Here is a 42077-nt window from a genome sequence, read left to right as displayed (position 1 = left end):
TGACACCCCCGCTCCGACAGCCGCTGACCACTCGGTCACCAGCCGTCACCACACACCCGAAACCGTCACACGCTGCGGTCGCACTGAATGTTTGCGCAGGTACCTGTGCTGGGACACGACGGCGAGCCCACAGGGAAGACCACTGAAGCAACCGTCATCGCTTGGATCTGGGCCCGGACGGTGGCCTGCCTGAACCCTGCTTGTGGAATCCAAATGCCACTGGTGCGTTCTTGGTGGTTGGGCAAGAAGGGGGGTAAGGAGGCGTACGTTGTCCCCACGGTAGTAAATGACGCTATGGCACCCGGCGGACGGCGCGTAGAGTTCAGTATTGGGCACAACCCAAAGCAGGCCCCCACAAAATCGAACGACGGAACCATGGCGACAGGCAGAGGCGCCACCTGCGTCGCCTGTGGAGGATTCATCACCCTGGCAGCTATTCGCTCTGAAGGGGCTGTCGGCCGGATTGGCGCTCAACTGCTCGCCACCGTCACAGAAGGCTACCGTCGCCGCATATACCTTGCTCCAGATGAGAAGCATGTGCAGGCGGCAAATATCCCACGACCGGCTGATGCGCCATCCGGTTCCATTGCGACGAACCCGCGTTGGTTCTCTCCCCCGCAGTACGGATTTACCGAGTTCTCCGATCTTTTCACAGCCAGGCAGCTTACGACACTTATGGCTCTCGGTGATCTCGTTGGTGAGGCTCGAGAGCAGTTGCTTACCGACGCTGTCGTAGCAGGTCTCCCCCGTGGTGGATCTCTGGCTGCCGGTGGAACTGGCGCCGAGGCTTACGCTGACGCGGTGGCAACATATCTCGGGATGGCGGCAAGTCGCCTGTCTGACTACGGCGGAACCATCTCTACCTGGATGCCCGACCCGAAGAATGAAGGAATTCGAAATACATTTGCCCGCCAGGCGCTCCCCATGACTTGGGACTTCGCCGAGGCAAATCTATTCAGCGAGTCTTCCGGGAACTTCGGGTTCATGCTTCGCGGTATCACCCGTGTACTCGACGAACTCCCTGCACGCAATGAGGGACGTGCACGGCAAGCTGACGCAGCCAGTCGTGATTACACGGGTCTCCTAATTGCTACCGACCCGCCGTACTACGACAATATCGGGTACTCGGACCTCTCCGACTATTTCTATGTTTGGTTGCGCCGTTCCTTGCGCGACATCCACCCGGACCTGTTCGGTACGATGCTCGTCCCGAAGGCAGAAGAACTCGTCGCCAACCCATACCGCCACGGAGGGAAGGCGAGTGCAGAGAAGTTCTTCGAGGATGGTTTCCAGCACGTCTTCGCCCGTGCGCGGCAGACAGCCTCGTCGAACTACCCGATCACCATCTTCTACGCCTTCAAGCAGGCAGAGTTGAAGAAGGAGGGGGTTGCTTCCACGGGATGGTCGACTTTCCTGGAGGGCATGGTCCGCAACGGCTGGACCATCACCGCAACGTGGCCCGTACGCTCGGAGCGTGGCGGGCGAATGATCTCTGTGGGGACGAACGCTCTCGCCTCTTCGATCGTGTTGGCTCTCCGCCCTCGTGAGACAACCGCCCCTGCGACGGACCGAACAGGGTTCCTGGCTGCGCTGCATGCCGATCTGGACGAGGCACTGCCTCGCATCCGTGAGGGTGCAATCGCTCCGGCGGACCTGCGGCAGACGATCCTTGGGCCTGGGATGGCCGTGTTCTCCCGCTTCTCCCGGGTACTAGAGGATGACGGCTCCACGATGTCGGTGAAGACCGCGCTGGCGCTGATCAACCAGACTTTTGACGCGTTGCAGAACGAGCATGACGCCGAACTGGACGCTGACAGCCGGTTCTGCCTGGACTGGTTCCGTTCGTACGGCTGGGACACGCGCCCCTACGGTGACGCCGAGTCCCTGGCCGTGCCGCTGGGCCTGTCTGTGGACGGGATCGCCCGCGGCGGAAGCCTCACCTCCGGCGCAGGCAAGGTCGCGCTGATCAAGCCCCAGAATCTCGACCCCCGCTGGGACCCGGCCCACGACGACCGGCTGTCGCTTTCGGAGGTCACCTGCCACCTGGCGCGCGCGTACGCGACCGAGGGGCGCGAAGAGGCGGCCAGGCTTATGGCCGAGGTGAAGGGGAGGGTGGACATGGACGAGGTCAACCGCCTGGCCACGCGCTTGTACGAGCTGATGGAGTCTCAGGACCCTTCGACCGCTGGGCTGTTCAATGGGCTCGGTGGCGCGTGGGCCGATGTCTCCGCGACGTCGACCACGATCCGCCCGGCCGCTGTGGCCGAGATGCTCTTTGGGGAGGAGATCTGATGGCGCTGACGAACAATGAGAAGGTACTGCGCAGCTTCGACCAGCTGCTTGAGGGCGTGCGGCCGTGGGTTGACATGCGTATGTCCGCGCAGGCTCCGACCGGCAAGGACTGGATGGAGCTGATCGCCGCTGAGGACGTGGCGAAGTTCGGCACAGCCAAGACGTACTCGCGGGACGACGTGCGGTTCCTGCTGCGCATCGTCACGGAGAAATGGAAGGTCTTTGAGAAGGACCTCTCGCGCCCGCAGTCCGCGTTGGCCTCTGAGCTGCGGGAGACGGCGAACGCGGCTCACCACGGGCAGAAGTTCTCCTCGGACGACACCTACCGTGCGCTGGACACGATCGAACGTCTCCTGACGGTGATCGGTGCTGGGGACGAGGCCGATGTGGTCGCGAAGATGCGCATGGAGCACCAGCGGGAGGTCTTCGAAAAGCAGACCCGCAACCGGCTGATGCGTGAGGCACAAGCGGTCAAGGTCGCCGGCGTGCAGGCTGGCACGACGATCAAGCCGTGGCGTGAGGTCATCCGGCCGCACGCCGACGTGATCCGTGGGCAGTTCTCCGCCGCCGAGTTCGCTGCCGATCTGTATGCGGTGGCCCATGGCCACGCCGCGGCGCCGGAATATCTGAACCCGGCTGAGTTCTTCTCTCGCACCTATCTCACCAGTGGTCTGTCCGACCTGCTGACCCGTGCGTTCAAGCGTCTCTCCGGGGATGCCGGGGCGAGCCCAGTGATAAATCTGCAGACTCAGTTCGGTGGTGGTAAGACGCACTCGATGCTGGCTCTCTACCACCTGTTCTCCGAGGGCCTGGCTACGAGCGCGCTGTCTCAGGCCGTGCAGGATGTCGTGCATGCCGCCCTGCCCACGGCCGAAGGCGACCCACTGAGGTCGCTGGACGTGAAGCGGGTCACGTTGGTGGGCACAAAGCTCTCCCCGAGCCAGCCGATCGTCAAGGACGACGGCACTCAGGTGCGCACGATCTGGGGGGAACTGGCCTGGCAGCTCGGAGACCGCAAGGCGTTCGACCGCGTCGCGATGGCGGATGCGACCGGCACTGATCCCGGCGACGCGCTGGACGCCGTCGTGCGCGACGTCGTCGCCGGCGGCAAGAGCGTGCTGATCCTGATCGACGAGTGGGTGGCTTACGCCCGCCAACTCGTGGGACGCGACGACCTTCCCGGCGGATCCTTCGCCACGCAACACACCTTCGCTCAGCACCTGACCGAGATGGCCAAGTCCATCCCGGGTGTCATGCTCGTGGTCTCCATCCCTGCCTCCGACTCTCTTGACAACGGTGGCGGCGGCTCGGCGCTGGAGGTGGGTGGCCCCAACGGGCACGTCGCTCTGGAGACCCTGCAACACACCATCGGTCGCAACGCCGATGACTGGCGGCCCGCCAACAACATCGAGTCCTTCGAGATCGTGCGCCGGCGCCTGTTCGAAGAACCCGATGCCGTGGCCCTGGCGGACATCTCCGCAGTGGCCAAGCAGTACGTGAAGTACTACCAGGACAACACCGGGTTCTTCCCGCGTGAGACGACCACCAGCGAGTACGAGCAACGCATCCGGGCGGCGTACCCGATCCATCCCGAGTTGTTCGACCGGCTCTACGAAGACTGGTCGACGCTGCCGAAGTTCCAGCGCACCCGCGGTGTGCTGCGTCTGATGAGCGTGGTCATCAACTCCCTGTGGGCCGCCAATGACACCACGCCGCTCATCACGCCCGGGGCGGTGCCCGTCCACGACACTCAGGTCTTCAGCGAGATCACCAAGTATCTCGACGACAACTGGAAGCCGGTCGTGGACAAGGACGTCGACGGCGAGGGTGCCACTCCGGTTCAGATCGACCGTGAGCGCCCGTCGTTCGGACAGCGAGCGCTCACCAGGCGTGTCGCCCGGTCGGTGTTCATCGCGACCGTTCCGACGCTGCGCTCGGCGCACAAGGGCGTGGACATCCAGCAACTCCGCCTGGGCACCGCGGTGCCCGGCGACGTCATCAACCACATCGGTGACGCCCGTGCCCTGCTGGGGCAGCGTGCCACGTACTTCTACGAAGACGGCGACCGCTCCTGGTACGACCTCGCGGCGTCGGTCTCCCGAGTGGCAGCCGACCGGGCCGCCGGCTACGGCGAGGCCGACGTGCACGCCACGATCGTCGAACGCCTCAAGGCCACAGGGAAGACGCCCAAGGCGTCCTTCGGTGCTGTGCATGCTGCACCCCTCGACACCGGGGACATCCCCGATTCCGAGGTCCTCAAGCTCGTGGTCATGCACCCGAAGTTCACCTGGGGCAAGGATGCCTCCACAGCCACGGACTTCGCCGAGCGTCTTCTGCGGGAGGCCGGTAATGGGCAGCGACAGCGGCGCAACATGCTGGTCATGGTCGCCGCCGATCGCGAAACCTACCCCGAGCTCGACGGCGTGGTGCGCGAGTATCGGGCCTGGCAGTCCATCGCCGACGAGGCCGACGAACTCGAACTCAGCGCCCAGCAGCGCAAGCAGTCCGTCACCCGTGCCCGTCAGTTGAACGCGGCCGTCGACGACCGCGTCCGCGCAGCCTTCACCGCAGCACTGATCCCGACCGAGCTGCCCGGCCAGAGGCCGACCATCTCCTTCACCCGTGTCGCCAAGGATGGTGGCTCCCTAGCCGAGCGGGTCACCGCGGCGCTCAAGGCCAAGGGCTGGATTACTCCCGTGCTCGGGGCCACGCTCGTACGCATGGCTCTCGAAGGCGCCCTGGCTAACGCCTGGAGCAAGGGGCACGTGCGATTCGGTGACCTTTGGTCCTGGTACACCCAGTACCCGTACCTGAAGCGCCTGCCCAACCGGCAGGTGCTTGAGCAGGCCGTACTCAGCGCTGCCGACGTCCTCCTGTGGCAGCAGGATGCCTTCGCCCTCGCCGATGGCTACGACGAGGCCACCGACGAGTACCAGAACCTGTGGATCCACGGTGACAAGCCCGAGCCCGGTTTCGTCACCGACGACATGCTCCTCGTCCAGCCGGGACGAGCGGTCGCCCAGCGTGCACGGGTCGTCGCCACCCCGTCGGCTGAGCCGGAGATCCCGGCAGAAGATGCCAGCAGCAGCGAAGACAGCACCCCGCAGCCCAGCATCGTCACCCCTCTCCCGGGCGCCGGCTCTCAGCCTTCGACGCCGATGGCCAAGAAGGTCGCGCGGAGGTTCTGGGGCGTCAAGACTCTCAACCCCAACCGTCCTGCCGCAGACTTCGCCCACATTCAGCAGGAAGTCCTCGCACACCTTGAGGCTGCCGACGGCGTCCGGCTCGAGGTCCGCATCGAGATCACCGCAACCACCACTGACGGTTTCACCGAGCAGCAGGTGCGAACGGTCCGTGAGAATGCTGTTCAGCTGAGGTTCGAGGACAGTGGGTTCGAGGAAAGCTGAACGGCGCACGTGCCGGGTCATAGATCTCACAAGCGACGGGTCCCCCCTTCGATACGGGGTGAGGCAACCGCCTCATCCCGAGCTCAGGAGACCAGGATGTATGCCGTCGTTGACCGGGAACGAGAGCGTAGGAGTGAGGTAGGTCGAGCTTCCGAAGCGACTTGATCGGTAGCCCCCGGCCAGGGCCTACGGTGAGCGGCTCTTCGGCTGGGCGATCCAGCTACTCACGCGACCGTTCCTATGTTGGACTCCTTGGGCGCTCGCTACGGGAGGTGGGGTCAGCGGTTGAGGGCGAAGGCGATGCGAGGGTCGACCGGCCGGGCCGCCGGAGCGGAGGCGGTGGGAGCGGGAACCGGCACCGTGGCCGGGAGGCCGTCGCGGACTGGGCTGACCGCGAGAGCGGCGGCGCTGACGCGGGAGGCACAGGTAAAGCCTCGGTCGTGGTGGGGGCGCGCGGTTGCTGCGGGCGTAGGAGGGCGGCGAGCCGCTATGTCCTGGGCGACGGAGGGCTGGACCGCGACCTGGAGATCGGATCGATGCATCGACAGCGTGGCGCCGGCGACCTTCCCCAGGGCTTCGCTGCGGTCGATGGTGAGGGGCAGCGTGTAGATGTCCAGGTCCGGGATATGGTGCCAGCCGTGTTCCTCCAGGATGAGGCGGCCGCCGAGCGCGGAGGAGTGGTCATCGGTGGCCGCGATGATGCCGAGCTGCGAATGTTCGGCGAACGCGGCGTCGGGAACTGCGCCCGGAGACCGGCCACGGGCGGAGCCCGCTTCGGAGGCCAGTGATGGGTCGAACGCGGCATCTACGTCGACCTGGTAGCCGGCGTTGCGCAGCAGTGTGACAGCCCGGGTGACGCGGCCCTGTCCGTCACGTTGCTGGTCGGCCAGTGCGTACAGCGTCGGCTGGTCCGGGACGGGGTGGAAGTCGAAGCCCTTCAGCATCCATGCGCTGGCTGGGAGGTGTTTCGGGTTCGCGGCGACGATGCCGTAGGCGGGGTGGTGGCCGATCGCGACGTCGGGAAGCGAGTCGTAGTGGGTGGGCATGGCTGATCCATCCGGTGCAGGCTCGGGGAGCGCGGTGGTCGAGGGCCGGAATGGTTCTGCTGGCGAGGGGCACGGGGTACTCCGAGGCGGAAAGCGGTCAGCGACCGGGCGCGGACGGGACATGGGCGGGCGGCGGTACGGGGCGTACGGCCGAAGCCGCAGACCTCGGTGCCGCGGGCGTGTACTGGGCGGTCGGTGAGAGTGCGCGGGCGGCACTCACTCGCGACGAGGCGGCGTCCGGTCGTGGAGGAAGACCGAGCTGATCGAGGTGCCCGTCGATGGCGTCCAGCAGGCTGACCGCGCTGCCGCCGTGCCGGGCATGGGGGCCGCCTGGCTCCGAGTCGTAGATCACTTCATGGACTGTGTAGTCGTCGGGATGCCCGCGGGTCACCAGCCAGCTTTCGGGGCGCCCGGGTGGGTGGTCGGTCGGCGGTTCCTGGGGCGGCGAGATGCTCAGCGAGCTGCCGTCTGGGAGGGCGATGCGGACGATGTAGTCGCTGAGCCCGTACTCGACAGTGCACTCCAGGCCGCGCTGCCGAAGGGGCGCGGTGAGGTGGCCGTACCCGTGCGCAGGTCCCGGCATGTCGGCAGTCGCCTGCTGGGGGAGCAGTTCGCTGGGGTGAGCGGTGATGGGCGGGTCCTCCTGCTGGAGTGGAACCAGGGGTGGATCGGAATGCATAGGGCTTCTCCCTGGCTGGGTGCCCCGGCGGCCGACGGCGCGAGCCGCAGGCACGTGGAGCTGGTAGGGGCGAGGGGCGTGGCGTTCCACGAGGATGCGGCGATCGGCCGGTTTGGTCCCGCCGGAACTCGGTGCTATCGACGTCAGCGGGAATGACGTGGGGGCTTCGGGTGCGACGCCGGTGGTGCGGGAGGCGAAGCGGGCGAGGCCTCGCGGTTGCCGAGAGCGGAGCGAGCGAGGGCCACCTGGGCTCGGTCGTTCTGCGAGGGCCGATCGGGATCCGCCTGCTCGGCCAAGTAGCTGGCAGCCCGAGCGAGTGCCGGGCCTTGAAGGGACAACTCGTCGGCGTAGCGCCAGCCTTCGGAGTTGCGGATCTCCTGCGCATGGCTTGCATAGATCTCCCGTGAGCCAGGGAGCGAGTCGTCCATGAGCGCCATGACCTGGTCCCACTCGTGCCGGACCTGGCCTGCCCGTTCCAGAGTGGTGTCGATCCCGCGCAGCTGCCGGAGGTCCTCGCTGACCGGCCCCTCGACGTAGTCGGCACCGTGGGCGGCGGCACGGACTCCCGCCAGGACCTCGGGGCCGTAGGTGAGGAAGACCTCGACGTGTTGCCAGGCCTCTGCGTCACGGGTCACCTTGCCGTCGGCGTAGCCCTTCTCGTCGATGGGCCAGCCGTCCTCGTCGCAGAAGGAGTCCGAGACCGCGTCCCAGGTGTCGGATGCCTGCCTGATGCCGGCGGCGGCGGAGGCGAGCGCCGGGATGTGCTGCCTCCATGCCAGTTGATCGGTGGCCGTCAGGGGCTGGCCGTCATGGGAAGCGGGATAAATGAGCATGATTGGTCCTCGTTCTTGTGCTGGCGCCTGCCGGGAGGGTGTTAGCGAGCAGACGAACCCACGGGCTTATGCCGACATGCGGGCGTCGGTGTCGAACAGTTCGCGCTCGGCCGGGTGCAGGATGTGCTGCGTGATGAAGGAGCGGCCTGCGACTTTCCACAGGCCTCGGCCCTTGGTCAGGGCGGAGACTGCCTGGGTCTCGACGCCGGTCAGGCCGAGCAGCGAAGCGGCTGCGGCGAGTTGGTCGGGTTCCTGGCGGTAGATGATGCGGGTGGAGCAGTCGGCGAGGAGCCCCTCCGCCAGCACCCGGCCGCGTGAGCCGGCATCGCCTGCCGAGAGCAGATCAGACAACCGGTGGATGACCATGAGGTTGGCGATGCCGAGGCCGCGGGAGAGTTTCCACTGGGACTGCATGCGTTCCAGCAGGCCGACGTGCCGCATCACGCGCCACGCTTCGTCGTAGATCACCCAGCGTCGGCCGCCGTCCGGGTCGGCGAGTGCGGATTCCATCCATGCCGAGGCGCAGGTCATGGCCAGGACCAGGGCGGTGTCGTCGCCGGAGCCGCCGAGGCGGGAGAGGTCGATGGACAGCATCGGGGTGGCCGGGTCGAAGGTCACGGTCGAGGGGGCGTCGAACATGCCGCTCAGGTCGCCGTGCACCAGGCGGCGCAGGGCGTGTGCGAGGTCCTGTGCGGCGGGTCCCATGTGTCCGGCCTGGTCGCCTAGGGCCCGGTCGAGGCGCTCGGGCGAGCCGAGGGCGTGCGCGATCTCGCCGAGCAGCGGCACCGTGCCGTCGGCGTTGGCCTCGGCGACGACCAGGTCGAGCGCGAGGTCCAGGGCCGTGTGCTCCATGGGCAGGAGGTCGCGCTTGAGGACGGTGCGGGCGAGGCCGGCCAGGAGCAGGAGGCGGCGCTTTCGGACCTCGGTTACCCAGTCGCTCTCGCTCACTGAGACGGGCCGGGCCGGGGCATCCAGCGGGTTCAGCCTGCCGGGGAGTCCCGGCCCCAGGGCGATGCTGTAGCCGCCGAGAGCCTGTGCGACAGCCGTCCACTCGCCCTTGGGGTCGCAGGGCACGTAGACCCGGTAGCCGTGGGCGATCGCCCGAGTGGCTATCGACTTGGCCAGCGCACTCTTGCCCATGCCGATGATCCCTGCCAGGACGGCGTTTGGGTTGGTGAAGCCCTCGATCCTGCCGCTGCTGTACAGCGAGAACGGGTCGTAGCAGAAGGCTGCTTCGGCGTGTACGTCGCGGCCGATGAAGATGCCCTCCGCGCCCAGGCCGCCCTCCGCGAGGAAGGGGTAGGCCCCGGACACGGTGGCGGTGGTCATCCGGTGGGCGGGCAGGCGCAGTTTGCCACCCCGAGCCGAGGAGGAGCCGGGGCGCCCGGACGACGGGAAGACCGGGCGCAGCTCCGGATCGAGGAATTCCGCGGCACGGTGCTTGGGGGGCGCGGCGCCGGCCAGGCGCGCCTGACGACGGGCCTCGGCGAAACCGCTTCGGGCGGCCCGCTGCTCGGCACGGGTCGCCTTGCGGGGGACGAACAGGTGGGAGGCGCTGGCGCGGGTGCGGGGCATGAACGTTCTCCAAGTGGAAGGCGGGGTTAGTGGCGTACGAGGCCGGTGAACGGTGCGTGCAGGTCGGCAGGGGTGGTGCGGCGGCGCACGAGGCGCGCGGTGCGCTGGTGGCGCTGGCAGACGGTCAGCTCGGGCGCCCCTTCGGGCAGGGTGGCCCGGCACGCCTCGGGTTCGGGCACTTCGCCGGAGTCCGGCCGGGGCACCGCGTGGTAGGCGGTGTGGATGTGGTCGGCGGCCTGCCAGGCCCTGGTGCGGGCGGCACGGAGGGCGTCGCCCTCAACAGGGACGAGCTGTCCCGTGCGGGAGGCGTGAGCGTCGAGCAGTTCGTACAGTGAGACGAGATGGGCGTGCAGGGCGTCCAGCTCGGGGCGGGTGGTGACGAGCGGACCGCCCGGGATGTTGAGCGCGCGGTGGAAGTCGAGCGCGGCGGTGGCGAAGGGCACGAAGTTCTGCGCGGTCGTACTGGCGGTGCGGGACATGCGGGCGCTCTTTCACAGGAGAAAAGGGGACGAAGGCCGGTTTCAGACGGTGCGGGCGAGCGGCATGGCGGCGGCGGTGAACGCCTCGGCCTGCTGCCAGGTGAGCGGCCGAAGATCGAGCTGCGCGCCGACGGCTGCGGTTTCCACGACCGCGCAGGCGGAGCGGAGTTCCTCCTCGGAGTCGGCCGAGACGGTCAGCAGTCCGGTCAACGCGACGTCCGCGTGCCCCGCGATGAGCTGGCGTTCACGGGACTTGATGTCCTGGTACTCGATCGAGTCCGCCTCGGAGTCGACCTGCCCACGCCGCGTCCGTTCCGCAGCATCCGCGATCACGCTGGCCTTCCTGCGCTGGACGTCACGCAGAGCGGAGTCCAGGCCCTTCGGCTCGTACGACAACGACAGCGTGCGCCGCACCCCGGCGGTGAACAGGAGCTGGTGCAGGAAGCCGGCCGAGGTTTCGGTGCGGGGCCAGTTCTCTATCCAGTACGTGGCGTGGACGGCCGAGTCGGTAGCGATGTGATCCGCCTTCTCGACGACCACGACCGGGCCGGCGGCAGCGGGCTCCGCCTCGGGGTGGCCGCTGACCGACCAACGGTCCAGTGCGGAGAGCGCCTTGGGGTCGTACGCGGTTCGAACGACAGCCGCGATCTCGCGAGCGGTGAGCCAACCCGTGGGGTTGAGCCCGGCGGTCCGTGCGGCCTGGTCGAACGTCGAGGTCAGTTGGCCCAGGACGTTGAAGGATCCGGTGAGGCCGCCTCCGGCCTGGTTGATCAGGCGGCGTGCCGCCTTGGCGTCCAGCGACACGGCGACGTACGCCTCGTGCGGTGCCGCGGCCGGGCCCGCGCTCCGGATCAGTTCGCCGTAGATCGCACCGGCCATGGGGGTGTCGGGCCGGCCGTTCTCCTCCCAGTACCGGCGCAGCGCGTCGCCGGAGTCCGGGACGGTGCGCTCGATCACCTGGATCCTGGCTACCTGGCCGGTACGGGCCAGAGCGGCCAGGGCGCGTCCCCAGCCGCTGACGTTGGCGTTCTGCGTACCGGGGTCGAGCAGAGCGTAGGCGCGGGAGGAGACCTTGACGACGGCGGTCAGCGTGCCCGTGTGCGGGTCGTGGACCGCGCCGTAGCGGCGGTCGGGTGCGGTGACCACACGCAGACTGGCCGCTGTGCCGGGCAGGTGGAGGAGCCCTTCGCGGACCGGGCGGTGCGAGGGGCGGGTGAGCCAGACCAACTGCTTGCGCAGCCGGCGGACCACGTATCGGGTGACGATCGGAGTCCAGTCGGCCAGGGCACGGCCTCGGTGGCGGACGAAGACGAGAAGGGCGATGGCGGCCCATACCGGAATGAGTTCGAGAGCGCCGACCACTCCGCGGGCGAGGATCACGGAGAGCAGGAGCAGACCGGCGAGGCCGACGATGATCAGCTGCGTGGCGGTCAGGCCGAGCAGGATGCCGCGCCTGCTGCGGTGCGGGAACTTCACGGTGGCCGTGGTGGTTTCGGCCGGGGGTTTGACGGACATGGCGGTTCCAGACGGTGGGAGCGGACGGAGGGCGAGGTGTGCGGTGCTCTTCTTCTGGAGGACACGGCGAGGCTCCGTTTCTCCTGGCCGGTGTGCGAGGGGAGCGGGGGCGGGCTGTGAGTGCAGCCCGCCCCCGGTTGTGGTTGGTCAGGAACCCGAGGGCGGCCGGGTGGGTTGCTGTATCCAGCTCGTCGGCGTCGGGGAACCGGTCGCCGACGGCTCCGTCGAGGACGGTGGCGGTGAGGCAGGGCCGCTCGGTCCCTCCCCGGGCGCAGGGCCGGCGGGGGACGCGGCACCGGCACGGACGACGCTGCTGTCCGGAGCCGACGTGCCGGCGAGCCGAGCATCCGACGCGCCTCCTTCGGCTCCCTCCGTTTCGCCCTCGCTGGATCGGGTGATGAGCGGCGGGATGCCAGGGCGCTGGATCAGGGCGCGGCCCTTGTCGCCGGTGGCGTTCGGGTCCTCGCCGTAGCGGAAGCTGGTCTGCGGCTTGGGTGGGCCGGCGTCGATGCCCTCCTTGCTGAGGTTGCCACCGGCGGGGTTGATGCCGGAGGCGACACCGTCGGTGCCCGCGCCCGGTACCTGGCTCGGACCCTGCGGCGAAGGGCCACCGGCACTGGCACCGGTGCCGGCTCGCATCGCCATGCTGCCCGCGGTCTTCGCGGCCCCCGCGGCGACCGCCATGCCGGCGATGCCGGTGCGGTGCAGGTCGTCGTGTCCGCCGCCGTCGCTCGCCCAGTGGACGAACTTGTATGTGGCGTACGGGCACAGCAAGACCAGGACCATCACGACGATGCCGGCCATCGCGTCGGACAGGGCGGCCATGCCGTCGTGGGCATCCGACTTGCCCATCGCCGAGACGCCGATGAGGAAGACCACGGTCATCAACAGTTTCGAGACGACCAGAGTGGCGGTGGCCTCGATCCAGCCACGCCGCCACCGCTTGGCGACCTCCCAGCCTCCGCCGGCTCCCGCGAAGACGGCGAGGGAGACCATAACGAGGACGCCGACCTTGCGCGCGACCATGACGCCCCAGTACAAGAACGCGCCGATCGCGCATCCCAGGGCGACCATGGCTGGGACTCCCCAGCCCAGGCCGTACATCGCCCCCAGCTCGGTGACCTTCACCACTCGGCGGATCGCGTCGTCGACCGAGCTTTTGGCCGCTTGGAACAGGCCGTCGGACAAGGCGTCGACCACGGTGATGGCGACGGAGGTGAAGGCGATGGCACAGAAGCTGAACAGGACACCGGTCATGGTGCCGATCGCTGCCTGGGCCAAGGCTCGCTCGTCGCGTCGCCAGGCCGCGAGCATCAACTGGATGCAGAACGTGCCGACGGTCAGCGCGAGCCCGATGGGCAGCAGCAGTTCGTAGTTCTCCCGGAACCACGACGCGTTGAGGTCGATGGCGGTGGTCGCGTTGACGGTCCTGGCGGCGAGATCAGCCGCGCTGGCGGCCAGTTCACCCATGGACTTCGCGATCCATGCCCCGATGCCGTCGGTGACGGCCCCGGCGGGATTGGTGGCGAAGTCGACAGCGCCGCAGACCTTGTCCATCAGCGGAAAGTCGCAGACTCCCATGGTGGTACCTCCTTTCCGGGCTGGGGATCAGGGCGCGACTGACGGCATGACGCCAGCCAGGGCGCAGGGACGGTCGGGCCGGCACTGGACCGCGAGGGTGGTGACGCGGTTCTCCGCACCACCGGCGGGCGAGCCGTTCCAGGCGATCGACTGCTTGCCGGAGACGGTCACCGCGTAGACGTACGCCTGCGTGATCGTCCCCGGGGCCGCCTGAAGAGCCTGGGTGAACGCGTCCGGGAAGTGCCCCTCGTTCACGGTCGCAGTGGCGAACTGACCGTTGACGGCCATGTTCTTCCACAGCACGGGCGAGGGAACGACCGCGTCGACCGAGTCGCGGTCGGCGTACTTGCTCTCGGTGGTCAGCCACGCGTGCAGAGAGGTCAGCAACTCCACCTGGGAGTACGCGCGGGTGTCGTAGGACCACAGAGCTGTGGCGGCTGCCTTTCCGAACGCGATCGGATCGTGCGTGTCCGGTGGGACCGGGAGGGCGGCGGAGCTTGTGATCGGCGACGGCGACCCGGCCGGCGAAACGGCCGGGGCAGAGGGGGAGACCGAAGTCGCCTGAGTTTCAGGGGGCTTGGCGGATTCCCTGCCGTCGCGGGTGAGGTAGGCGGCCAGACCGGCCAGGGCGACGAGCACTACCAGGACGGCGGTGCCGAGCAGCGCCCGGCGGCGCACGCTCGATGCGCCGCCGGGGTTCAAGGAGCGGGAAGACATCAGTGGACCTGCGTCCCCAGCGTGCTGAAGAATGCCACCACACCGTTCGCCGCACCCAACAGCAGCGCCGCACCGGCGCTGACCAGCACACCCTTCTTGCCGTTGGCCTCGGCCTGGTGGCCGCCGGAGTGGTGGCCCCACGCCCATACGCCCGCACTGACGGCGAGCGCGCCGACCACGGCGATGATGCCGAAGAGGTTGATGGAGCCCATCACCTGCTTGAGGACGGCCAGGCCGGGCAGCCCGCCCTCGTTCGGCTTGATCCCGGGGTCGTAGGCGAGCTGGACGACCTTGTCAGCGAGATACATATAAGAACTCCAGTTCGATTCGAAGCGCGTCAAAGCCCGAGCGGGCGGAGCGGCGGTGCGAGAGAGGAAAGGGGGCGAAGGAAGGGCAGGTCAGGTGACCCGGCGGACCGCGAGAATCTGCGACTTCCAGGACGCGAGGGTCGCGATGCGGACCACGTCACCGGTGTGGGGGGCGTGGATGATCAGGCCATGGCCGATGAACATGCCGACATGCTCCGGAGAGTTGGCCGTCCCCTCGGTGAAGAGGAGATCACCTGGCCGGAGAGCGTCGACCGGTACCGACTTGCCGTCCTTGACCTGCGTGTACGTCGTCCGAGTCAAGGTGACCCCGCCAGCCTTGTACGCCTGCTGCATCAGCGAGGAGCAGTCACACCGGCCCATGGGGTCGGACCCATGGGAGTCGGTGCAGCTCCCGCCCCACTGGTACGGGGTGTCGAGCTGGCCGAGTGCCCAGCGGATCGCCGTCTGGATCTCGCGCGGAGCATCCGCGGGAATCTCGTACCCGTCAGGCACCGCGCCCGCCGGGATGGTCCCGAAGTCGGTACCGTCCTCGTCCGTCGTGCAGCCGCCCGCAGTGCTGGTGGTGCTCACCGAACCGGGTGTCGAAGGAGTCGTCGACGCTCGGTCGATCTTCGACAGCAAGGGGTCGATCGCCTGCTGCAACGCGGTGGCCAGTGGCTCCCACTTGGCGTAAGCCTCCGGGAAGCCGGACCTCTGCACCGCCTGAGCGGCCTGGGTGACAGAGAGGGACTGCCAGCCCGAGACCTTCTTCAGCCCCTCGTAGAACTTGGTCGAGGCATGCACCGGGTTGAGGATCTCGTTCGCGGTGCCCCATCCCTGCGACGGACGCTGTTGGAACAGCCCCAGCGAATCACGGTCGCCGTAGGTCAGGTTCCGCAGTCCGCTCTCCTGCAAGGCCGTGGCCAGGGCCACGACCTGCCCACGGGCCGGAACGTTCATCGCGACGCCGGTGGCCTGGATCGTCTTGGCGTTGGGCACCTGATCCGCCGGAACATCCAGTCCCGGCACCGAGACCGCGTCCTTTCCGCCGCCGTCCAGGATCGCCTTCACCTGAGCGGCGACGGCCGAGGTATCCACAGCCGGTGTACGGCCGGTCGAGCAGGAGGCCGAAGCCGCCCCAGCGCCGATGGCGAGGATCGGAACCGCCAGGAGTAGCGGACCGGCCGCGAAGAGACCGACGACGGCTCCAGTGGTCTTCTTCATCGGAGACACCGCTCACCGAGACGGTGATACCGGCCGGACAGCGTTGTTGGGTCGGGACGCGGGGGTATCAGGACATGCTGCATCGCAGCGGCTCCTCGATGTTCGTAGGAGGCGTGGTGCCGGCTTCTCGTGCACAGCCGCCGGCACCACGCCGATGTGAATCCGCCTCACAGGGCGGGCCCAGGCCACAGGAGTTGGTAGCTCCCGGATGCTGGTCGCAATTGATGGGCGGCAGTCGGCCGCGCTCGTAATCTCAGGCGGTACACGGGATCTCCTCACGGCTTCAGGAAAGAAGGGCCAACGGGATTGCCACGTTGCTCGCCCGAACGAGACAACACGGATAAGCGCAGGTCAACGGGTGCGAAACGAGGTTCCGACCTGGTGACGTGGCGAGACAGTAGACCGGGATTCCGGCCGCACCAAACGGTTCCCGAGCCCGACCCAGGTGCCTGAAACGGCTCGTTAGGTGCGGCCGGAACTCGCGGTTAACCTCCGGCGCAGCCCCGCTCAACGCCGTCCAGAGCGGGCGCAGTCCTGCCGCGCCCTGAAAGAGGACCCGCACATGAGTTACACGCTGCACCGAGGCGATGCCCTTACCGTGTTGAAGTCCCTCCCGGACGAGCGTGTCAACGCCGTCATCACCGACCCGCCGTACAACTCCGGCGGGCGCACCAGCTCGGACCGCACCGGCCGCACCGCTCGCGCGAAGTACGTCACCAGCGGATCCACGCACGACCTGCAGAACTTCCCCGGAGAGAACCGGGACCAGCGGAGCTATCGGAGCTGGCTCACCGCCCTGCTCACCGAGGCGTACCGGGCGTCCACCGAGCACGCGGTGGCCCTCGTCTTCTCGGACTGGCGTCAGGAGCCGACCACATCCGACGCTCTGCAGATGGCGGGCTGGACATGGAGCGGAACGATTCCGTGGATCAAGCCGGCCAGCCGACCACGCAAGGGCGGGTTCAAGCAGTCGGCCGAGTTCATCACGTGGGGCGTCAAGGGCAGCCTGGCCAAGGACCGGGATCTCTACCTACCCGGCCACTTCATTGCCTCCCAGCCCCGCAAGGACCGGGTACACATCACCCAGAAGCCGATCGAGATTATGCGGCAACTCGTACAGATCTGCCCCGAAGGCGGCACCGTCCTCGACCCCTTCACCGGCAGCGGCTCCACAGGAATCGCCGCCCTGCGCGAAGGCCGGCAGTTCGTGGGCGTCGAGCTGTCCTCGCACTACGCCGACGTAGCTGAACAGCGGCTCCGCGCGGAGCTGACGAAGGGCGACTTCACCCTGGCCGGACCGGAGGAATGAACATGAGAGCGGAGAGTCCGGAGCCGACAGGCCGCAGACGCCGAAGGGCGGCTGGTGCATCGAGAACCCGATGCACCAGCCGCCCTTCTCCTTGTGGCAGACCGTCTCGGACGCCCGGTGGATCAACGGGCAAGCCGTTGCCGCCCTACCGGTCGATATCCTGTCGGCATGTCGGAGCGTGTCATCCCCAGTCGCGCGGACGGCCTGATCACGCTGGCTGCCGCAGACGCGCTGTGGACCGGTTTGACGGTCGACAGCGCCATACCAACAGCCTCCGGGGCATTCGCCCATCTCCCTGCCCTTGCCCAGGCGGGATACATCCTGCTCGGCAGCCACGTGGTGGCCACGGTGACGGCGAGCAACGGCCAGTGGAGTGTTCCGGAGGCTGAAGTGCGCAGGGCGGCCGCGGAACTGGCCGCGGTGGAAATGGACCGACGCGACCTGGTCCGCATCGGCCCGTTCGGCAGGGCGCCGAGACAGGAAAACAACGAGGAAACGCCGCTGCGTTGGCGCCAACGCATCGCGGCGGAACTGCAGGAACCGGACGGCCCCGAACAGACAGCAGGACGTGATGAAGCCCGCCGGCCATACCCCCTGGCAGGGATCGACTGGCCACAGATGCTCGTGGAGCAGACCCGCGACGGGACACCACGCACATGGTGGCTGCCGCGCGCCGTGGTCAGACTGCTGGACGCGGCCGAGCACGCCGAAACGCAGTGGATACGAACCGCACGGACCCGCCAGACAAGCCCAGCCGCCACCGAACCGCCCTCCCACCCCCGACAGACCGAAGACGCCGACAGCAGACTGAAGACGAGCACCAAGACCCCCACCGCCTCACTACGCCCGTACGGCAAAGAGCTGGAAGGCCAGCTGTACTCGGTACTCAGCAGAAAGCCCGACACCTCCCGCAAAGTGGCCGAATGGGCGTGCGCCGTCTGCCGCACCGCACCCGCCACCGTCCTCGACCACTGCCACGAACACGGCTACGTCCGCGCCCCTGTCTGCCAGTCCTGCAACACACAAGAACGCCCCGACCACCTCTACAGCAACGACATCCGCGTCGCGAACCGCTACACACGCCTCTTCCACACCGACGCCGACCACTGGCTCCGCCACTGGCACCGCTGCCCCGGCTGCCGCGCCCGCACCACCCTGCCCCTGCCCCACCTCGCCGCCTGGACCGCCCACACCGCCTGCCGACCGCTGCGCCCGACCCACCGCGCCTCCGGCGGGCGCAAGCCCTGCGGCGCCCTGCGCGTGTCCTGGACGGGCAGTCAGAACGCGCCCCGTTCATGCCTCATCACGGTCGTCGTCGACTTCTGCCCCTCCGGCGAGCACCGTGTCCTGGCACGAGTCCCCTACCGCGAAGCCGCCGAGCGGTTTCGCACCTGGTTGGCCGACACGGCCCCTGTCGTAGCCGCCGCGGCCGGTCCCGACCGCCTGGACGGCCTCCCTGCCCAGTTCCGGCCCGTCATCGTGGACACCAGCGGAGAGGACCTGGAACTGTTCTGAGCGGACACAGGAATGCCTGAAACCCCACCGTCAGCACGCAGACGCAAGTTCGGGCTCTGTCTCACATCTGGTAGTACCGGACAGTCTTGCCGTGGCCATTGAGCGCTCAGTGGGGCAGTGAGGCTGCCCCCCAGGGGTGCGCATCTATCATTCTTTCCCGGCCTGGCCAAACCCTCGGATCTCCGGATCCTGACCAGGCCGTCGCCAGTCCCGCGACGCGGTTCACGTCCTGCCGCCGGGAGTTCCTGCATGCCGCCGATTCCGAATCTTCGTATCGCCACCGCCACCGACGACCCGTGGAGCCGGTTCTACGAGTTCATCGGTTACGCGGTCGGACAACAGTGGAGGGATCAGGGCGCATCGCTCAGTTCCTCCAGCGGCTCGTCCTCGACGCGGGCAACCGCCGCCCCGCCGAAGGCGCGCCCTGGAGCCGGCAAGGCCGCCTGAGGGCTGTACTTTTCGGCATCTTCGATCGGGATGATCCGCACCTTGTCCTTCGTGCCACGAGGCCCGGGGCGGACCGCGATTCGGTGGACGACCATCGACAGGGCTTGCCGCTTCGCCCAGGCCTCCAGCCCCTCCCACTCGGTGAGGATGCCCCGGAACACCTGTGGGTTCGGGGCTACGGCCGGCACCGGCACGTTCTCCCGCTGCTCGATCTGCCCTTCCAACTTGGCGATCGCTTCGGTCAGCTCCCGATAGCGGTGCTCGTAGCTCTCCAGCTTGATCATGCCCTTGGTGTAGAGGGTGACCAGCCGCTCCAGTTCGGCGTTCCGCTCGTTGAGCTGGGCATACCGATCGACTTCGACGGGCCGTGCCACCGGGGTCGCCGCTGCCTCCCTGGCCGAAGCCGCCGCGATGGTGTCTCCCTCCGGAGTGACCCGCGACGCCAGGAACGAGCGGACTGCCTCTTCCACGACGGTGAGGAGCACCGTGCCACCCGAACACGTGGCCCCGCGCACCTTCGCCGAGCAGCGGAAGAACACCGAAATCCCGCTGTCACCGTTCTTCCTCTTGTACTTCGTGCTCCCGGACACCATGCGCCAGCCGCAAAGATCACAGTAGATCAGCCCCGTCACACTGTGAGCGGGCGCATTGTCCCGCGAGCTGCCCGCCCTGTTTCCCCGCCGCGCCTTGTACGCAGTCCAGAGAGCCTCGGGAACGAGCGGATCGTGAATCCCCTTGATCCACTCGATGCCGGGAGCATCCACGTGGCTGCTCCCGAGCTCCTTTCGGTACTTGGTCGGCTGGTGGCGTACGTATCCCGCCTGGTATCCGCTGTCGAGCATTCGGTACCACTTGCCGATGGTCAGGACCGCGCCTTCGCGCGTGCGCAGGCCGCGGGCTGTCATGTCGACCACGATGCGGTTCATTGGCTCTCCGGCCGACAGACGCTCGAACATCTCCCGTACGTAGGCGGCTTCCGACTCCTCTACGTGGAGGGCTCCCACGCGGCACTTCTCGCAACGGGAGTCAGGGTCCCCTTCCAGCGGGCGCCGGCACTTTCCGTAGCCGAATCGGAGCTGGCCGTCGTGAGTGACGCCGCGGTTGCGTCGGTGGTCGTGGGTCTCCATCCAGGATTCGCGACTGCGGTCGACTTCGTACTCGGCGACGATCAAGTGCGTGTTCCGGCCGAGCCGACCGCCGCTGCTGGAGGTGTCGATGTCCTCCTTCGCCGCCCGGATCTCTCCGCCGGCCTGTTCCAGGCGCTTGATGTTGTACGAGCTCAAGGTCGCGTCGCGCCCGAACCGTGACCAACGCCATACCAGGACGACGTCCGCTTCGCCCCGTTTAATCCGTTGAATGATCTGCTCCACCTGGCGTTTCGCGAAGTACTTGCCGCTCAGGTTGAGGTCCTGAAGGACGTCGATGACGACCATGCCCTCGCGCTCCGCCAGCGTGTTGCACGCATCGATCTGGAGTTCGGGTGAGATCTTCTCGTCCTTGTCCCTGTACCGTGATACGCGCACGTAGATGATGGCGCGCTTGGGCTGCTGTGGAAACGAGGAGCCGGTGAGCATGTCTGGAGTCACGGCCGAACCCACCCTTCTTGATCCTGAGCGGACGTTTGTGTCATGAGTACTAGTATCGGAATCGTCGGTCTGCCGAATGTCGGCAAGTCGACCCTGTTCAACGCCCTGACCAAGAACGACGTGCTGGCGGCCAACTACCCGTTCGCCACGATCGAGCCGAACGTCGGAGTCGTCGGCGTCCCGGACGCCCGCCTGAACAAGCTGGCCGAGATCTTCAGCTCGCAGCGCCTGCTCCCGGCCACTGTCGACTTCGTCGACATCGCGGGCATCGTCCGCGGCGCGAGCGAGGGCGAGGGCCTGGGCAACAAGTTCCTCGCGAACATCCGCGAGTCGGACGCGATCTGCCAGGTCATCCGGGCCTTCAAGGACGAGAACGTCGTCCACGTCGACGGCAAGGTCTCGCCCAAGGACGACATCGAGACGATCAACACCGAGCTGATCCTCGCCGACCTCCAGTCCATCGAGAAGGCCGTCCCGCGCCTCACGAAGGAGTCCCGCCTCCAGAAGGAGAAGGTCGCGGTCCTCGCCACGGTCGAGGAGGCGCAGCAGATCCTGGAGTCCGGCGAGACCCTCTTCGCCGCGGGCATCACCGCAGGCACGGAGAAGGGCAAGCTCCTCCACGAGCTGCACCTCCTCACCACCAAGCCCTTCCTCTATGTCTTCAACGTCGACGAGGACGAGCTGGTCGACGAGGACTTCAAGAACGAACAGCGCGCCCTGGTCGCCCCCGCTGAGGCGATCTTCCTCAACGCCAAGATCGAGTCCGAGCTGATCGAGCTCGACGACGACGAGGCCCTCGAACTCCTCCAGTCCATGGGCCAGGAAGAACCCGGCCTGGCCACCCTCGGCCGCGTCGGCTTCGACACCCTCGGCCTGCAGACGTACCTCACGGCAGGTCCGAAGGAAGCCCGCGCCTGGACGATCAAGAAGGGCGCCACGGCCCCCGAGGCGGCCGGTGTCATCCACACCGACTTCCAGAAGGGCTTCATCAAGGCGGAGATCATCTCTTTCGAGGACCTGGTGGAAACGGGCTCGGTCGTCGAGGCCCGCGCGAAGGGCAAGGCTCGCATGGAGGGCAAGGAGTACGTGATGCAGGACGGCGACGTGGTGGAGTTCCGCTTCAACGTCTGATACGTCTGGCGAAAGGCCGTCTGACCTGCGGCGGAGCGGGTTGGGCGGCCTTTGTGGTCCGCACAGAGTCCGCAGCGGGCTGACTTCGGTCAGCGCGCAGGGGTAGCGGCTACGCCGCTTCGTCGACCTGTGGCTGGGCATCGGCGGACTGGTCCGCGTACGCCTTGTCGACGGCGGCCCGGGTCCGCTCCTCGGAATCGGGCCACAGGTGGGTGTAGATGTTCAGCGTCATGGCCGCGTTGGTGTGGCCGAGGCGCTCGGAGACCGTCTTCACGGACTCGCCGTGCTTGATCAGCAGGCTGGCGTAGTGGTGCCGCAGGGCATGAGGCCCGGTGCCCTTCGCTATGCCGGCCTTCGTGCAGGCGGGGCGCCAGGACCCGTCCATGAAGTGCGTGTAGACCACGGGCCCGCCTTGTGGCGCCGTGAAGATCCAGCCCTCAGGCCCATCGGCGGGGAAGTCCCGCAGGTGGGCCTTCATCGCATCCACCGCCATGCGGGGGAGCGGCACCGTGCGGTGCGAGCGAGCGGTCTTCGGCGGGCCGACGTACACGCCGTGCTTGGCCGTCTGCTGGATCTGCTGCTCCACCGAGACCGTGGCGTGCAGTAGGTCGAGGTGCCGGAGCTGGAGCCCGAAGAGCTCACCAGGGCGGAGCCCGGTGGCCGCGCCGAGCAGCACGAGGCCCTTGTATCGGGCGGGTATCTCCTCGGACAGCGTCCGCACCTGCTCGACGGCCAACGGCACGATCTTCTTCCGGGGTACCGAGGGCAGCTTCGCCTCGGCGCACGGGTTGTGAGGGATCATGCGGTCACGGACTGCCGCCCGGAAGACGGCGTTGACCGTGTTGAAGACCGTCCGAGTGGTGCTGGCGGCCAGCCCGTGCGTGGTGGTCAGAATGGCGACCCAGCTCTGTACGTCGCCGGGCTTGATGGCGCCGAGTGCCCGCTTCTCCCAGGCCGGATAGACGTAGCAGCGCAGGTGCTGGGCCACCGCCTTGGCCGTGGAAGGCCGGTGCGGCTGGATGGCCCGCCATTCCTCCGCGTATTCCTTGAAGGGCTTCTTCGCCGACCGAGGGTCGACGTACTGCCCGGTGACCACGCTCGCTGTGACCTCGTCGAGCCATCGCTGGGCGTCGACCTTGCGGTCGAAGTGGCGGGCGTGTTCCTTGCCGTCGAGGTCTCGGTAGCGGGCGCGCCATTTGCCGTTGGGGCGCTTTTGGATGTTGGCCAAGTCGGTGCTCCTTCTGGTCGGTTATCGGTAGTGGCCTCCCGCCTCGATGTCGGCGGTGAGGGTGCGGGCGTCCCGCTCGTCCCCCATGAGGCGAAGGCACTGCTGGTGGATGGCGCGGGCGGCGTCGGGACGGGCCTGGATGTACTCGGCCGTCGCGGCGACGGCACTGTGCAGGCGGTCCTGCGCGTCGCGGGACTCGTAGTACGCCTCGACCGCCTCCTGGACGAGGCGTCTGCCGTCCATGTCGATGCCTTCGAGCGGCGGTGACATGAGCTCTTCGAGGGGCAGCTCGAAGACCCGGGAGAAGGCGAGTGCCTCGTCGAGGTTGATGCGCCGGCGCGGCTCCCCGTTCTCGATGCGCCAGACCGCGGTCTGGTTCATCTTCACGCCGGCCTTGGTCACGCGTTCGGCCAGCTCGGTCGTGCTCCAGCCCCGCACTTCGCGCTCCAGTGCCACGCGTGCCGCGACGTTGCCCTCGCTGTAGAGCAGGGGCACCTCGCCACTGTTCGCCCTGTCGTCCGGCATCCCGTCTCCCATCATCACCATCACTATCCCAATTGAAACATGCCCTTGCCGATTTGGTTAACCGGGGATCGTCGGGTACATCTGATGCAGATCGCATCACTGTCTAGCCGAATGGGAAATTGCATGGTCCGGTACCTGACCACCGCCGAAGTCGCCGAGCGCTACCGCACGGCAGATAGCACCGTCCGCTACTGGCGGCAGATCGGGAAGGGACCGCGCGGCATCAAGGTCGGCAAGCGGGTCCTGTACCCCGAGGCCGAGCTGCTGCGCTACGAGGAGGCGCTGACCGGCGGCCAGGACGAGTGGGGCACCGCCGCGTGAAGGGCTGCCGGTCACTGTCCCTGCGGCTGGCAGCACAACGGCCCCCGGTGAGCCAACACCGAGGGCCGCGGATTCCCCAGCTGATCGCCCATCCCTGAACGAACGAGTCGGTGAGAAGCGGGACCTAGCCCGTCCTGCTTCTCACCGGAGAGGAACATCTATGGAGGACTCTACGTCCCCCGCCACCTGGCCTGCCGTCGCGGTCCCCGGCGCCGGGATCCCCTGGGACCGCGACGCCGACCGTCCCGCCGACTCGGCAGTCAGGGACCGTCCCCACGGCGAGGTGCCCGGTCCCCGTCCCCCGCAGGACGCCGTCCCCGCACCCGCTGACAGCGACAAACCGCAGGTCAGCGGCGTGAATTCGGGGACCGGTCCCGGTCCCCGCGATGCGGGAGTTACACCAGGGGACCGCCAAGGGGACGGTGATCACGGTCCCCGCCGGCCTGCGGGGACGGACGGTCCCGGACGCGGATCGGGGACGGAGCGGCATGCCGTCCCCGTCCCCGCGAGCGCGTCGAGCGCTGGGGACGGTGGGACCGCTGAAGCCTCGGCGGCTGGGGACGGCGCGGTGCTGCTGGACGAGTTGCGGGCGGCGATCGGCAAGTACGTGGTGCTGCCCGGCGAGGAGGCGCTGACCGCGGTCACTCTGTGGGTGGCGGCCACGCACATCCAGGCCGCGCTTCAGCATGCTCCCCGTCTGGCCGTGATCAGCCCGACGAAGGGGTGCGGCAAGTCCCGTGTGCTGGATGTGCTCTACGAGACCGTCCATGACCCGATGATGACCGTGAACACCTCACCGGCGGTTATCTTCCGCACCATCGGCAAGATCCCTCCGACCCTGCTGGTGGACGAGGCCGACACCATCTTCGGCCCCAAGGCCAGCGGCGACAGCGAGATCCTGCGCGGTCTGTTGAACGCCGGTCACCAGCGCAACCGGCCCGCTTGGCGGATCTCGGGACCGGAGCACAAGCCCACCCCGTTCCCCACCTTCGCGATGGCCGCGATCGCCGGCATCGGTGACCTGCCCGACACCATCACCGACCGGTCGGTCGTGCTGCGGATGCAGAAGCGCAAGCCCGGTGAGAAGGTAGCCCCGTTCCGCTCGCGGTACGCGGCACCCGAACTCAACGCCCTGCGTGACCGGCTGGCCGCCTGGCTGGGGCCGCTGCGGAGCGAAGCCGGCCGCCTCGTGCCCGACATGCCGGTGGAGGACCGGGCGGCGGACACCTGGGAGCCACTGGTCATCGTCGCCGACCTGGCCGGCGGTCACTGGCCCTCCCGGGCTCGTGCCGCGTGCGTGGCCATGACCCGCTTCGAGGCGGTCCAGGACGAGCAGACCAGCCTGAAGACGCGGCTCCTGCGCGACATCCACCGCATCTTCGAACGGGCGAACAACCCTCAGGCCCTGGCCTCCCAGGACCTGGTCGCCGCACTGATCCAGGACGCCGAGGCGCCGTGGGCGGAACACGGCACCAAGGGACTGAACGCGTACCACCTGGGCAACCTGCTGCGGGACTTCGGCATCTACCCGGCCAACCACCGCTTCGAGGGCGGCAGGCAGTCCAAGGCATACGCACGCAACCGGTTCCTGGACGCCTGGGCCCGCCACTGCCCCGACCTCCCCCCAAGCGCACACGAACCCGCCCACGGCATCACGCCCCCGCGCGACGCGCAGGGCAAGCCGCCCTCCGGCCCGGCGGGTTCACTCCCTGCCGGGCCGCCCAGCGGTCCCGTCGGACCGAAGCGGGCTCGCTGATCCCACCGGGGACGTAGTCCGTATCTCTCCGTCGCATCCGTCCCCGCGCAGGTCAGCGCGGGGACGGACTCTCTCGCCGGGACGGACGTATCCGTACCTGCCCGCCTGTCCGTACCTGCGCTGACCAGCCGTGCGACGGATGCGACGGATGCGACGCGCCCCGATCCCCTGCCAATGGAGCACCACCATGCGTACTGACAGCGACACCGACTCCACTCCTTCCCGCCGCCGGGGATGGTTCACCCGGGGACGACGATCAGCAGCAAGCTGGAGCGAACGAGCCTCTAACGAGGCTTTGTCCGCGCTTGCCTCCGCCCCGGGGGTGGCGGAGGAGGAGGCCGGGCGCCAGGGGGCGCCCGAGTCGGAGGAGGGTGCAGCCGAGACCAGCTGCCCGCCCGCATTCGACTCCGTCGCCGCTCGCGCTCAACCACCGGCCGATGTCCAGCAGCCCGCCGAGCAGCCCTCCTGGCGGGATCTCGAAGCCCCCGTCCTGCCCGCGCCGATGAACCGCAAGCGCACCGTGGAGAAACGCGACCAGGAGAAGACCATCCGCTTCACACGAACCGCGGTCCAAGTGATCAGCGCCGCAGCCCACGAGCGGGGTCAGAAGTTCGCCGGATTCGTCGGCGACGCCGCCCTGGCCGTCGCCCTCGGCAAGTCAGCGCTGACCGGCAGCCCCGAGGACGACCCCCTGCGCCCGCTCATCGAGGCCGTCGAGGCCCACACGGTCGCCCTGAACCGCATCGGCAACAACCTCAACCAGATCACCACCGCCATCCACCAAGGAACCGTCCCCGAGCAGGCCGAGGCGGTACTGGACCACGTCGAGCAAGCGGCCCAGAACAGCTACCGGCTCATCGACCAGCTCCTGACAGAAGGAGGCGTGGCACATGGTTCCTGACGTCTCCACCGGCTCCGACAGCCGCGGACTGATCGCCTACCTCTTCGGCCCCGGCCGCCGCGACGAACACACCGACGCACACATCGTCGCCGCCTGGGACATGGCCGGCGCCCCCGACCCCGGCCGCAACCCCGAAGCCACCTACACCCACCTCGCCAGGCGCCTCGACCACCACGTCGACCTACGCACCCGGGAACTCGGCGGCAAGAAGCCACCCCAACACGTCTGGCACTGCCCCGTCCGCACCGCCCCCGGCGACCGCTACCTCACCGACACCGAGTGGGCCGAAGTCGCCCGCCGCATCGTGCACGCCACCGGCATCGCCCCCGAAGGCGACACCAAGGCATGCCGATGGATCGCCGTGCGCCACGCCGACGACCACATCCACATCATGGCCACCACCGTCCGCGCCGACGGCCGCCGCCCCCGCACCCACCGCGACGGCCAGCGCGCCCAAGCCGAATGCCGCAAGATCGAAGCCGAGTTCGGCCTGCGTCGCCTGAAGTCCGGCGACCTCACCGCGCCCCGCACCCCCACCGGCGCCGAACGCGCCAAGGCCGAACGCCGGGGCCAGACAGTCACGGCACGGCAGTGCCTGCGCGAACAGGCATACGCCGTCGCCGCCGCCGTACGCACCGAAGCCGACTACTTCACCGTGCTGGAATCCCTCGGCATCAAGGTCAAGACACGCCTCGGCCCCGAGACCGGCGACGTGATCGGCTACAGCCTCGCCGCCCCCGGCGACACCAACGCAGCCGGCGCCCCCGTCTGGTACGGCGGCTCCAAACTGGCCCCCGACCTCTCCATCAACCGCCTACGCGAACGCCTCCCCCACCAGGACGTAGCCGACCACCCCCGCGGCGTGGACCCCGCCAAACCATGGCGCCACATCACCACCGCACTGGACGCGGCAGGCACCGCCCTCCACACCGCAGACGACGCCACCGCCCAGGGATACCTCTCCGCCTTCGGTGACACCCTCCACAACATCGCCGCCGCCACGACCAGCCCCCACCAGACCGAACTCCAGGCGGCAGCAACGGCGTTCAACCGCGCACGCCGCTCCGCCACCCGCGCCGACCACCAAACCGCCACCGCCCTGCGCCAAGCCGCAAAGGAACTCGCCTACGCCTCCAACGAGCCAGGCGGACTCGCCATCGCCCTGCTCTTCGCCACCGTGCAACTGGCCCGCGCCGCCGCCAAATGGCACCAGCAGCGCGGCCACCAACAGCAGGCCGCCGCAGCCGAAGAAGCCCTCCGCCACCTCCAGTCGGCATACCAGCAGGCCGCCACACCAGCCCTGACCGACCTCGCCCGCCGCGCACCACACGCCTCAACCATCAACCGCTTCGAACAAGACCTACGAACAGCACTCCCCGACCACGCCGACCGTATCCTCACCGACCCCGCCTGGCCCGCCCTGACCACAACCCTCGCGCGCGCCGAAACAGCCGGCCACACCCCACGACGCCTGCTGGCCGAGGTGGCAGCCCAGAGGGAACTGGACACCGCCGAACACCCCGCAGAGGTCCTCAAGTGGCGCATCACAGCCCAACCGAACAAGCGCCAACAGGCAGCCCGCCGACGAAGCACCACCAACGGCACATCGCCGCTGCCGTCTCTCGCACACAATCCCGCGACCGGCCCGGCGGCCCAGCGACCCGAGGAACGCAAACAGCGCCGCTAGCTGCCCCACAGAAGTGGGCAGTCCCAGCTGAGAAGGAGAGCGATGTCGTGACTACACCCCTGGGGCAGCACTGGCTGGAGGGACGAATACGCAGAACTCATTACCCTCCGGGTCGGACACGACGACCCAGCGGAAGCCGTGTTCGCTCTGTTCCTGAGAGATTCTCTGGGCGCCGAGCTGTTGGAGACGTTCGACCTCGGCGTCCAGTTCCTCGGTGCCAAAGTCGAGGTCGAGGTGCATCCGGTTCTTCACCTGCTTTGGTTCCGGAACCTGCTGCAGGAGAAGGGTGGGTGCGGAAGCGGGACCAACCAAACTCAGATAGGGCGGTCCGTCGAAGCCCCGCCGGTATTCCAGCGGGGCGAGGGCAGCGAGCCAGAACTCTGCCTGCGCTTTGGTGTCAACACAGTCCAGAGTTACGACGATCTGCATGACGGAACGGTAGGGGGCTGAGACCGCTTTGGCGATCCGATTTCGATGGGGCTCTCGCTCCAGTTCATGCGAGGGCCTACAGCGGTCTGCTCCAGCGGGTCCCGTGGCTGGGGCCGGTCGCCCCCGGGAGCGGGCTGTGCCGCTGCGTCCACGGGGTGCTCGGGCTGGGTGTATCTCAATACCTCTGACGTGAAGGCGGCGAGCACCCTACGCTCTGGGCCGTGTGACGCCGCCAATTACTGGACAGCGCGTAGCCCTCTGAGCGCCGCTGGCGCACCATTCCGTGTGGACAGTTGCCCTGCCCACACCCGGACCTTGGCCAGGTGTTCGGACAGTAGTCCGGAACGGGGGTCAGGCTGGATCAAGAGGGTCGCGGTACCGCGAGCAATCCGCTCCGCGGCCCAGGCGTGGTCAAGGCTGGTGAAGTCGTCGTCGATCCACACCGCCGGGGCACTGCCCAGCCACGCGTCGACGTGATCTCGTTTCCATAGGTAGCCGTTGGGGTGGCTGGTGGTGATCTGGGGGCGTGGCAGGTCGACATGGGGCAGGGGCGGGAGGTCGAGGAGGGGGCCGATCAGGGTGGTGGCGTCCTGTCGCCAGCCGGTGCACCAGACCGGTGTGACGAGGCCGGAACGGATCACGTCCATGAGCATGGGGCCGTGGGCTGGGTCGAGCCAGACGGTGACTGGGTTCTCGGCGCTGCGGCCGGTGGGGACGACGTCGTGGCGGATGTGGGTGTCCGGGATCGAGCCGTGCTCGTCGGGGAAGGGTATGAGGACACCGTCGATGTCGAGGAGCAGGTAGGGCGGGCGCATCGGTTCCTCCAGGGAAGCTGGGGCAAAGGGGCCGGTCAGAGCTTGCGCGCGCGGATCAGCAGGGTGGTGGGCCAGTGGCCCAAGCGGGGGTCGTGGAACTCCTGGGCCGAGGTGAGCCAGAAACCCGCCCGGCTGAGGTGCTTCTCCCAGCGGTCCGCGGAGAACTCCCAGCGAGCGATGGGGAGTCGGGTGTGGTCCGGGAGGGTGACGTAGTCGCGGCGGGGACGGTCGTCGCCGGAGGGGCTTCGGCCACCGCGCTGCGGGTGGGGGACGGAGAAGGCGAGCACCCGTCCAGGCGTCAGGCGCTGGGCGATGGCCGGAAGCAGGAGCTCGGGAGCGACGAGGCCGACGGCCCCGAAGGCGGAGTAGATCGCGTCGACCTGTTCGGTGGAGGCGTGCAGGTAGTGCAGGGCGTGGCCGGCGGCGAAGGTGAGGTTGTTCAGCCGACCGTAGTGGGAGCGGGCGCGGCGGACTTGGAGGCCGACCAGGTCGACGCCGGTGACGTGGGCGCCGTGGCGGGTGGCGAGGTGGGCGGCGTTGTGGCCGGGGCCGCAGCCGAGTTCCAGGAGGCGTTTACCGCGCAGGTCGGGGCCGAGGACGTCGGCGCCAGGCCCTTGGCCGGCCCTCGTGGTCCATTCCATGCGGGCGGGTACAGCAAGGGGTTCGGCGAGTCTGGTGGAGGTGCGCTGGAGGGCGTGGGCGTGCCATGGGGATGCCTGGGCGAGCACGTCAGATCTCCAGGAGGTGGAGGACGTCGGTGAGGTGGCGGCGGACGGCCTTGAGGTAGGCGGGGTCGGTGGCCGGGTCGTTGATCCAACGGATGGACTGCTCCATGAACCACTCGACGGCCCACATGCGGTGCCAGCCCAGGGCCCAGTTCTCGGCAGTGAGCCCGCCGCGCGGGGCGAGGGCGTCGGGGGTGCCGCCGGCGGTGACGTACTGCTCCAGGAAGACGCGCAGGCGCACGGGGTGCGGGGACTCGAGGGTGCCGTGCCAGCTGGCGAGGTCGAGCAGGCCGGGGCCGGTGAAGGCGCGGGCGAAGTCGAGCAGTCGCCAACCGCGCTCGCCGATGTGGATGCTCGTGGGGTGGAACTCGGAATGCACCCAGCCGAACGGCGCCATGGTCGCTCCGGCTGAGCGCGCTTCCGCTGCCTGGGCGATCCGGTCGAGCCCGTCATCGACGTCGTCGGCGTCCTGCCACCGGTCGGCCTTGCGCAGCCGTTCGAGATGCTCCAGCGCCCTGGTCGGCAGCGAGCACAGCCGCTCCTGATCGAGGACAGGCAAAGGGGGAGCCGTACGGGTGCCGTGCAGGACCACGGCCGCAGCAACGCCGTCCAGGTCGTCGGCGTCACGGACGGACGGCCCGAGGTCATCCATGAGCATGCCGAGCCAGCCGTCCAGAACGGCGGAGGCATGAACCCTGGGGACGGGAACCCCGAGGGTGTTCGCCAGGCGCAGGGCCTGGTCCTCGCTGTCGAACGGCTTCTTGGCGTACTTGAAGACGGCCGTGGAGCCGTCCGGGAAGGTCACACGCTCGACGCCGGACATAAACCACACGCGTACCTCCTCGCGTACGGCGGTGGTCCGGCCGGACGCGGTGAGGAGGTTGTCGAGGAGTGCGGCGCTGGGATTCGTGGTCATGGCAGGGCTCCAGGGGGAGGTGGTGGCGTCCGGGGCGGGCGAGAGATTCCGGCCCGCCCCGGAGCCTGATCGGATGGCGATTACGCGGCTGGATCCACGCGGTGGGCGTAGACCCGCTCGATCCAGCCCGCCTTGAAGGCGGCGAGATCGTCACGGAAGCTGGCCATCGAGGCACCGTAGGGCGCGACCACGCCGCCGGTCTGGTCCGGAACGGACTGGCAGCCATGCACGAGTCGGCCGCCGAGAGCGGTGTGGGCCTTGATGGACTCGATCCGGCGGTGCTCGTTGAACCACCCGCCGTGGTAGACCTCGTCGAGCATCCCGCCCGTCTCATCGTCCAGATCGAAGACGACAGAGGTGGCGGCTGGGAAGAACCAGCACGGGCCGACGTTGGAGATGTGCCCGTCCAGCTCGACCTTGTTGAGCGCCATGAGCGTGGCCGCCTCGCGGAGCATCCGCAGGTGCTCGGCGGTGATCTGCGGCAGGCCGAGGTCGGCCAGGTGCTCGTCGCGGAAGAGGTACGCGTACACCTCGTACGCGGTGGCCAGGACTCGGGCAGCGTCGGACGTGGACTCGCCGTGCTGCTTGATGAAGTCGAGCGCGAGCTGCTCGACCGTGCTCTCGGTCGTCTCGTCCACACCGAGGAGCTGGGACTTGACCAGCTCCCAGTCGGCGACGAGCCAGGTGCTCGACTCGAAGCGGAAGAAGTACTCGGCCGGGTCGATCGTGATGCGTCGGCCGTCGACCTGGATGCCGGGCAGGCGGCTCCATCGCGGGTCGAACGCCTCGGGCAGCTCGACCGTGATGGTCGTGGTGTCGATGGTGGTCACCGTGTCTCCGTCTCTGTTCAGCCGGGTTCGGGCACAGGGATGCCCGAACTCGGAGTGGGCGTACGGAACTTCGGGAGCCGCCCGGTCCAAGGGGGAGCCTGGATCACGGTCGGACCGTTCCGGGCGGCTGCTGATAAGTGAACCTACGGTCACGCTCAGTGGGTACGGTGGAAGCCAGTTGAAGCGGTATACGCGGTTTACAGCTCCGGAATGGAGGCGGTCGTGGCGGCGCGGAAAGACCCCAACTCCCTTCTACGCGACGTCATCGACGCAGCTGACTGCACCTACGAGGCCCTCGCCAGGGACGTGCGGCGCATCGCCGCCGAGAACGGCGAGATCCTCCAGACCAACAAGTCGGCCATCTCGCACTGGGTGAACGGGACCCGCACCCCCTCGGGCCGGGTAGGCCAGTACCTGGCCGAGGCTCTGTCCCGCCGAGCGGGACGCGTGATCACCCGAACCGAGATCGGCCTCCACACCGGTGGCGCCGACGCGCCTGCGGAACCCGACCCCGTCCTCGCCGTCACCGACCTGGGACGCGCCGACCTCGAACGCCGCCGCTTCCTCTCCATCGCGGCCTTCACCACCGCTGGCGTCGCCATGCCGCTCGGCTACGACCACGAGGCCACCGCGCGCATGCTCCGCGCCCGCTCCAAAACGTCCATGGTCGGGGCGGAGGACGTGGACGTCGTACGGCAGATCACCGCCGCCGACGAACGTCTCGGCGGCGGACACGGCCTGACCACCGTCACCGCGTATCTCGCCGACACCGCCGCACCCATGCTACGCGGGCGCTTCCCCAGTGAAGCCTTACGCCGAGCCGCGTTCGGAGCGGTCGCCGAGCTGGCCTACCTCGCAGGGTGGAAACACCACGACCTCTGCCAGGAGGGTGCCGCCCAGCGGTACTACCAGGTCGGCTACCAGCTCGCCTGCGAAGCCGACCCGCACGGGCATGCCGCCTGGATGATGCGGGCCCTCGCCCACCAGGCCCTCAGCCTCAAACAGCCCCACCACTGCGTCGACCTCGTCGAAGCCGCCTTGCGGCGCGGTCTCGGCCGCGTCGACGGCCAGACCGAAGCCCTCCTTCACATCACTCACGCCCGTGCCTACGCCGCGACCGATGAGAACCCGTCGGCCGCACGTGCCCTGCTTGCCGCCGAGGACGCCCTCCTGCGGGAGGACGGCCGACAGCCCAGCTACTCCCGTGTGAGCGGCCCCGCCACGGGCACGGTGGCCAGCCACACCGCACGCACGCTGACCGACCTCGCCGACCACGTCGGTACCGAGCAGCAGCACCGGGATGCTCTCACCCGCTGGGACCCGGAAAAGTACAAGCGCGTCCACGCGCTCACCCACGCCGACCTCGGCGACAGCCTCGCCGCTCAGGCCCGCGCCGATGAGGCCGTCGCCGCCTGGACGCAGGCGCTGGTCCTCATGGAGGGCATGACCTCCGACCGCACCCGCAAGGCGATCACCTCGATCCGCTCCACCCTCGCGGTCTACCAGCGACGCGGGGTACCCGGCGCCGCCGATCTCGCCCGCCGAGCCCGTGAAGCCCTCGCCTAACATGCCCAATGGCCCATCCGACGAAGGGAATTCCCGTGCCCCAGCAGACCGACGACCAGCCGAAGGCCCTGAAGCCGGCGCTCGAATCCATGACCCTGCTGGTCGCCGCGGTCATCGTCCACGACAAATCCACCAACCGCGTCGTCCTCCTCCAGCGCAGTGAGAACGCCAAGTTCGCCCAGGGGATGTGGGACCTCCCGGTCGGGAAGAGCGAGCCGGGCGAGCCCATCACCGAGACCGCCGTACGAGAGCTCTACGAGGAGACCGGCCTCACGGTGAAGCCGGAGTCCTTGAAGATCGCCCACGTCATCCACGGCGCCTGGGGCGTCGAAGCCCCAGGCGGTTTCCTCACCGTCGTTTTCGCCGCCCACGAATGGACCGGCGAACCTGAGAACCGCGAGCCTCGCAAGCACTCCCAGGTCCGATGGACCGACGCCGACGCCATCCCCGAGAACTTCGTGGAGACGACCCGCAGCGCACTACGCAGCTACTTGGCGGAAGGGCCCGAGGTCTCCCTGGACGGATGGCGGTAGCCCAACCTCATAGCCGGGGCCACGGCCTGAACCTCTACCAGGTTGTGGACCTGTTCCAGACAGCGCTGGTCTACGCATACGCCCTCAGCGCCGCAGCCGTTGGGCTGTGCGGTGCACCCAGGGAAGGATCTCGCGCAGGCCGCAGACAGCGGTACGGAACCGGGGGCGTCCAGGGCCCAGCCGTCCGCCTCCGTGCGGGAGCGGAGGAGGTCGACGAGGGCCTCGGCCTGGGCGCGGTGGTTCCAGCCGGCCCAGCCGCTCCTTCTCCCGGGTCTCTGGGCCGCTGTTCAGGGCGGCGTGCAGCACGGTCAGGAAGTGGCCTTTACCGGCGCCGAACGAGCCGTGCAGGTACGCAGCATACGAGCGTTTCTTGGTGACGGCACTCTTGACCAGGGACAGGGCCTTGTCGATCTCGGCGCGCAGCGGAGGTGCGACGACGTACTCGCGGACCCCGCCCGCCGCCGTGCCGACGAACCTTTTGGAGAGCTCCACCTTGTGGTCCCCGGCCTTGGGGGCTTCCTCGCACAGCACCGGGTAGGGGACGGCCAGAATCCTCGGGCTTCAGCCCAAGGGGCATGTCAACCCGGTATCTGTCGGCGGTACGACATCGTGATCAGACCGGCAGTGAAACTGACCGCCGCCACGACTGCCGCCACGACGCTGGTGGACTCCATCAGGAGAACCGCCCACGGGTACGGCCTCTGGTCTCCCGCCAGGCCGGTGACAATGCTGACCATCACGAACATGGTCGCCGCCGCGCCACCGGCGATCGGGCCGTACCAGCTGTGTACGAGGAGAGCGAGGCCCAGCACCATGACGGTGTTTCGTCCGCCCGCCACCGCTGTCGGCATGTCCAGGAACTCCCCGAGTGCAAACCCCAGTCCCGCCGCGCTCACCCCCAGAAGCAGGAGAGCCAGCCGGTCAACGACGGCGACCGCTCGCGCCGCTGTGGCTTCGGTGGCGATGAGGCGCCGGCTCATGCAGTACATCGTCGGGATGCACAGGATGAGCGGAACGAAGTTCATCAGCTTGATCGAGAAGCTGCCCCTCGCGGCGATCTGGGGAACCTTCGCCACGTCATCGCGCACGAGTACAAGGAGGAGCGTCCAGGCGAACAGGGCCACAGGCAGCAGCCAGATTCTTCGTGCGCGCGCCCAGAGGATCAACGGTCCACCCCCGGTGCCATGTCCGCCGGATCCTCCAACTGCGGGCCCAGCGCTCGGCCCCGCTCGTTCTCGGCCTCGGCCCCCGCCCGGGCCTTCTCGTGGACCTGCTCGTCGCAGGACTCGAGGTAACTCAACTGCTGCTTGTACCAGGCGTACTGCTTCGCTTTGGGGAGGCTGCGCACCCAGCGTGCCCGGTACACACCGCTTGGTCCGTAGCTGCGGGCGGCCTCTGCCTCCGACATACCAACCGTCAGGCCGATCCAGGCGGAAGCAGCTCCGCGCCCCGGATAAACGTAGTCATCAGGAAGGTCCGGGCAGTCGTGGAGCCCTGTCGGAACCAAGGCGCTGACGTAGACGGTCCGGCTGCGGTGGCGGGTCACCGGCTTCTGGAGGAAGGTTCGCCAGGTGTCGCGTGCCAGCGGTAGCTCCTCCGAGACGAAGGCCAGCTTCCGGGGTGGGGTGAACCCGACCTCTCGCAGGCGGGGCAGCGCTTGTTGAGCGGAGCGGTGCAGCGCGGGGATGTCGTCGGCGAACTCGCCGGGCACACAGATCACCGGGGCAGTTCCCTCACACGTCGTTGCCCAAGTGCGGGGAACGGTGGGGTCGGCGTAGCGCGGGGTGTCACTCACCAGAGGATACGACGCCCCGAAGCCCGCGAGGACGCAGCAGGCCACGGCGGCGGCGCGCAGCGCAGGACGTGAGAGCAGGCTGAGCGCGACAAGACCGAGCAGCAGCCCGAGAGCCAGGATCGCCGGTGCCATGAGGTAGGCGCGGTCCACGACATCCGTATAGGTCGGAGTGCTCTGGTCGAATCCGGACATCGCCCGCAGCCATGGGATACCCAGCGTATAGGCGACGAAGACCCACAGCGCCGTGATCACCACCGCAAGGGGGCGGGCGATAACGGGCGGAAGGGAGAGCCCGAGGAAGAAGCCGACTGCTACTGCGCTGAAGGGGATCGCGAGACTTCGGACTATTGGAACGGTGTCGGGGAGCCCTGGTGCGGGGCCTCCCAAATAGCTGATCACCAACAGGAAGGACGCCACCCAGCTGATGATCACCAGGGCCAGGGTGGGGGCCATCGCATCGACAAATATTCGCAGCAGGTGGCGGCTGGACGGGGCGGCTGTGATCCGAGCCTGGCGAAGCCTCCCTGCATCCCAGGCGGCCACCAAGGCGATTCCCAGCGCGGCGACCCTCAGGGCCACCGAGACCACGACGATGGAATCCTCACCGGTGAACGGCGTGGGCTGGTAGGCGGTGAAATATATTGCCAGAGCCACCGTCGGGGCTCCGAGCCCGATGACGGCCGAGTGTCGAGCGAAGGGGATTCGGTTCACCACGAGATCGCCCCATCGATCTCGGTGAAGGCCTGATAAGCGGAGGTGGCCCGCTGCTCGTCGGATGTCGCCGTCGCGCTCGCGTGGGAAAGGAAGTCCACCACCGTTCCCGAGAAGCGCACCTGACCGTCCAACAGAACCACGACCGAGTCGTACGAGTTGGCGATGTCCGAGGTGTCATGGGTGGAGAGAACGATGTGCACCTCGTTCGACAGATCGGCGAGAATCTGGTGGAAGACCTGTCGCTGCCGGGGGTCCATGCCCGCTGTCGGCTCATCGAGGAGAAGGACCTCTGCGTCATGCACGAGGGCCTGCGCCACTGCGACGCGCCGCTGCTGCCCCCCGGAGAGTTCCTGGACCTTGTCATCCGCCCGATCGGCCAACTCCACGCGGTCCAGGGCCTGGAGAGCCTCACGCCACGCCTCGCGCCGGGGCATCCCCTTGAGCCAACCGGAATACGCGACCTGATCCCGGGCCGTGAGCCCCGGCACGTGCCCCACCTGCTGAGGCATCCATGCCACACGCCTACGGAACGCGGGCAGCGCGCGACGTCGGCCGGTGCTCAGGTCGCCATAGGTGACGGAACCGGAATCGGGGCGCAGCGCAGATGCGCACAAGCCCAACAGGGTACTCTTTCCCGCTCCGTTCGGCCCCAGGAGCACGGTCCGCCCGGGCGGCAACGTATGGCTGAGATCACGCAGCACCGGGCGTCTACGCCGATAGGAGAAGGAACACTCGGACATCGAAATGGGCATGCGACACCTTGGTATTTCAGCGTGGGGGTGCCTCTGTCTGTTTCATCAAGAGGCAGGTGGAGACCTGCGTTTCAGGTCTCCACCCAGGAATTCAGAATCCAGTGTCACCTAGAAAGACATACGGGTCTGATCGACGTTGATTGTCGGGCCGACTATCGAACTGCCATCGATCTCGGTGATGCGGAAGTAGTAGTCGTGGCCCTCGACTCCGGCACCCCACTCGCCGGACGACGTTCCACCGTTGAAGCATGCCGTGTAGGTCTTTTCGTCGTATCCGGTGTCGGGTCCGATGACTTCACGACGCAGCTGCACAGTCACACTACTGCCCGAGTACGTATGGCATCCGGTGAAGTCCACCTTGTTCCCGCCGGTACCTCCGTCATCGGTCAGAGAATGCGAAGTGAAGCCGGCAACTCCACCCTGAATGTACGAGTAGCTCACGACAGCCCAAGCGGGGCTCGCGAGGGCCAATGGGATGGTCGAGATGGAGGCAATCAAACCGATCCGCTTCCAGGTGTTACGGGTTCCGAACTTACGCACAGTTTGTACCTCTCGTTTGGAATCGCGGGCAGGCGTGTGCATCACGAGTGAATTGAGTGAAGCCGCCATGATGAGAATCCCCTGTAAGGGGGCTTGATCGTACATCAACAGCGTTGACGTCCACGGCAGTTGGTCTTACGCTGCGATGTGTCTTGATTTGCGTATGCCCAGGTGGTCTTCGCGGAGATCTGCTATGTGGACCTCTCCCGCGACCTGTTTCCCGCGCAACCGACGAGGCCACCGACGAACTCGATGCCTGGCGCGTGACGTGTCATCGCGCGAATTGCCTGGGCCGGCCCTGGTCTCGTCGCCCCTCTCGTGGCCGAGGCCTACATGGAGGTTCAGGGCGTCAGCGCGCTGCGCTCCGAGCCCAAGAAGGTCAGCCCTCTGGAGTCGACGTACGGAGTTCTGCGCGCGCAGGCGATGACTCCTCGAGATGGTGGCCATGGTCGAGGAGAAGCTTCACTTCACATACCAGTCCGCACACAGTCCGCAGGACACCCAATAAAGTCCATCGCACCCCGCCGCCAGCAATCAAGAAAAGGCCAGGTCAGAGACCCACAGATCCGGGCCTGGTTCATGGCCCTCGAGCGGTGCACCCTCATGGGGCCTGCCAGGGAGGCTGTCGATAGTGGCGGGGATGGCGTCGGTGCCGATGCCGATCAGTTCCGCGCCAGCGTCGTACGACGGGCCGGTCGAGTCATCGAGTTGCTGGATGAGTCTCTCGATGTGGGCGGTCATGCGTGGTCCCGGCGCCAGAAGGTGGGCAGCCATCAGCAGAGCACCGAGAGGTCCTCGGGCCACGGGGTGCGGTCCTCGATCGCCCAGTCCTCGAAGGAGTCGCGTGTCAGGTCGATGGGGCGCCAGGCGGGGTCGAGCGGCTCGTCCTCGGCCGGGGGGCGGACGTGCCGGCGGCCGTGCACCAGTCCGCAGCCGGTCCGCAGGACACCCGTAAACGGTCGTCGGGAGCCAACGCACGCCAACGAGGAAATCCCAGGTCAGAGCCCTGGATGAGGCTCCGCCGCAGGTCAGGGTCAGCCCGCAGACATTCCGCTTCAACGTGTGACGATATGTCAACCCCTGTGCCCGATCCGCTTGTTGGCGGATCGGGCGCATGTGTCTGTCCGCGGGGAGTCCTCGACCCCGTGATGGGTGGCAACGGTTGGTCTGGTCGTCGTGGCGGTGACACGGCCTCAGACCTTGACGACCTCCACGGAAGGGCCGCACAGGAGTGTCAGGTCCTCGGGGTCGGAAGTGAGGACCGTGACCGGCTGGGGCGCGCTGCGGGCGATGGCGGCGAGAGCGGCATCGATAGCGTACTTGTGGCCGTGGAGGTGATGGGTGCGAAGAAGGACGGCGGCCCGGTCGGCGATCTCTTTGGTGACGTCGTGAACGTCGACGCGGGAGAGGACCCACTTGATGCGGGCCGGGTGGATGCGGTCGTAGTCGGCCTCAAGGGTGGTCATGGCACTGGTGGCCACGCGGATGCCCTCTTCCGACGCCGCCTGGACCAGAGCCACGACGGCGCGGTCCTTGCGGTAGAGCTTCGAGAGTCCTTCGCTGTCGAGCAGTAGGGTGCCGGGCATCAGGCGGCGGCCCCGCCGGCCTGCCGGTGGTCGTGGCGCAGCAGCGTGCGGGCGGCCTCAATCTCTTCGCGGGTGAGTTCTTCGTTGTCGGTCTCGAAGTCGGCGACGATCTCCCGCAGCTTGTCCATGGCAACCCGCTGTTCGAGGGCCTCGGCGACGTAGGCGGAGAAACCGCCGGGCCCGACGTGGGCGCGTACGGCCTCGGCGAGATCCTCAGGCAGGCTGATCGAGTACTTCCTGCTACCGCTCATGGTGTCGATCCTACTGGCGGTCGTAAGTCTTCGAGCGTGAATAGCCGTGGTGGTCGCAGGCGCCGAAGTGCTGGTAGTTGCGCCGCGTCTCGACCAGGGAAACTCGGTTGGCCCCGACGGACACGGCCGGCCGACGGAACTGAAACTCGTCGTCCTCCCAGAAGCAGACGGGGCAGATCGCGTAGGAGCCGGGCATGGCGTCGAGCACGCGGTGTCCGCAGCAGGGAAAGGGGTAGCGGTGGCTCACCTGCGCAGTCTCATCGACGGGCCGTTCGGTGTGCCATGGATTTCCACGGCCTTGGTGCACCCGGCCGGTCCGCAGACAGTCCGCAGGAGACCCGTAAACGGCCGTCGGGAGCCAACTCATGCCAACGAGGAAATCCCAGGTCAGGGCCCTGGGTAGGGCTCCGTCGCAGGTCAGGATCAGTCGTTAGTCATTCCGCTTCAACATGTAGCGGGTGCGATACGGTACGTCACTGATCTGGCAAAAAAGCAGGTCAGGAGGGGTCCGGCTCTTCTGAGTCGGGCCCCTGGGTTTTCCCCCGTTCGATCCATCAGGTCACGAGGTGAAGTAAGATTCAATCTACGTAAGAATCTATCTACGTTAATTGTTCTCAGGGGTGCGTCGTGGAGTTTCAAGGTCGGGCCGGAGATCTTGAGCTGCTGGCTGAGCAGTACCGGACAGTGGCAGAGGCGGTTGGAGCCACTCGGGGGCGGGCTGTGATCATGACGGGCCGGCGCCGAGTGGGGAAGTCGCGACTGGTCCAGGAGTTCTGCGACCGCTCGGGAGCGCCGTACGTGGTGTTTCAGGCCACCCGTGGGCGCAACCCTGTGACGGAGCGCGCCGACTTTGCCGCGACGCTCGCGCAGTCGCTACTGCCTGGGGCGGAGCTGGTCGCCGGCCTCCAGGCGCAGGACTGGAACCAGGCCCTGCGCTCGCTGGCGCTCGCGGTACCCGATGACTCGCCCAGCATCGCGGTGATCGACGAGGTGCCCTGGCTGGTCGAGCAGGATCAGGAATTCGAGGGCGCACTCCAGACTGTCTGGGACCGTCACTTGTCCTCCAAGCCCGTGCTTCTGCTGCTGGTTGGCAGCGATACATCGGTGATGGAGGCACTGCAGTCGTACGGACGCCCGTTCTTCGGTCGGGCAGCGAAAATGACCGTCCACCCCCTGAACCTGGCCGACGTACAGGCCATGACCGAACTCGACGCCGCAGGGGCCGTCGACGCCCAGTTGATCACTGGCGGATTCCCCGAGATCGTGCAGTCGTGGCGGCCGGGAATGGGGCGTACAGCGTTCTTGCAGGCGTCGGTCGCCAATCCTCTCTCGCCCCTGCTGGTGGCCGGCGAGCTGTCCCTGCTGGGCGAATTCCCCGAGGCTTCGCACTCACGGGCCGTGCTGGAAGCTGTTGGCAGCGGTGAGCGCACGTTCAGTGCAATCGCAGCCCAGGCCGGCGGCGCCAGCGCTCTGCCGTCCGGCACGCTCTCCCCGCTGCTGGCCATGCTGCAGGCCAAGCGAGTCCTGGCTGCTGATCTCCCCCTGTCGGTCAAGCCGGACAGCAAGAACAAGCGCTACCGGATCGCCGACCCGTATCTGCGGTTCTGGCTGGCGTTCCTGGCACGCGCGATCCCACTCATCGAGCGAGGCCGCGGTGACTTGGCACTGGAACGCATCGAGCGGTCATGGACCAGTTGGCGCGGGCGAGCGGTCGAGCCACTGATCCGCGAGTCCTTGCTGCGTCTGATGCCCAATGATGAGTGGCCCGAGACCGAGGCCATCGGCGGTTGGTGGAACCGTCAGAACAACCCCGAGATCGACCTCATCGGTGCAGACCGCGAGCCGGTGGCCCGGCAGGTGTCCTTCGTCGGGTCGGTCAAGTGGCTGGAGACCCAGCCCTTCGGCCGTCATGAGTACGACGCCTTGGTGCGCGACATGCTCGCCGTCCCCGGTACCGCCCCGGATACTCCACTGATCGCGGTCTCCCGCTGTGGGGTGACCGATGATCTGCCGCTCACCGCGCACTGGGGGCCGGAGGACCTCGTACGGGCGTGGCAGCCCCGATAGCCGCGAAGTCCGGGATCTCTCACGTCGTGAGTGATCCGGCGGAGCCCCGCACAGGAGCATCGTCCGGATCGCCGAGTACGCCGAGGGAGATGGTCTTCATCTTCATGCTCCCCGTGGAGTGGGTTTCCAGCCACGTCCGTGCCTCCGGACCGCGCAGGTACGCGGCGAAGTAGTCGGCGTCGAGTCCGGCGGGGGCGCAGCACGAAGCACCCGGTGCCGCACACCCAGCCGTGCTGCTCCTCGCGGACGACGGCGGCTCGCCCCAGCTCCCCGCGGCGCGCCAGGACAACGTCGCCGCGTCGGAGGCGGAAGCGCTCCAGCTCCATGGCCTGTCGCTCGCTGATGCGTCGGATACTCACCGTGCTGAAGCCGTTTCCCGTCAGGTCTTTGGGCATCACGACGACTCTGCTGCGTAATTCGTCACGCGGAGAGTCGGTAGCTGAGTCGTTCGAGCCTGCTGTGGCGGGTGCGGTCGAGTGGCCCGGTGGTCCAGTGG

Annotated in this window: 40 protein-coding genes; 12 read left to right on the top strand and 28 right to left on the bottom strand. The window is 67.9% G+C overall.

Annotation, left to right across the window (positions count from 1 at the left end):
* Nucleotides 1-801 precede the first annotated feature (801 nt).
* Both ABZV38_RS29090 and ABZV38_RS29085 read left to right on the top strand, forming a co-directional pair.
* Nucleotides 802-2292, top strand: a complete 1491-nt coding sequence (locus ABZV38_RS29090; protein WP_356331415.1) for a hypothetical protein — start codon at nt 802-804, stop codon at nt 2290-2292.
* The gene (locus tag ABZV38_RS29085; RefSeq protein WP_356331414.1) at nt 2292-5699 is read left to right on the top strand and encodes a Swt1 family HEPN domain-containing protein; all 3408 of its coding nucleotides are present in this window, start codon (nt 2292-2294) and stop codon (nt 5697-5699) included. The genes ABZV38_RS29090 and ABZV38_RS29085 overlap by 1 nt, the downstream gene beginning before the upstream one ends.
* A gap of 278 nt (nt 5700-5977) precedes the next feature.
* On the opposite strand, the gene ABZV38_RS29080 is transcribed toward ABZV38_RS29085, so the two are convergent.
* The 10 genes from ABZV38_RS29080 to ABZV38_RS29035 all read right to left on the bottom strand — a co-directional run bounded on the left by ABZV38_RS29080 (nt 5978) and on the right by ABZV38_RS29035 (nt 15656).
* Entirely contained in the window at nt 5978-6745 is a 768-nt protein-coding gene (locus tag ABZV38_RS29080) for a hypothetical protein (protein ID WP_356331413.1), read from the bottom strand.
* Nucleotides 6746-6842: 97 nt separating this feature from the next.
* The gene (locus tag ABZV38_RS29075; protein ID WP_356331412.1) at nt 6843-7424 is read right to left on the bottom strand and encodes a hypothetical protein; all 582 of its coding nucleotides are present in this window, start codon (nt 7422-7424) and stop codon (nt 6843-6845) included.
* A 143-nt stretch (nt 7425-7567) separates the two neighbouring features.
* A complete protein-coding gene (locus ABZV38_RS29070) occupies nt 7568-8257 on the bottom strand; it encodes a hypothetical protein (protein WP_356331411.1) in 690 nt (229 codons plus the stop codon).
* A 66-nt stretch (nt 8258-8323) separates the two neighbouring features.
* Nucleotides 8324-9832 carry an ATP-binding protein gene (locus ABZV38_RS29065; RefSeq protein ID WP_356331410.1) on the bottom strand — a complete coding sequence of 503 codons (1509 nt, stop codon included), beginning with the start codon at nt 9830-9832 and terminating at the stop codon, nt 8324-8326.
* Nucleotides 9833-9858: 26 nt separating this feature from the next.
* Nucleotides 9859-10311, bottom strand: coding sequence for a DUF6238 family protein (locus ABZV38_RS29060; RefSeq protein ID WP_356331409.1), 453 nt, complete (start codon nt 10309-10311; stop codon nt 9859-9861).
* 42 nt (nt 10312-10353) lie between these two features.
* Entirely contained in the window at nt 10354-11826 is a 1473-nt protein-coding gene (locus tag ABZV38_RS29055) for an SCO6880 family protein (protein WP_356331408.1), read from the bottom strand.
* Between the two features lie 147 nt (nt 11827-11973).
* Nucleotides 11974-13407, bottom strand: a complete 1434-nt coding sequence (locus tag ABZV38_RS29050; RefSeq protein ID WP_356331407.1) for an ATP-binding protein — start codon at nt 13405-13407, stop codon at nt 11974-11976.
* Between the two features lie 27 nt (nt 13408-13434).
* Complete coding sequence (locus tag ABZV38_RS29045) at nt 13435-14124, bottom strand: hypothetical protein (protein WP_356331406.1); 690 nt, start codon at nt 14122-14124, stop codon at nt 13435-13437.
* Nucleotides 14124-14432 carry a DUF6112 family protein gene (locus tag ABZV38_RS29040; RefSeq protein WP_114247234.1) on the bottom strand — a complete coding sequence of 103 codons (309 nt, stop codon included), beginning with the start codon at nt 14430-14432 and terminating at the stop codon, nt 14124-14126. The genes ABZV38_RS29045 and ABZV38_RS29040 overlap by 1 nt, the downstream gene beginning before the upstream one ends.
* A 90-nt stretch (nt 14433-14522) precedes the next feature.
* Nucleotides 14523-15656: a C40 family peptidase gene (locus ABZV38_RS29035; RefSeq protein ID WP_356331405.1), complete on the bottom strand. Its 1134-nt coding sequence runs from the start codon at nt 15654-15656 to the stop codon at nt 14523-14525.
* A 562-nt stretch (nt 15657-16218) separates the two neighbouring features.
* Here ABZV38_RS29035 and ABZV38_RS29030 point away from each other — a divergent pair.
* Both ABZV38_RS29030 and ABZV38_RS29025 read left to right on the top strand, forming a co-directional pair.
* Nucleotides 16219-16965, top strand: a complete 747-nt coding sequence (locus ABZV38_RS29030; RefSeq protein ID WP_356331404.1) for a site-specific DNA-methyltransferase — start codon at nt 16219-16221, stop codon at nt 16963-16965.
* 168 nt (nt 16966-17133) lie between these two features.
* Nucleotides 17134-18480 (top strand): endonuclease domain-containing protein, encoded by a 1347-nt coding sequence (locus ABZV38_RS29025; protein WP_356331403.1) that lies wholly within the window; start codon nt 17134-17136, stop codon nt 18478-18480.
* A gap of 350 nt (nt 18481-18830) precedes the next feature.
* On the opposite strand, the gene ABZV38_RS29020 is transcribed toward ABZV38_RS29025, so the two are convergent.
* Nucleotides 18831-20513, bottom strand: a complete 1683-nt coding sequence (locus tag ABZV38_RS29020; protein ID WP_356331402.1) for a recombinase family protein — start codon at nt 20511-20513, stop codon at nt 18831-18833.
* Between the two features lie 42 nt (nt 20514-20555).
* Between ABZV38_RS29020 and ychF the strand changes: the two genes are divergently transcribed.
* Nucleotides 20556-21644 carry a redox-regulated ATPase YchF gene (gene ychF, locus ABZV38_RS29015; protein WP_356331401.1) on the top strand — a complete coding sequence of 363 codons (1089 nt, stop codon included), beginning with the start codon at nt 20556-20558 and terminating at the stop codon, nt 21642-21644.
* A 109-nt stretch (nt 21645-21753) separates the two neighbouring features.
* On the opposite strand, the gene ABZV38_RS29010 is transcribed toward ychF, so the two are convergent.
* Together ABZV38_RS29010 and ABZV38_RS29005 are read right to left on the bottom strand one after the other, a co-directional pair.
* Entirely contained in the window at nt 21754-22872 is a 1119-nt protein-coding gene (locus ABZV38_RS29010; RefSeq protein WP_356331400.1) for a site-specific integrase, read from the bottom strand.
* 21 nt (nt 22873-22893) lie between these two features.
* Nucleotides 22894-23397, bottom strand: a complete 504-nt coding sequence (locus ABZV38_RS29005; RefSeq protein WP_356331399.1) for a helix-turn-helix transcriptional regulator — start codon at nt 23395-23397, stop codon at nt 22894-22896.
* A gap of 123 nt (nt 23398-23520) precedes the next feature.
* Between ABZV38_RS29005 and ABZV38_RS29000 the strand changes: the two genes are divergently transcribed.
* The 4 genes from ABZV38_RS29000 (at nt 23521) to ABZV38_RS28985 (ending at nt 28062) form a co-directional block, all read left to right on the top strand.
* Nucleotides 23521-23718, top strand: coding sequence for a helix-turn-helix domain-containing protein (locus ABZV38_RS29000; protein WP_356331398.1), 198 nt, complete (start codon nt 23521-23523; stop codon nt 23716-23718).
* Nucleotides 23719-24286: 568 nt separating this feature from the next.
* The gene (locus ABZV38_RS28995; protein WP_356331397.1) at nt 24287-25474 is read left to right on the top strand and encodes a DUF3631 domain-containing protein; all 1188 of its coding nucleotides are present in this window, start codon (nt 24287-24289) and stop codon (nt 25472-25474) included.
* Between the two features lie 322 nt (nt 25475-25796).
* Complete coding sequence (mobC, locus tag ABZV38_RS28990) at nt 25797-26375, top strand: plasmid mobilization relaxosome protein MobC (RefSeq protein ID WP_356331416.1); 579 nt, start codon at nt 25797-25799, stop codon at nt 26373-26375.
* Entirely contained in the window at nt 26365-28062 is a 1698-nt protein-coding gene (locus tag ABZV38_RS28985) for a mobilization protein (RefSeq protein ID WP_356331396.1), read from the top strand. The genes mobC and ABZV38_RS28985 overlap by 11 nt, the downstream gene beginning before the upstream one ends.
* A 51-nt stretch (nt 28063-28113) precedes the next feature.
* On the opposite strand, the gene ABZV38_RS28980 is transcribed toward ABZV38_RS28985, so the two are convergent.
* The 5 genes from ABZV38_RS28980 to ABZV38_RS28960 form a co-directional block, all read right to left on the bottom strand.
* The gene (locus tag ABZV38_RS28980; protein WP_356331395.1) at nt 28114-28491 is read right to left on the bottom strand and encodes a VOC family protein; all 378 of its coding nucleotides are present in this window, start codon (nt 28489-28491) and stop codon (nt 28114-28116) included.
* Between the two features lie 236 nt (nt 28492-28727).
* Nucleotides 28728-29306: an HAD domain-containing protein gene (locus ABZV38_RS28975; protein ID WP_356331394.1), complete on the bottom strand. Its 579-nt coding sequence runs from the start codon at nt 29304-29306 to the stop codon at nt 28728-28730.
* A gap of 35 nt (nt 29307-29341) precedes the next feature.
* Nucleotides 29342-30034 carry a class I SAM-dependent methyltransferase gene (locus tag ABZV38_RS28970; protein ID WP_356331393.1) on the bottom strand — a complete coding sequence of 231 codons (693 nt, stop codon included), beginning with the start codon at nt 30032-30034 and terminating at the stop codon, nt 29342-29344.
* A 1-nt stretch (nt 30035) separates the two neighbouring features.
* Nucleotides 30036-30947 (bottom strand): aminoglycoside phosphotransferase family protein, encoded by a 912-nt coding sequence (locus ABZV38_RS28965; protein ID WP_356331392.1) that lies wholly within the window; start codon nt 30945-30947, stop codon nt 30036-30038.
* 80 nt (nt 30948-31027) lie between these two features.
* Nucleotides 31028-31777 carry a hypothetical protein gene (locus tag ABZV38_RS28960; RefSeq protein ID WP_356331391.1) on the bottom strand — a complete coding sequence of 250 codons (750 nt, stop codon included), beginning with the start codon at nt 31775-31777 and terminating at the stop codon, nt 31028-31030.
* Between the two features lie 222 nt (nt 31778-31999).
* Here ABZV38_RS28960 and ABZV38_RS28955 point away from each other — a divergent pair, with 222 nt between their 5' ends.
* Nucleotides 32000-33343, top strand: a complete 1344-nt coding sequence (locus ABZV38_RS28955; protein WP_356331390.1) for a tetratricopeptide repeat protein — start codon at nt 32000-32002, stop codon at nt 33341-33343.
* Between the two features lie 35 nt (nt 33344-33378).
* Nucleotides 33379-33876 carry an NUDIX domain-containing protein gene (locus tag ABZV38_RS28950; RefSeq protein ID WP_356331389.1) on the top strand — a complete coding sequence of 166 codons (498 nt, stop codon included), beginning with the start codon at nt 33379-33381 and terminating at the stop codon, nt 33874-33876.
* Nucleotides 33877-33960: 84 nt separating this feature from the next.
* Here ABZV38_RS28950 and ABZV38_RS28945 read toward each other — a convergent pair whose 3' ends face one another.
* The 10 genes from ABZV38_RS28945 to ABZV38_RS28900 all read right to left on the bottom strand — a co-directional run bounded on the left by ABZV38_RS28945 (nt 33961) and on the right by ABZV38_RS28900 (nt 39761).
* Nucleotides 33961-34407, bottom strand: a complete 447-nt coding sequence (locus ABZV38_RS28945) for a hypothetical protein (protein WP_356331388.1) — start codon at nt 34405-34407, stop codon at nt 33961-33963.
* 47 nt (nt 34408-34454) lie between these two features.
* On the bottom strand, nt 34455-35042 hold the full coding sequence (locus ABZV38_RS28940) for a hypothetical protein (RefSeq protein ID WP_356331387.1): 588 nt from the start codon (nt 35040-35042) through the stop codon (nt 34455-34457).
* Nucleotides 35039-36325, bottom strand: a complete 1287-nt coding sequence (locus ABZV38_RS28935) for a hypothetical protein (RefSeq protein WP_356331386.1) — start codon at nt 36323-36325, stop codon at nt 35039-35041. The genes ABZV38_RS28940 and ABZV38_RS28935 overlap by 4 nt, the downstream gene beginning before the upstream one ends.
* A gap of 53 nt (nt 36326-36378) precedes the next feature.
* A complete protein-coding gene (locus tag ABZV38_RS28930) occupies nt 36379-37137 on the bottom strand; it encodes an ATP-binding cassette domain-containing protein (protein ID WP_356331385.1) in 759 nt (252 codons plus the stop codon).
* Between the two features lie 108 nt (nt 37138-37245).
* On the bottom strand, nt 37246-37746 hold the full coding sequence (locus ABZV38_RS28925) for a hypothetical protein (RefSeq protein ID WP_356331383.1): 501 nt from the start codon (nt 37744-37746) through the stop codon (nt 37246-37248).
* A gap of 465 nt (nt 37747-38211) precedes the next feature.
* Entirely contained in the window at nt 38212-38418 is a 207-nt protein-coding gene (locus ABZV38_RS28920; protein ID WP_356331382.1) for a hypothetical protein, read from the bottom strand.
* Between the two features lie 32 nt (nt 38419-38450).
* Entirely contained in the window at nt 38451-38600 is a 150-nt protein-coding gene (locus ABZV38_RS28915) for a hypothetical protein (protein WP_356331381.1), read from the bottom strand.
* A 270-nt stretch (nt 38601-38870) separates the two neighbouring features.
* Nucleotides 38871-39263 carry a DNA-binding protein gene (locus tag ABZV38_RS28910; RefSeq protein WP_356331380.1) on the bottom strand — a complete coding sequence of 131 codons (393 nt, stop codon included), beginning with the start codon at nt 39261-39263 and terminating at the stop codon, nt 38871-38873.
* Nucleotides 39263-39514 (bottom strand): hypothetical protein, encoded by a 252-nt coding sequence (locus ABZV38_RS28905; RefSeq protein ID WP_356331379.1) that lies wholly within the window; start codon nt 39512-39514, stop codon nt 39263-39265. The genes ABZV38_RS28910 and ABZV38_RS28905 overlap by 1 nt, the downstream gene beginning before the upstream one ends.
* A 10-nt stretch (nt 39515-39524) precedes the next feature.
* Entirely contained in the window at nt 39525-39761 is a 237-nt protein-coding gene (locus ABZV38_RS28900) for a CPCC family cysteine-rich protein (protein ID WP_356331378.1), read from the bottom strand.
* A 380-nt stretch (nt 39762-40141) separates the two neighbouring features.
* Between ABZV38_RS28900 and ABZV38_RS28895 the strand changes: the two genes are divergently transcribed.
* Nucleotides 40142-41581: an ATP-binding protein gene (locus ABZV38_RS28895; protein ID WP_356331377.1), complete on the top strand. Its 1440-nt coding sequence runs from the start codon at nt 40142-40144 to the stop codon at nt 41579-41581.
* Nucleotides 41582-42077: the final 496 nt, after the last annotated feature.

This window comes from Streptomyces sp. NPDC005181 (assembly GCF_040608395.1).
Lineage (GTDB): Bacteria > Actinomycetota > Actinomycetes > Streptomycetales > Streptomycetaceae > Streptomyces.
The sequence above is the reverse complement of the archived record's forward strand: the minus strand, read 5'-3'. Positions and strand labels throughout refer to the sequence as shown.

Coding starts and splice junctions, on each gene's coding strand:
- ABZV38_RS29085 (WP_356331414.1), top strand. CDS start 2,292: ATGGCGCTGACGAACAATGAGAAGGTACTGCGCAGCTTCGACCAGCTG.
- ABZV38_RS29080 (WP_356331413.1), bottom strand. CDS start 6,745: ATGCCCACCCACTACGACTCGCTTCCCGACGTCGCGATCGGCCACCAC.
- ABZV38_RS29075 (WP_356331412.1), bottom strand. CDS start 7,424: ATGCATTCCGATCCACCCCTGGTTCCACTCCAGCAGGAGGACCCGCCC.
- ABZV38_RS29070 (WP_356331411.1), bottom strand. CDS start 8,257: ATGCTCATTTATCCCGCTTCCCATGACGGCCAGCCCCTGACGGCCACC.
- ABZV38_RS29065 (WP_356331410.1), bottom strand. CDS start 9,832: ATGCCCCGCACCCGCGCCAGCGCCTCCCACCTGTTCGTCCCCCGCAAG.
- ABZV38_RS29060 (WP_356331409.1), bottom strand. CDS start 10,311: ATGTCCCGCACCGCCAGTACGACCGCGCAGAACTTCGTGCCCTTCGCC.
- ABZV38_RS29055 (WP_356331408.1), bottom strand. CDS start 11,826: ATGTCCGTCAAACCCCCGGCCGAAACCACCACGGCCACCGTGAAGTTC.
- ABZV38_RS29050 (WP_356331407.1), bottom strand. CDS start 13,407: ATGGGAGTCTGCGACTTTCCGCTGATGGACAAGGTCTGCGGCGCTGTC.
- ABZV38_RS29045 (WP_356331406.1), bottom strand. CDS start 14,124: ATGTCTTCCCGCTCCTTGAACCCCGGCGGCGCATCGAGCGTGCGCCGC.
- ABZV38_RS29040 (WP_114247234.1), bottom strand. CDS start 14,432: ATGTATCTCGCTGACAAGGTCGTCCAGCTCGCCTACGACCCCGGGATC.
- ABZV38_RS29035 (WP_356331405.1), bottom strand. CDS start 15,656: ATGAAGAAGACCACTGGAGCCGTCGTCGGTCTCTTCGCGGCCGGTCCG.
- ABZV38_RS29030 (WP_356331404.1), top strand. CDS start 16,219: ATGAGTTACACGCTGCACCGAGGCGATGCCCTTACCGTGTTGAAGTCC.
- ABZV38_RS29025 (WP_356331403.1), top strand. CDS start 17,134: ATGTCGGAGCGTGTCATCCCCAGTCGCGCGGACGGCCTGATCACGCTG.
- ychF (WP_356331401.1), top strand. CDS start 20,556: ATGAGTACTAGTATCGGAATCGTCGGTCTGCCGAATGTCGGCAAGTCG.
- ABZV38_RS29005 (WP_356331399.1), bottom strand. CDS start 23,397: ATGCCGGACGACAGGGCGAACAGTGGCGAGGTGCCCCTGCTCTACAGC.
- ABZV38_RS29000 (WP_356331398.1), top strand. CDS start 23,521: ATGGTCCGGTACCTGACCACCGCCGAAGTCGCCGAGCGCTACCGCACG.
- ABZV38_RS28985 (WP_356331396.1), top strand. CDS start 26,365: ATGGTTCCTGACGTCTCCACCGGCTCCGACAGCCGCGGACTGATCGCC.
- ABZV38_RS28980 (WP_356331395.1), bottom strand. CDS start 28,491: ATGCAGATCGTCGTAACTCTGGACTGTGTTGACACCAAAGCGCAGGCA.
- ABZV38_RS28975 (WP_356331394.1), bottom strand. CDS start 29,306: ATGCGCCCGCCCTACCTGCTCCTCGACATCGACGGTGTCCTCATACCC.
- ABZV38_RS28965 (WP_356331392.1), bottom strand. CDS start 30,947: ATGACCACGAATCCCAGCGCCGCACTCCTCGACAACCTCCTCACCGCG.
- ABZV38_RS28930 (WP_356331385.1), bottom strand. CDS start 37,137: ATGCCCATTTCGATGTCCGAGTGTTCCTTCTCCTATCGGCGTAGACGC.
- ABZV38_RS28925 (WP_356331383.1), bottom strand. CDS start 37,746: ATGGCGGCTTCACTCAATTCACTCGTGATGCACACGCCTGCCCGCGAT.
- ABZV38_RS28920 (WP_356331382.1), bottom strand. CDS start 38,418: ATGACCGCCCACATCGAGAGACTCATCCAGCAACTCGATGACTCGACC.
- ABZV38_RS28910 (WP_356331380.1), bottom strand. CDS start 39,263: ATGCCCGGCACCCTACTGCTCGACAGCGAAGGACTCTCGAAGCTCTAC.
- ABZV38_RS28905 (WP_356331379.1), bottom strand. CDS start 39,514: ATGAGCGGTAGCAGGAAGTACTCGATCAGCCTGCCTGAGGATCTCGCC.